This is a genomic window from Citrobacter sp. MGH103, from assembly GCF_001034475.2.
GTDB lineage: Bacteria > Pseudomonadota > Gammaproteobacteria > Enterobacterales > Enterobacteriaceae > Citrobacter > Citrobacter freundii.
Genome location: NZ_CP073043.1, coordinates 2,474,996 through 2,532,666, shown reverse-complemented (window position 1 = coordinate 2,532,666; position 57,671 = coordinate 2,474,996). Strand labels below are relative to the sequence as shown.

The following is a 57,671-nucleotide window of genomic DNA, read 5'->3' as shown; positions in this document are numbered from 1 at the left end:
CTGGTTGGGGTATTTAACCTGCTGTTTACCCGCTGGATCCCACAGTGGTACGGCGCCACGCATCAACTTGAACTTCCGGGGCTTGCCAAACCGATTACCACCGAAGTCGGTAAAATCACCGCTATCTGGGCAGTGGAAGCGGCGCTGATTTCTGGGATCCTGCTGGTGGTGCTCTTCGGCTACCGCAACATTAAAGGTCGCCTGGCGGAAGGCAGCAGAACGGCGGTAGGCGGCGCGATCCTTGCGGCGATGAACACCGCGTCAGAGTACGGTTTTGGCGCAGTGATCGCCGCCCTGCCGGGCTTCCTTGTGCTGTCAAAAGCGCTGGCGGCTATTCCTGACCCGCTGCTCAATGAGGCTATCAGCATTACCACGCTTGCCGGGATCACCGGTTCGGCGTCTGGCGGGATGAGTATTGCGCTTGCCGCCATGTCTGACACTTTCATCGCTGCCGCACATGCCGCCAATATCCCACTTGAAGTCTTCCACCGCGTGGCATCTATGGCCAGCGGCGGTATGGACACCCTACCGCATAACGGCGCGGTCATTACCTTATTGGCTATCACCGGCCTTAGCCATCGTCAGGCGTATGGCGGAATTTTCGCTATTACCATCATTAAAAGTCTGGCCGTACTGTTTGTCATCGGCGTCTTCTACACCACCGGAATTGTTTAAGGAGAATCATCATGAACTTAACGGGAAAAACCGCCCTGGTTACCGGCTCGACCAGCGGTATCGGATTAGGTATCGCACAGGTGCTGGCGCAAGCTGGCGCCACCCTGATCCTCAACGGGTTTGGTGATGTTGATGCCGCCAAAGACGCTGTTGCGCAGTATGGCAAAACGCCAGGCTATCATGGCGCGGATCTGAGCGATGAAGCGCAAATTGCCGACATGATGCGCTATGCAGAGAGCGAATTCGGCGGTGTGGATATTCTTATCAATAACGCTGGGATCCAGCATGTTTCACCGATAGAAACCTTCCCGGTTGATAAATGGAACGCGATTATCGCGATTAACCTCTCCTCCGTTTTTCACACCACGCGTCTGGCGCTTCCCGGTATGCGCGCGCGAAACTGGGGGCGCATCATTAATATCGCTTCTGTTCACGGCCTGGTGGCTTCAAAAGAGAAATCTGCGTACGTAGCAGCGAAGCACGGTGTGGTGGGATTAACCAAGACCATCGCGCTGGAAACCGCGCAGACAGAAATCACCTGCAATGCGCTGTGTCCCGGCTGGGTGCTAACGCCGCTGGTCCAGCAGCAGATCGATAAGCGTATTGCCGAAGGCGCAGATCCTGAGGCAGCCCGTGACGCCCTGCTGGCTGAAAAGCAGCCGTCGCGCGAATTCGTTACTCCAGAGCAGTTAGGGAATCTCGCGTTATTCTTATGTTCAGACGGTGCGGCGCAAGTGCGTGGCGTAGCGTGGAATATGGATGGCGGTTGGGTAGCGCAATAACATCATCAGGTGCCGGATAAGAACTGGTCACATCCGGCACGACTTTATTAAGACTTCAGTTTGTAATCCAGCGTTATTTCCGCTTTCAGAACCTGAGATACCGGGCATCCGGCTTTTGCTTTCTGGATGATGCCGTCAAACGTGGCGGCGTCTATCCCCGGCACGCTCACCTGGCTATGCAACGCGACTTTAGTGATCGCAAACCCGGCATCTACCTTATCCAGAGAAACATCGGCAGTGGTATCAATGGCATCTGGGGTAAACCCTGCTTCACCCAGCATCAGTGAAAGCGCCATCGAGAAGCAGGCTGCATGGGCCGCGCCAATCAACTCTTCAGGATTGGTACCTTTCTCACCTTCAAATCGTGTATTAAACCCATACGGTTGCTGATTCAACACGCCACTTTCGGTCGACACAGTGCCTTTGCCGCGCTTAATGTCGCCTTCCCAGTGTGCCTGACCTTTCTTATGGATAGTCATTACCGCTCTCCTGTGTTGTCGTCGGAGTTACTAGTATAGGACGCCCGGGAAAAAGCATGTTACATACGGGATAGTTCTCATTTGCCGCTTAAGCATTGACCTTTCAGATAAAATGACCGACCATCCAGAAAGCCGTTATGTTGAACATCGGCTTTATATCAGGTTGTATTTCGTCCGTTCTCATACGGGCTCGCCCTTGAAACCAGTAACAGGATTAAGGAGTTAGAATGAAATCGAACCGTCAGGCCCGTCATATTCTCGGACTGGACCACAAAATCTCAAATCAACGTAAAATCGTGACCGAAGGTGACAAAACCAACGTGGTCAACAATCCTACTGGAAGAAAGCGCCGCGCTGACGGCAAGTAGCCTTTCGCACGTCTGACTGAGTAACGAGATAAACACCATTGCAACCGCAGTGGTGTTTTTGCTTATAAAACCCCTTAACCCATTCACAATGCTTTATACTTCGCCCGTTTCCCTGGCGGACAGGCCACATACGATCATAAAGAGCGCCAGGGACGGTTATTCAAAAAAGAGTGAGTGACATGGAAAACGAAACTAAAAAACTGCGTTCCCTTTACATCCCTTACGCTGGCCCGGTACTGCTGGAATTCCCTTTACTGAATAAAGGGAGCGCCTTCAGTGTGGAAGAACGCCGTAACTTCAACCTGCTGGGGTTACTGCCAGAAGTCGTCGAAACGATTGAAGAACAGGCTGAACGCGCCTGGATCCAATATCAGGGCTTCAAAACCGAAATCGACAAGCATATTTACCTGCGCAACATCCAGGACACCAACGAAACCCTGTTTTACCGATTGGTGCATAATCACCTGGATGAGATGATGCCAGTTATCTATACCCCAACGGTCGGCGCAGCCTGTGAGCGTTTCTCTGAGATTTATCGTCGTGCGCGCGGCGTGTTTATCTCTTATCAGAACCGCTACAATATGGACGATATCCTGCAAAACGTCCCTAACCACAATATCAAGGTCATCGTTGTCACCGATGGCGAACGTATTTTAGGTCTTGGCGATCAGGGGATCGGCGGGATGGGCATTCCAATCGGTAAACTGTCGCTGTATACCGCATGTGGCGGAATTAGCCCGGCCTATACACTTCCGGTGGTACTGGACGTGGGGACCAACAACCAGCAATTGCTGAACGATCCGCTGTATATGGGCTGGCGCAATCCGCGTATCACTGATGATGAATACTACGAATTCGTTGATGAATTCATCCAGGCCGTGAAGCATCGCTGGCCGGACGTGCTGTTGCAGTTTGAAGATTTCGCCCAGAAAAACGCTATGCCACTGCTGACCCGTTATCGCGATGAAATTTGCTCATTTAACGACGATATTCAGGGCACCGCGGCGGTTACCGTCGGTACGCTGATTGCGGCTAGCCGCGCGGCCGGAAGCCAGCTGAGCGAACAAAACATCGTCTTCCTCGGCGCGGGTTCCGCAGGATGCGGGATCGCCGAGCAGATCATTGCGCAAATCCAGCGAGAAGGTTTAAGCGAAGAAGCGGCGCGTCAACGCGTATTCATGGTCGATCGCTTTGGCCTGTTAACCGACAAAATGCCGAACCTGCTCTCCTTCCAGACCAAACTGGTGCAAAAACGCGAAAATCTGCAGCACTGGGATACACAAGAAGATGTCCTGTCGTTGCTCGATGTGGTTCGCAACGTTAAACCTGACATCCTGATCGGGGTTTCCGGACAGGTTGGTCTGTTTACCGAAGAGATCATCCGCGAAATGCATAAGCATTGTCCGCGTCCGATTGTCATGCCGCTGTCTAACCCGACTTCTCGTGTAGAAGCCACGCCGCAGGATATCATCGCCTGGACCGAAGGTAACGCGCTGGTTGCGACCGGTAGCCCGTTTGCACCGGTACTGTGGAAAGAGAAAACTTACCCGATCGCGCAGTGTAATAATGCGTACATCTTCCCGGGTATTGGCCTTGGCGTGATTGCTTCTGGCGCGTCGCGCATCACTGATGAAATGCTGATGTCGGCTAGTGAAACGCTGGCACAGTATTCACCGCTGGTGCTCAACGGTGAAGGACTGGTGCTACCGGAACTGAAAGATATTCAGACGGTTTCTCGTGCCATTGCCTTTGCCGTCGGTAAAATGGCCCAGCAGCAAGGTGTGGCGGTGAAAACCTCCGCTGAAGCGCTGCAACAGGCTATTGACGATAATTTCTGGCAGGCGGAATATCGCGACTACCGTCGTACTTCTATCTGACGGTTTGCCCGGCGGCACATTGCTGCCGGGCGTGCAAAGTTTGCGCGAAAGTGTAATTTGCGATTACACTTTCGCTACCGATCAACACTCTGAAAAACAAAAGGAGGATACTTATGCTGTACTGTGAACGTTTTATCGTTTCACATGCTTTTGGCGATCGCCAGTGCTCAAGCGTTATCGGTATCGTGCTGCGATAACTTCTGCTTGAGCGAAGCTAACTTCTAAATCCCCTTCTCTCGGGCTTACCGGGTTATCGTCAGCGATGTTTGACGAGGCGTTTTCACGCCTGTAACTCTTGAGTAAGCAACAATGAGCACATTACTAACCGCACAATCCTTACACGTTGATACGGCATTCGGCACGCTATTCGACGATCTATCCTTTACCCTGAAAAAAGGCGACCGCATCGGGCTTATCGGTTACAACGGCTGCGGCAAAAGCACGCTGTTAAAACTGCTCGATGGCACGATTTCGCCCACCAGTGGAGCAATCGCGCAAGCGAATCACTGCCATCTCGCGCGTGTAGAACAACATCTACCTGACGATATATTGCCTCTTACACTGCAGGAAGCCGTTCTCGCTCAACTTCCTGAGCATGAGCGTGCGGCTCAACAATGGCGAGTTGAAGCGCTGCTTGCCGAAATGGGTTTCACACCAGAGAATTTATCTCTGACAGCGCAAACGTTGAGCGGTGGCCAGCACACACGCTTGCTATTAGCGCGGGCGTTGATGCGTAATCCTGACCTGCTGCTGCTGGATGAACCGGGTAACCATCTGGATTTGCCAACATTACTGTGGCTGGAGCAGTTCTTACAGAACTGGTCTGGCAGTTTTGTAGTGGTTTCCCACGACCCGCAGTTGCTGGACGCAGTCACTCACGGAACGTGGATCCTACGCGATCGCACTCTCCATGCCTTTGATCTGCCCTGTAGCGCCGCACGTCAGGCGCTGGTAGAAAGAGACGTCAGCGATGCTCTGCGCCACAAGGCTGAGCAAAAAGAGATAGACCGGGTTACCGCCAGCGGCAAACGGCTGGCAACCTGGGGGCGGGTCTACGACAACGAAGATCTCTCCCGCAAGGCCAAGCAGATGGAAAAACAGGTGCAGCGCCTGAAAGAGGTGCAGACAGAAGTGACGGCAGGAAGTCAGTGGACACTAACATTGCAGGGTGATTCCCTGCGTGCAGATCGTTTGCTGGAGATGACCAATCTGTCTGTAGCCCCTGCTCCCGACGCAGATACACTGTTTTCCATTGCCGGTATCCGGTTAAAAAGCGGCGATCGCGTGGCAATTGTCGGGCGTAATGGTTGCGGTAAATCATCGCTGTTAAGGCTTATCTGGCAACAGTTTCAATCACAGCTGGCATCGCCTTCACTGGTGTTGCACCCGCGCGTTACGCTGGGCTATTACGATCAGACGCTGCATCAGCTTGCCGATAACGATTCATTGTTTGACGCGCTGGAAGCGTTTGTCCCGCAGCCAGAGATTCGCAAGATGGCGCTGATTAGCGCGGGTTTTCCGTGGATTCGTCATACGCAGAGGGTCAGTACATTAAGCGGCGGTGAGCGCTCCCGGCTGCTGTTTGTGGGGCTGACGCTTGCGCGCTACAGTCTGCTGATGCTCGATGAACCGACCAACCATCTGGATATGGAAGGTAAAGAGGCGCTGGCAGAAACGCTACAAAGCTATAACGGCGGCGTGTTGCTGGTCAGTCACGACCGGCAGCTTATCAGCCAAAGCTGTAACCGGTTCTGGTTAATCGACAATGGCGAACTCAGTGAATGGCACGATCTGGAGGCGGTCAATGCGCGTATTAGGGAAACGTCCGCGGAGATAACCGTTCCCAAAACAGTGGTCGAAGCGAAAGTTGAAATAAGCTGTGACAGCGATGGATTGCTGGAACAACTCCTCGATCTGGAACAGCGTCTGGCCGACGATCTCGCCCGCAAGCCGAAACATCAAAAACCGCTGTTACAGGCGCAATGGCGTAAAGAGATTGAGCGTCTGAACTCACAACTGGAGTAATCTTTTTTGCCGGATGGCGCAAGCTTATCCGGCCTACACCAGCAAAATGCGCGTGTAGGCCTGCCATCCGGCATACCATTTATTGCTGCGGTTTTTTCTCTTTCCAGGCATCCCAGGCCTGTTTGATCTCTTGCTTTGCCGTGGCGGCGTCGTTGAAACCGTTTAATTCGACCTTCTTGCGCCCTTCCGGCAGATCTTTGTACACGCGGAAGAAAGATTCCAGACGTTGAACTTCAATCTTGGGCAGATCGCTCAATTCTTTGATGTTGTCATAAGTGGGGTCAATTTTACTGGCTGGCACGGCGACAATTTTGTCGTCCTTTTCACCGCCGTCGATCATCTTCAGGACGCCTATTGCGCGCAGCTTAATTAACGTCCCTGGAGCCAGCGGCGCACGAGTATAAAAGATAACATCCAGCGGGTCGCCGTCACCGGCTAAAGACTGGGTGAGTGAACCGTAGTTGGCGGGATAGGCAACCGGCATTGACTGGAAGCGATCGGCAACGATAAACCCGGTTTTGGCGTCGGTTTCATATTTAATCATTCCACCTGCCGGGATTTCGGTTACGGCATAAAACTCTTCCGGGTTGTTCTCCGGCTGAGGAAATTCGAGGATGTTCTGCGCCTGAACTGAAGCACAAAGAAATACGCTGACTGCGAGTAGTTTTTTCACCAGATGCATTGTCTTTTAACTCTTCTATTATTGGAAAGACAACACCTTACGTTCAGCAGATGACAGAAACATGACGTTTTTTTGGCAAAAAAATGGCGCTACCGATGTAGCGCCATTGCGTAGAGGGAACATCAGGGATTAGTTAACCCCTTCCTCGCTCTCTTTTTTCGCTTCTTGTCTTTCAACTTCGCGATACCAACGTGGGTGATGTTTCTTCGCCCAGCGACGGCTCACCTTCCCTTCAACCATGCCTTTAATCGAACCTTTCACCCAGAATGCCATATACATATGGATGAGGATGGCGTGCATCAGGATAATCCCCGCCGCCGCATGGATCAGCAGGCTATAGCGCACGACCTGCATCGGGAAGAACTGCGCAAAGTATGGACGCCAGATAATAATACCGGTAATCAGCAGCACGAAAATCATGCTCATGATCGACCAGAACATCATTTTCTGCCCGGCGTTGTACTTGCCCACATCCGCTACTTTGTGTTCATTGCCTTTCAGCACTTCCACAATGTTTTTCAGCCACGGAATATCTTTTTTATCCGGGATGTTGTGGTGCACAAAGCGCACAAACATGAACATTAGCGCGACGAAGATCAGTATGCCGAAGAACGGGTGCAAAATGCGTCCCATCTGCGGCGTACCGAAGGTTTGCGTCAGCCATTGCAGAGTCGGGAAGAAGAACGAAATCCCCGACAGCGCCACCAGGAAGAAGCAGATCACCACCGTCCAGTGACAGGCGCGGTCGATAAACTTCGTGCGCACAATCATTTTAGACTTACTCATGATGTTCCTCCTCGTCGTCGTCCACTTCCTTATTCGGACCGATACCAATGTAGTGGTAAATCAGCCCGGCGAAGGTGGCGATAAATCCGGCAGCGGCCAGCGGTTTCAGCGCCCCTTTCCACAGATTGATAGAGGTATCGATCTGCGGATCTTTCGGCAGGCCGTGATACAGCTCCGGCTGGTTGGCATGATGCAGAACGTACATAACGTGCGTACCACCCACACCTTCCGGGTTGTAGAGACCGGCGTGTTCGAAACCGCGTGCTTTCAGTTTTGCCACACGCTGTTCGCCCATTTCCAGCATTTCCTGCTTGGTGCCGAAATGTATTGCCCCGGTCGGACAGGTCTTCACGCAGGCAGGTTCCTGCCCGACGCTGACCCGGTCGACACACAGCGTACATTTATACACGCGGTTATCCTCTTTATTGAGGCGCGGAATATTAAATGGACACCCGGCAATACAGTAGCCGCAGCCAATACAGTGTTCTGACTGGAAATCGACAATCCCGTTGGCGTACTGGATGATTGCCCCGGCAGACGGGCATGCCTTCAGGCAGCCCGGATCTTCACAGTGCATACAGCCGTCTTTACGAATCAGCCATTCCAGCTTGCCGTTCTGTTCGGTTTCGGTAAACCGCATCACCGTCCAGGACTTGGCGCTGAGATCGGCGGGGTTGTCATACACCCCGACGCAGTGGCCAACTTCATCGCGGATATCGTTCCACTCTGAGCATGCCACCTGACAGGCCTTGCAGCCTATACAGGTGGAAACGTCGATCAGCTTCGCGACCTCGGCTTTGTAATCACGGGCCTGAGGTGGCGGCGTGATGGAGTTTGTTGCGGACCGTTTGATGATGTCCTGCGTTTCCATAGACATATGTTCGCCTCCCTTACGCCTTCTCGATGTTAACTAAAAACGCTTTGTATTCCGGCGTTTGCGAGTTTGCATCACCGACATTCGGCGTCAGGGTGTTGGCGATAAAGCCTTTACGCGCGACTCCTTCAAAGCCCCAGTGGATTGGGATCCCAACCGTTTCAACCTGTTGACCGTTGACGTTCAGGGTACGCAGACGACGGGTCACCACGGCAACTGCACGAATAAATCCACGTTTGCTGCTAACTTTCACGTGATCGCCGTTGTTGATCCCTTTCGCTGCCGCCAGCGTTTCGCTGATTTCCACAAACTGCTCTGGCTGGGCAATCGCATTCAGCAATGCGTGCTTGGTCCAGGTATGGAAATGTTCGGTCAGACGATAGGTCGTCCCGACGTACGGGAAGTCCTGTTTTGTACCCATACGGAGTTTATCCGCCTCGTACAGACGCGCTGCCGGGTTGGAGATCACATTCGGGTGCAGCGGGTTAGTACCCAGCGGCGTTTCCATCGGCTCGTAGTGTTCCGGGAACGGACCTTCCGCCATCTTATCGATAGCAAACAGACGCCCCAGCCCTTCCGGCTGCATGATAAATGGATTGGTGCCACTGCCCGGTGCCGCGGTATTGAAGTCCGGGATATCGTTACCCGTCCACTTCGTACCGTTCCACTGGATAAGCATGCGTTTTGGATCCCACGGTTTACCCTGTGGATCCGCCGAAGCGCGGTTATACAGCACGCGACGGTTCAGCGGCCATGCCCAGGCCCAGCCCAGCGTATTACCCAGACCTGACGGATCGGCGTTATCACGATTGGCCATCTGGTTGCCCTGCTCGGTCCAGCTACCGGTATAAATCCAGCAGGATGATGACGTAGAACCATCATCGCGCAGCAACGCAAAGCTGTTGAGCAACTGACCTTTCTTCGCAACCAGTACACCGTTGGCATCATAGAGATCTTCCAGCGCATAGCCGTTGTTCTCTTTCGCCACTTCCTCTGAGTGCGGTTCGTCCGGCTGCTTATAGTTCCAGCTCATTTTCAGAACGGGTTCTACAGCTTTACCGCCTTCAGTGCGATACATGTCTCGCAGACGGTGGTAAATACCGGCCAGTATTTCGCCGTCGTTGCGGGCTTCGCCCGGTGCGTCCTGACCTTTCCAGTGCCACTGCAGCCAACGGCCGGAGTTGGCGATGGAGCCGTCCTCTTCCGCAAAACAGGTAGAAGGCAAACGGAAGACTTCGGTCTGAATCGACGCAGGATCAACGTCGTTTGACTCGCCGTGGTTCTGCCAGAACGTTGAGGTTTCGGTCACCAGCGGATCGATAACCACCAGATACTTCAGTTTGCTGAGGCTCTGCACCACTTTGTTTTTGTCCGGGAAGGACGCAACAGGGTTAAAGCCCTGACAGATGTAGCCGGTGACTTTTCCGCTATCCATCATGTTGAAGTATTTGATGACGTCGTAGGACTGATCCCACTTCGGCAGCCACTCAAAGCCCCAGTCGTTTTCTTTCTGTGCAGCATTACCGTAGAAAGATTTCATCAAGCTGACGAAGAACTTCGGATAGTTGCCCCAGTAGTTAACCTGATCGGCCAATGTCGCTTTTGGCGTGTTCGCGGCCAGATAGGTTTGCAGGTCTGTCTGTTTCTCTGACGGCAGCATCAGGTAGCCCGGCAGGCTGGTAGAGAGCAGACCTAAGTCGGTTAACCCTTGAATGTTGGAGTGACCGCGCAAGGCGTTGACACCGCCACCTGCCATCCCCATGTTGCCGAGCAGCAACTGGATCATCGCCATGGTGCGGATGTTCTGCGCCCCGACGGTATGCTGAGTCCAACCCAGCGCGTACAGGAACGTGGTGGTGCGATCCGCTGCGCTGGTGGAAGCCAGCACTTCGCAGACTTTCAGGAAGTCTTCTTTCGGCGTACCACAAATGTTTTCCACCACATCCGGCGTGTAGCGGGAAACGTGCTGTTTTAGCAGGTTCCAGACACAGCGAGGATGGCTTAACGTTTCATCGCGTTTCGCGTAGCCGTTTTCATCGAACTGGTAGTTCCAGGACGATTTATCATATTGGCGTTTGTTTGCGTCATAACCGCTGAACAGACCGTCTTCGAAAGCAAAGTCATCCCGCACCAGCAGGCTGGCGTTGGTGTAATGCTTAACGTATTCAGCGTTGATTTTGTTGTTTTCAATCAGGTACAGCAAGACGCCGGACAGGAACGTAATGTCCGTGCCGGAACGAATTGGCGCATAGATATCCGCCACCGAAGCTGTACGTGTAAAACGAGGGTCAACAACAATCAGCGTGGCATCATTGTTGTTTTTTGCTTCCATCGCCCAGCGGAATCCCACCGGATGTGCTTCAGCGGCGTTACCGCCCATCACCATCACGACGTTAGCATTTTTAATATCAACCCAGTGGTTGGTCATCGCACCGCGACCAAATGTTGGAGCAAGACTTGCTACCGTTGGTCCGTGTCAGACGCGCGCCTGGTTGTCTACTGCCAGCATGCCGAGTGAGCGCACAAATTTTTGCGTCAGCATACCGGTTTCATTACTTGCCGCAGATGCACACAGCATCCCGGTTGAAAGCCAGCGGTTTACCGTTACGCCCTGCTCATTCTTCTCGATAAAGTTGGCGTCACGGTCAGTTTTCATCAGCTTCGCGATACGGGTGAATGCTTCATCCCAGCTGATACGCTGCCATTTGTCGGAACCAGGGGCGCGATATTCCGGGTAACGCAGACGGTTTTCACTGTGCACGTAATCCAGTAATCCTGCGCCCTTAGGACATAATGCCCCGCGGCTCACCGGATGATCCGGATCCCCTTCAATATGGTAAATCGACTCTTTGGCGTTTTTTGCTCCATCTCCCAGGCTATACATTAATAGCCCGCAACCTACGGAACAGTATGTGCAGGTGTTTCGGATCTCTTTGGCGCGTAACAGCTTATAGTTTCGCGCCTGAGCCAGTGCCATTTTGGGTGCAAAACCCAAAGCGGCCACTGTTGTTCCCGCCATACCGCCCGCGCAGATTTTAAAAAATTGTCTGCGGCTGACGTCCATTGCTTTCCTCTTTTTTGCAGGGGTTCGTACATGAAATCTCTCAAATTGCGCCAGCGCAGCAGTCTGAAAGATGCCATGTACAACTTCGCGACGAAACTATCAGCTATATCCATATTTTTTTTGCGTCAAATCAATAACGAAACGGTTCCGCTACTAAATAGTGCACTTTGTTTAACCCTTGTACCCATAAGGGAGTACGGGAAAGGCAATTAATTAGCGCGCTACGGTATAAAAGTGCTATAAATTTCAGCTTAAATTTTTGCCAGTACCATGGACAGACAATCAGAATGACAAAACAAAAGGCAACGTTAATTGGGCTCATTGCCATCGTGCTCTGGAGTACGATGGTCGGACTCATGCGTGGGGTAAGTGAAGGACTGGGTCCTGCGGGCGGCGCAGCAATGATTTTTTCGTTAAGTGGTCTGTTGCTGATTTTTACCGTCGGCTTTCCGAATATCAGAAAAATTCCTGTGCGCTATTTAATCGCTGGTAGCGTGCTTTTTGTTACTTATGAAATATGTTTAGCGCTGGCTCTCGGTTATGCGGCTACTCGTCACCAGGCTATTGAAGTCGGTATGGTCAATTATCTCTGGCCGAGTTTGACGATATTGTTTGCTATTTTATTTAATGGTCAAAAAACAACCTGGCTGGTAGTCCCTGGATTAATTATCGCATTGACCGGGGTTTGTTGGGTATTGGGTGGTGAAAACGGTCTTAACCTTGATGAAATTATCAGCAATGTTGCCAGCAGTCCGCTGAGCTATTTTCTCGCCTTTCTCGGCGCTTTTATCTGGGCAACGTATTGCACGGTGACCAATAAATATGCAAAAGGCTTTAACGGCATCACCGTGTTCGTTTTACTAACAGCCGCAAGTTTGTGGATTTACTATTTTATGACTCCGCAACCAGAAATGATTTTCAGCACTTCGGTGACTATTAAAATGTTCTCAGCGGCATTAACGTTAGGATTTGCCTATGCGGCGTGGAATATTGGCATTTTGCATGGCAACGTGACCATCATGGCCGTAGGATCCTATTTTACCCCTGTGCTCTCTTCTGCACTGGCTGCTGTGTTACTCAGTGCACCGCTTTCGCTATCTTTCTGGCAGGGCGCACTGATGGTTTGCGCGGGATCGCTACTTTGTTGGCTGGCAACGCGCCGCGCCTGAAAAAAAAGCCGGGTTTTATCACAAACAAATAAAACCCGGCTATACTTTAGACAAATTGATGAATAATAATTGTTCATTCCACTTGCGATTTATGTTTGCATTTGTTTGATTAAATGTTAAATATATGGTAATTAGTTAACGCACGAAAATATTATGCGGTTATCTATATCCCTTCATATGCATATATTACACATGCGAAACTAACGCCATTTAAATCATAGTCCTGACAATAGTCCCCTACGTAAATATACCCATTCATATTTGTCACATATAAAGATTAATACAATCAGTCATATTATGTAGATCTAGATCACACAACTTCAAATATTTTGCAATATTATGAAACTTATTATTGAACTTATACCACTGCGTCATTTAAAAATAGTTTGCCATTGACGAACCCCTTCGTTTAGCAATGGTTTAGGAAACACACCAAGAAAAAATTATAAGGATTATTTAGAATGAAACTTAAATTAGTTGCAGTGGCAGTGACTAGCCTGTTGGCGGCAGGTGCGGTAAACGCAGCTGAGGTATATAACAAAGACGCAAACAAACTGGATATCTACGGTAAAGTTCACGCTCAGCACTACTTCTCTGACGACACCAGCAGCGATGGCGACAAAACCTATGCGCGTCTGGGCTTCAAAGGCGAAACTCAGATCAATGACCAGTTGGTTGGTTTCGGTCAGTGGGAATATGAATTCAAAGGCAACCGTTCTGAATCCCAGGGCTCTGAAGCAGACAAAACTCGTCTGGCATTCGCTGGTCTGAAATTCGCTGAATACGGTTCTTTCGACTACGGTCGTAACTACGGCGTGGCCTACGACATCGGCGCATGGACCGACGTTCTGCCAGAGTTCGGTGGCGATACCTGGACCCAGACTGACGTATTCATGACTGGCCGTACTACCGGCGTTGCAACCTACCGTAACACCGATTTCTTCGGTCTGGTTGAAGGTCTGAACTTTGCTGCTCAGTACCAGGGCAAAAACGACCGTTCTGACGTCAAAGAAGCTAACGGCGACGGTTTTGGTTTGTCTTCTACTTACGAGTATGAAGGCTTCGGCATTGGTGCAACCTATGCGAAATCTGACCGTACTGATTCTCAGAACAACCACATCGGTCAGTTCAAAGCTGACGGTAAAAACGCTGAAGTTTGGGCTGCTGGCCTGAAATATGATGCGAACAACATCTACCTGGCAACCACCTACTCCGAAACCCGCAACATGACCACCTATGGTTCTAAAGTTAACGGTATCGCAGATAAAGCACAGAACTTTGAAGTTGTTGCTCAGTACCAGTTCGACTTCGGTCTGCGTCCGTCCGTTGCTTACCTGAAATCCAAAGGTAAAGACATCAACGGTTACGGCGACCAGGATCTGGTTGAATACGTAGACCTGGGTGCTACCTACTACTTCAACAAAAACATGTCCACCTTCGTTGATTACAAAATCAACCTGCTGGATGACAATGCCTTCACCAATGCTGCCGGTGTAAGCACTGACAACATCGTTGCTGTTGGTCTGAACTACCAGTTCTAATTTTGTTGTAGTCTGAATACAAAGCCAGTCCTTTAAGGGCTGGCTTTTTCTCTTGATGTAGACTCGGTCATAAGGAGTATCCCGTGCAGACATTCACTGGTCGTTGTCTTTGCGGACAGAGTCATTTTACCGTTGACGTTGAAATGCTGGATGTCTATGCCTGCCACTGTACGCTGTGTCAGAAATGGTCAGGCGGCATCGCCATGTATCTGGAAGCCAGCGCTCACCCGCTGATGTCACCAGAATCGGCAGAACCTTCGCACTTTCCTTCCTCAAATCGTGGTGAACGGTTCTTCTGTTCCGGCTGCGGATGCCCACTGTGGTTTACGTTGACGGACAGCGATCGCTACTTTATTCCGTGGACACTTCTGGAACTTAATGAGGTAGATCGCCGCCGCCTGATATTAGCGGCAGAAATCTATACGGAAACACAGCCTGCGTTCTGGAGATTGACGGGGCAATACGCTCGACTGAGTGGGAAAGAAGTCGAAGAGATGGATTACCCCTGTCATTTAGCTCACTAGTTATTAACGTTGTACCTTTGCCAGACTGAACCACATTCCTATCGCTAATACGATAAGCATGCTGCCGGCGCTGCTTAAGGCCACGCTATGTGACCAGGTGAACGCTTCTCTGGCAGCCGTCAGCAATGCCTCACTCAGTGACGACGGGAGCGAGTGTGCCAGTTGTACCGCCTCCCCCATTGACGATGAGGCACGTTCCATTTCCTGCGCATTAAGTCCGGCTGGCGGCAGAATCGATGCAGAAAAGCTACGGCTCAACAGCAAACCAAAGATAGCGATCCCAAGTCCGGCTCCCAGTTCATAAGCCATTGTCTCGATGGCACCCGCGGCCGCGGCTTTTTCCGCAGGTGCTGCTGCCATGATAGCCGCTGTTGAAGCCAGAAGCGCACTGGCGGCGCTGAAGCCGAGCAAAGCCATCAAAATCCAGGCTTGTACCTGTTGGCTACTGAAATCCGTCATCGCCAGGCCGTAAAAGCTAACAGCGCTCAGCGCCATACCCGCCGTCGCCACACAACGTAATCCCAGACGTGAAACCAACATACCGGCAATCGGTCCGCTGAAACCACTTGCCAGCATCACCGGCAGCATGAACAACCCTGCCTGATACGGTGTTAAGCCGTGGACAAACTGTAGCTCCTGAGCCATCAGTAACTCGAAACCCACCAGCGTTATCATCGCGGTCATCGCCATCACTACGCCACTTAAGATTATGCGATGTGTGAACAACCGCATATCAATCATCGGGCGGGCTGCCGCAAGCTGGATGCGGACAAACTGCCACAACAGCAAAGCGCCGGTTAACAGCGTCAGGGCGATGGCAACGGTCGCCGTATGCCCTTTCAGCGCGGTTTTGGCGCTGTAAACCAGCAGCAGAATGGCGACAATCAGCATTATCGCATGACCAAAATTTAACGATTGATCGCGACGTCCAGCCTGACGCGGCACTAAGCGTGCGGTTAAGGCCATTACCACCAGGACAATCGGTACATTAATTAAGAATACGGATCCCCAGTAGAAGTGCTCCAGTAGCATCCCGCCAACCAGTGGGCCAAACGCCGCACCGCCGGAACCAACCGCGGCCCAGACACCGAGCGCCATATTACGATGCCGTTGCTCAGCGAACGTGGCGCGAATCCCCGCAAGCGTTGCCGGCACAATCATCGCCGCGCCAATCGCCAACACGGCCCGGGTGACAATCAGCCAACTGGCGCTATGAGCAAAAGCGGCCGCCAGTGATGCCAGACCAAACAAGCCTCCACCTAACAGCAGCAGGCGTTTAAAGCCGATGCGATCGCCCAGCGCGCCCATTGGCAATACCATACCGGCCATTACCAGGGAATAAATATCAATGATCCACAGCAGCTCGTTGCCACTGGCGCCCAGCGTCATACTCAGCGTGGGCGCGGCAACGTGCAGCACCGTTGCATCAATCGCAACAGGGATGTAGACCAGCACAATAATCACTAACGTTAACCACTGACGAAACATAAAACTCCCTTCAAAACTGAAACTGGACACACGTCCAGGTTCGGCGATCCTACGGAAATTTGAACGTATGTCCAACTTTTTGTTAGACTGCGTGCTAAACGGATATGGGAGGAACGATGAGCTATCTAAATCGGGATGAACGTCGGGAAGTGATTCTGCAGGCGGCAATGCGCGTCGCGCTTGAGGAAGGATTTACCGCCATGACGGTGCGGCGTATTGCCACGGAAGCTCAGGTGTCAACCGGCCAGGTGCATCATCACTTTACGTCTGCCGGCGAGTTAAAATCCCTCGCTTTTGTGCAACTGATCCGTACTCTTCTGGATGCCGAACTGGTCAGCGCAAACGCCAGCTTCCGTGAACGGCTGCATGCCATGCTGGGCAGCGAAGATGGCGGGTTCGAACCCTATATAAAACTATGGCGTGAAGCGCAGGTTCTGGCGGATAAAGATCCGGAAATCAAAAGCGCTTACCTGCTGACCATGCGGATGTGGCACGAAGAAACCGCCGCTATCATCTCTCAGGGACAGAAAGCCGGTGAGTTTTCTTCACGCCCGGATGCTGCCGATGTGGCCTGGCGTTTAATTGCGTTGGTATGCGGTCTGGATGGCATCTATGTATTAGGCATTGAGGAAATGGCCGATCCTGCATTCGAACGCCACCTGGATCGTATGATTACGTTAGAGTTAGTTAATTGATGTTATAGATGAATTAATAATACATCTTTTATATTTACAATTGGTAACACTTAAGCAACGTGTAATTCCCTCATCACGCCGCGTTATTGCGCTTTTTTATCTATTCTTTCAGTCAATATTCCCAAAACTTTTCAATAGTTTCTAAAAGAACTCGCGCGGCGCTGTATGCGTTTATTTCTTTTTCATGAACGGCATGTGCATGGAGAATAATATGTCAGCATCAAATGAGAAAAATAATCGTTATCTTTTAACTGACTGGAAACCCGAAAATCCTGCCTTTTGGGAAAACAAAGGTAAGCACATTGCCCGAAGAAACCTCTGGATATCAGTGAGTTGCTTGCTGCTTGCGTTTTGCGTCTGGATGTTGTTCAGCGCTGTTGCTGTCAATCTGAATAAAATTGGTTTTAATTTTACCACCGATCAACTGTTTTTATTAACGGCATTACCTTCTCTTTCTGGTGCAATATTGCGCGTTCCCTACTCCTTTATGGTACCTATATTTGGGGGGCGCCGCTGGACCATTTTTAGCACCGTCATTCTGGTTATTCCCTGCGTCTGGCTCGGTTTTGCCGTGCAAAATACCGCTACTCCGTTTGGCGTATTTATTATCATTGCGCTGATGTGTGGGTTTGCTGGCGCTAACTTTGCCTCCAGCATGGGCAATATCAGTTTTTTCTTCCCCAAAGCGAAGCAAGGCAGCGCACTAGGCATTAACGGTGGCCTCGGCAACCTCGGTGTCAGCGTGATGCAGTTGATCGCGCCGCTGGTGATCTTTCTCCCCATTTTTACCTTCCTGGGCGTGCAGGGCGTACCACAAGCTGACGGATCGTTACTGTCACTGGCCAATGCCGCATGGATTTGGGTGCCGCTACTGCTGATAGCGACCGTGGCAGCGGGCATAGGAATGAACGACATTGCCAGTTCGAAGGCCTCAATTGCCTCCCAACTACCGGTCCTCAAACGTTTTCATTTGTGGTTATTAAGTCTGCTGTATCTCGCCACCTTCGGTTCGTTTATCGGTTTTTCAGCAGGCTTTGCCATGCTGGCGAAAACACAGTTCCCTGACGTGAATATTCTGCAACTGGCGTTCTTTGGGCCCTTCATCGGTGCGCTTGCGCGATCGGCGGGCGGCGTTATCTCTGACAAGTTTGGTGGTGTGCGTGTCACCTTAATTAACTTCATCTTTATGGCACTGTTCAGCGCCCTGCTGTTTCTCACTTTGCCCGGCTCGGGCGAAGGAAGCTTTATCGCGTTTTACCTGGTGTTTATGGGCTTGTTCCTGACCGCGGGTCTGGGAAGCGGTTCGACCTTCCAGATGATTGCGGTGATCTTTCGCAAAATCACCATTTACCGGGTGAAGCTGCACGGTGGTACTGAAGAACAGGCCCAGCGTGAGGCGGTAACCGATACCGCCGCCGCCCTGGGATTTATCTCCGCAATTGGCGCTGTCGGGGGCTTCTTCATCCCGAAAGCGTTTGGTTCATCGCTGGCGCTGACCGGATCTCCGGTAGGCGCCATGAAAATATTCCTTGTGTTCTACATCGTCTGCGTGCTGGTGACCTGGCTGGTTTACGGCCGTAAATCACAAAAAAAATAGTCATCTTTTGGCCTATGTAGGCAACGTTATTCGAAGCAGGAGTTATGTCATGAGTAAACTGTTAGACCGCTTTCGCTACTTTAAACAAAAGGGCGATACGTTTGCCGAGGGGCATGGGCAAGTAATGCACACCAACCGGGACTGGGAAGACAGCTATCGTCAGCGCTGGCAGTTCGATAAAATTGTGCGTTCTACCCACGGCGTTAACTGTACCGGCTCATGCAGCTGGAAAATCTACGTCAAAAACGGGCTGGTAACCTGGGAAACTCAGCAAACCGACTACCCGCGTACCCGCCCTGACCTGCCAAATCATGAGCCCCGTGGCTGCCCACGCGGCGCAAGTTACTCGTGGTATCTCTACAGCGCTAACCGCCTGAAATATCCACTGGTGCGTAAACGCTTAATCGAATTGTGGCGCGACGCCCTGTCCCGCCAGCCCGATCCGGTGCTGGCCTGGGAATCCATTATGAACGACCCGCAAAAATGCCAGAGCTACAAGCAGGTACGCGGGCGCGGTGGGTTTATCCGTTCCAACTGGAAAGAACTTAATCAACTGATTGCTGCTGCCAACGTCTGGACGGTGAAAACGTACGGCCCTGATCGTGTGGCCGGATTCTCTCCCATCCCCGCAATGTCGATGGTCTCCTATGCCGCAGGTACGCGCTATCTCTCGCTACTGGGCGGAACCTGTCTGAGCTTCTATGACTGGTACTGCGACTTACCGCCCGCGTCACCGATGACCTGGGGCGAGCAGACCGACGTTCCTGAATCCGCCGACTGGTATAACTCCAGCTATATCATCGCCTGGGGCTCTAACGTGCCGCAGACCCGTACCCCGGACGCGCACTTTTTTACTGAAGTTCGCTACAAAGGCACCAAGACGATTGCCATTACGCCAGACTACTCGGAGGTCGCCAAACTGTGCGACCAGTGGCTGGCACCGAAACAAGGGACAGACAGCGCGCTGGCAATGGCGATGGGCCACGTCATCCTGAAAGAGTTCCATCTCGACAATCCCAGCGATTATTTCCTCAATTACTGTCGTCGCTATACCGATATGCCGATGCTGGTGCTGCTGGATGCCCGCGAAGATGGCAGCTACGTGCCTGGGCGCATGATGCGCGCCTCAGACCTTGTCGATGGTCTGGGTGAAAGCAACAATCCAGAGTGGAAAACGGTGGCTTTCAACCGCGAGGGCGAACTGGTTGTCCCGAACGGATCTATCGGTTTTCGCTGGGGCGAGAAAGGCAAATGGAACCTGGAACCCCTGGCGGCTGGCGCTGAAACTGAACTTTCCCTCTCGCTGCTTGGTCAGCATGATGACGTGACCGGCGTGGCATTCCCCTATTTTGGCGGCAACGAAAACCCACATTTTCGCAGTGTAAAACAAGAACCGGTGCTGGTCCGTCAACTACCGGTAAAATATCTTACCCTCGCTGACGGTAGCCGTTGCCCGGTGGTGAGCGTCTATGATCTGGTGCTGGCGAATTACGGCCTCGACCGTGGTCTGGATGATGTTCATAGCGCACAAGATTACAGCGAAGTAAAAGCCTACACCCCGGCCTGGGGTGAGCAAATTACCGGCGTGCCACGCCGTCATATCGAACAAATCGCCCGTGAGTTTGCCGATACCGCGCACAAAACGCATGGCCGTTCGATGATCATCCTCGGGGCTGGCGTTAACCACTGGTATCACATGGACATGAACTACCGCGGGATGATTAACATCCTGGTGTTCTGTGGTTGCGTGGGACAAAGCGGCGGCGGCTGGGCGCACTATGTGGGTCAGGAGAAACTGCGTCCGCAAACCGGTTGGTTGCCGCTGGCCTTTGCCCTGGACTGGAACCGCCCACCGCGTCAGATGAACAGCACTTCGTTTTTCTACAATCACTCCAGTCAGTGGCGTTATGAAAAACTCACCGCTCAAGAACTCCTCTCTCCGCTGGCCGATGCGTCGAAGTTTAGCGGACATTTGATTGACTTTAACATACGTGCTGAACGAATGGGCTGGCTGCCCTCTGCGCCGCAGCTTAACCTTAACCCATTGACCGTCAAAGCGAAGGCAGAACAAGCTGGGTTATCTCCTGCGCAATACACTGCCCAAGCGCTGAAGTCGGGTGATATTCGTTTTGCCTGTGAGCAGCCGGATAGCGGCAAAAACCACCCACGCAACCTCTTCGTCTGGCGCTCTAACCTGCTCGGTTCCTCCGGTAAAGGGCATGAATACATGCTCAAGTATTTACTGGGTACCGAAAGCGGGATCCAGGGGGAAGCGCTCGGTTCAAGTGAGGGTATTAAACCTGAAGAGGTTGAATGGCAATCCGCGGCGATAGAGGGCAAGCTCGATCTGCTGGTCACGCTCGATTTCCGTATGTCCAGCACCTGTTTGTTCTCCGATATCGTTTTGCCAACCGCTACCTGGTATGAAAAAGACGATATGAACACTTCGGATATGCATCCGTTTATTCACCCGTTGTCCGCGGCGGTCGACCCGGCATGGGAATCGAAGAGTGACTGGGAAATATATAAAGGCATCGCCAAAGTGTTCTCCGAGGTATGTGTGGGACACCTTGGACAAGAAACGGATGTGGTGTTGCAACCACTGCAACACGACTCTCCGGCAGAGTTGGCGCAGCCGTTTGACATTCTGGACTGGCGCAAAGGCGAATGCGATCTCCTCCCGGGGAAAACGGCACCGAATATCGCCGTTGTGGAACGTGACTACCCCGCTACCTACGAACGCTTTACTTCACTCGGTCCGCTCATGGACAAGCTTGGTAACGGTGGGAAAGGCATTGCGTGGAATACCCAGGCGGAAGTCGATTTCCTCGGCAAGCTGAACTACACCAAACGTGAAGGCCCGGCAAAAGGCCGACCGCTGATTGACACCGCGCTGGATGCCTCTGAGGTGATCCTCGCCCTGGCGCCGGAAACCAACGGTCAGGTGGCGGTGAAAGCCTGGGAAGCGCTGGGGGCGATGACCGGACGCGACCATACGCATCTGGCGTTGAACAAAGAAGACGAAAAGATTCGTTTTCGCGATATCCAGGCGCAGCCGCGCAAAATCATCTCCAGTCCTACCTGGTCCGGCCTTGAAAGCGAACATGTCTCCTATAACGCAGGCTATACCAACGTTCATGAGTTGATCCCATGGCGTACCCTGTCCGGTCGCCAGCAGCTGTACCAGGATCACGCGTGGATGCGAGCGTTCGGTGAAAGTCTGGTGGCGTATCGTCCGCCTATCGATACCCGCAGCGTCAGTGAAATGCGCGAAGTTCCGCCTAACGGCTTCCCGGAAAAAGCCCTCAACTTCCTGACGCCGCACCAGAAATGGGGGATCCACTCTACCTACAGTGAAAACCTGCTGATGCTGACGCTTTCGCGCGGCGGCCCCATTGTCTGGATCAGCGAGACCGATGCCAAAGAGCTGGGCATTGAGGATAACGACTGGATTGAAGCCTTCAACGCCAACGGTGCGCTCACCGCGCGTGCAGTGGTGAGTCAACGCGTGCCGCCGGGAATGACCATGATGTATCACGCTCAGGAGCGAATCATGAATATCCCTGGCTCGGAAGTCACCGGGATGCGTGGCGGGATCCATAACTCAGTCACCCGCGTCTGCCCGAAACCCACGCACATGATCGGCGGCTATGCGCAACTGGCATACAGCTTCAACTATTACGGGACGGTCGGCTCTAACCGCGATGAGTTCATCATGATTAGAAAAATGAAAAACATTAACTGGCTGGATGATGAAGGTCGCGATCAGGTACAGGAGGCGAAAAAATGAAAATACGCTCACAGGTAGGCATGGTTCTTAATCTGGATAAGTGCATCGGCTGCCACACCTGCTCCGTCACCTGTAAAAACGTCTGGACCGGGCGTGAAGGGATGGAATATGCGTGGTTTAACAACGTCGAGACTAAACCGGGGATTGGTTATCCGAAAAACTGGGAAGATCAGGAAGAGTGGCAAGGCGGCTGGGTTCGCGATGTTAACGGCAAGATAAGACCGCGTCTGGGCGGTAAGATGGGCGTAATCACCAAAATTTTCGCCAACCCGGTGATCCCGCAAATCGATGATTACTATGAACCGTTTACCTACGATTATCAGCATCTGCATAGCGCGCCGGAGAGCAAGAATCAGCCCACCGCGCGTCCGCGTTCGCTGATAGATGGTAAACGGATGGACAAGATTATCTGGGGTCCAAACTGGGAAGAACTGCTTGGCGGCGAATTTTCAAAACGTGCCCGCGACCGTAACTTCGAGAAGATGCAAAAGGAGATGTACGGTCAGTTCGAAAACACCTTCATGATGTATTTACCGCGCCTGTGCGAGCACTGTCTGAACCCAAGCTGTGTCGCCACCTGCCCGAGCGGTGCTATCTATAAGCGTGAAGAAGACGGCATTGTGCTGATCGACCAGGACAAATGTCGCGGTTGGCGCTTGTGCATCAGCGGCTGTCCGTACAAAAAAATCTACTTTAACTGGAAGAGCGGTAAGTCAGAGAAGTGCATTTTCTGCTACCCGCGTATTGAGTCCGGCCAGCCGACGGTGTGTTCAGAAACCTGCGTTGGGCGTATCCGTTATCTCGGGGTATTGCTGTACGACGCCGACCGTATCGAGGAAGCAGCGAGCACCGAGCATGAAACCGATCTCTACGAGCGTCAGTGCGATGTGTTCCTCAACCCGAACGATCCAGCGGTGATTGAAGAGGCGCTAAAACAAGGTATTCCACATAACGTCATCGAAGCAGCCCAGCGCTCGCCGGTTTACAAAATGGCGATGGACTGGAAGCTGGCGCTACCGCTGCACCCGGAGTATCGCACCCTGCCGATGGTCTGGTATGTGCCGCCATTGTCACCGATACAGTCGGTCGCCGACGCGGGCGGACTGCCGCACAATGGCAACATTTTGCCTGCGGTTGAGTCGCTGCGAATTCCGGTTCAGTACCTCGCCAATATGCTCAGTGCGGGTGATACCGGTCCGGTGCTGAGGGCGCTCAAACGGATGATGGCCATGCGCCACTATATGCGTGCGCAAACCGTAGAAGGCGTCACGGACACCCGCGCGATTGAGGAAGTGGGTCTGAGCGTTGAGCAGGTCGAGGAGATGTATCGTTATCTGGCCATCGCCAACTATGAAGACCGCTTTGTGATCCCGACCAGTCACCGCGAAATGGCGCGTGATGCCTTCCCGGAGAAAAACGGCTGCGGCTTTACCTTCGGTGACGGCTGCCATGGCTCAGATACCAAATTCAACCTGTTTAACAGTAGCCGTATTGATGCCATCGACATCACCGAAGTGCGCGATAAAGCGGAGGGTGAATAATGCAAATCCTGAAGGTTATCGGCCTGCTGATGGAGTACCCCGACGAGCTGCTATGGGAGTGTAAAGACGACGCGCTGGCGCTTGTGGCCAGCGATGCCCCCATGCTGAGTGATTTTAGCCAGGAGCTGCTCAATGCGCCGTTACTGGATAAACAAGCCGAATGGTGCGAAATATTCGACCGGGGTCGGGCCACCTCTCTGCTGCTGTTTGAGCATGTGCACGCCGAGTCCCGTGACCGGGGCCAGGCGATGGTTGATTTGTTGGCGCAGTATGAAAAGGTCGGGCTGCAGCTAAACTGTCGCGAACTGCCGGATCACCTGCCTTTATATCTTGAGTACTTAAGCGTGTTACCGGAAGCGGAGGCCAAAGAAGGACTGCAGAACGTCGCACCGATTCTGGCGTTGCTTGGCGGGCGCTTAAAACAGCGCGATACGCCGTGGTATCAACTGTTTGATGCCCTGTTGCAGCTTGCCGGAAGTCCTCTTTCGAGTGACAGTGTCACTAAGCAAGTTGGCGCGGAAACGCGCGACGATACCCGACAGGCGCTGGATGCAGTCTGGGAAGAGGAACAGGTGAAGTTTATCGAAGATAATGCCACCGCCTGTGACAGTTCACCGTTACAAAACTATCAACGACGCTTTAGCCAGGACGTGGCACCTCAGTATGTCGACGTCAGCGCGGGAGGCCCGAAATGATACAGTTCCTGAACGTCTTTTTTTACGATATCTATCCGTACCTGTGCGGTACGGTGTTTATCCTCGGCAGTTGGCTACGCTACGACTACGGACAATACACCTGGCGTGCGTCTTCCAGCCAGATGCTGGACAAACGCGGCATGGTGTTGTGGTCAAACCTGTTCCACATCGGCATTCTGGGGATCTTTTTCGGGCACCTGTTTGGCATGTTAACGCCGCACTGGATGTATGCCTGGTTCCTGCCGATTGCGGTAAAACAGCAGATGGCGATGATTGCCGGCGGACTTTGTGGCGTGCTCACACTGGTGGGTGGCGCTGGCCTGCTGGTGCGCCGGTTGACTAACCCGCGCATTCGCGCAACCTCCTCGACCGCCGATATTCTGATCCTCTGCGTTCTGCTGATTCAATGTATTCTCGGTTTAACCACTATCCCGTTCTCTGCACAGCATCCTGACGGCAGTGAAATGCTAAAACTGGTCGGTTGGGCGCAGTCGGTGGTGACCTTCCAGGGCGGTGCGTCTGCGCATCTGGATGGCGTGGCGTGGATTTTCCGTGTGCATCTGGTTCTGGGGATGACCATTTTCCTGCTGTTCCCGTTCACCCGACTGGTCCACGTGTGGAGTGCGCCGTTTGAGTACTTTACCCGCCGTTATCAGATAGTGCGTTCGCGTCGCTAATTTCCTCTGCTGCCCGGTAGCGCTAGCGCTTACCGGGCCTGGATCGCTATCCCGCTTTTTGTACGTTATGATGCTTCTCCATCCCAGGGAGAACGCTAATGAAACCACAGGTTTATCACGTCGATGCCTTTACTTCAGTACCCTTTCGCGGCAATTCAGCGGGAGTGGTGTTGCATGCTGACGGATTGAGCGAAGCACAGATGCAACTTATTGCTCGCGAGCTGCGTCATTCGGAAACCGCATTCCTGCTGACCAGTGACGACAGCGATGTTCGCATTCGTTATTTCACGCCGACGGTCGAAGTTCCTATCTGTGGACACGCTACCGTCGCCGCACATTATGTGCGCGCCAAGGTGCTGGGTCTGGGCAACAGCACCGTCTGGCAAACCTCGCTCGCCGGTCGTCATCGGGTCGATATTGAAGCAAGTGACAATGACTATCGCATCAGCCTTGAACAAGGCGTACCTGGATTCGAAGCTCCGCTGGAAGGTGCTGTACGTGCCGCGATAATCGATGCACTGCACCTGAGCGAAGACGATATGCTGCCCGGATTACCCATTCAGGTAGCCACTACCGGACACTCTAAAGTAATGATTGCGCTGAAGCCTGAGGTGGACCTCGACGCCCTTTCCCCGGATTTGCCTGCCCTGACCGCTATCAGCAAGCAAATTGGCTGTAACGGTTTCTTCCCTTTTCAAATTCGCAAGGGCGAAAACGCCACCGATGGCCGCATGTTCTCGCCTGCTATTGGTATTGTGGAAGATCCGGTTACCGGCAATGCCAACGGTCCAATGGGCGCGTGGCTGGTTCAACATGGGTTGATGCCGCATGACGGGAAAACGCTACGTGTTCAGGGGCATCAGGGCCACGCGCTCGGGCGTGACGGTATTGTTGATGTGACGGTGGCTATCCGTGAAAACCTGCCGGAAAAAGTGACCATTACCGGTTCGGCAGTGATCCTATTTTACGCCGAATGGGCGATAGATTTTTAATTGTTCCCGTAGGCCGGATAAGGCGATAACGCCGCATCCGGCATGACTTCCGATGCCCCTATTTCCCCGCCTCCGGATGCGTATCAAACGCAGCCATGACCGTCGCCAGCTCATCTTCGGTAAACCCATGCTTCACGTCATCCACGCCCAGTCCAAACTGTTCCTGCAGCAAGGCATACAGGCTGGCGACATCGGGCAGATTAATCTGCTCTATCGCCCGACCATCCTGATAACGGGTGAAATGAAAATTGGTCAACGTCAGCTTACCGCCGTCCGGAAGATGACGACACATCAGCAAATGATGACGAAAATGCGATTGTGGCCAGTGCGCGGACCAGAAATTGCCCATCAGATAATCGCTCTGGTGCTGCACGACCAGGTCAAAACGGTACATTGATTGCCAGTGATCGTGATGGCGGAACTGCAGGATCCAATCGTCCCCCTCCTGAACCAGACGATATTCGCCGTGTGGCGTTTGCTGCTCAATGTCGGCCTGCAGACGAATCGGCGCCGTCAGCGTTTGCCCGCCGAAGCCAACGTCGGCGATCCACTGCTCTCCCTGTAATTCAACCAGCAACAGACGATGCGTGCGCGGCGGCAGACTTGACGGATTTGCCAGTACCACACGACCGAGAAGGCTGCGTACGTTAAAACCGATTTCGCGTAACGCGCGCTCAAACACTCCATTCTGTTCAAAGCAATAACCGCCTCGATGCGCCGTCACCAGCTTCTCTTCCAGCGACAAATCGTCAAGCTGCATCTCTCTTGGCAGTAATACATCCAGGTTTTCAAACGGAATCGCGCCGTTGTGCAGTAAATGCAGCGCTTTTAAAGTTTCAATGTCGACGCTGGCCGAATCTGACCAGCCAATACGGGCAAAATAAGCGGTTAAAAAAGGCGTCATAGGGAGTTCCTGTTCGATTAATGCAGTACTTATAACGCATTTTTAATTTTACGCCGTCGATTTTGTGCGTTGTTCCTCCAGACGAGGCGACAAAATCGCTAATACCGTTAATATCTATATCTATTGTGGTGTGTTATCTCTCAGCCCAGGAGCATCCATGAGCCATTTCCGTTCAATCGAATTAAAACATGCCAGTCGGCTGCTTAACCACGGCCCTACGATACTGATCACCAGCCGGGATGAGCATACCGAGCGGCGCAATGTGATGGCGGCGGCATGGTCAATGCCGGTAGAATTTGAACCGCCGCGGATTGCAATTGTTGTTGATAAGACCGCCTGGTCGCGTGAACTGATTGAGCGTAGCGGCAAGTTCGGTATTGTTATTCCGGGCGTGGCCGCTACCAACTGGACTTACGCGGTGGGCAGCGTTTCCGGTCGCGTGGAAGATAAATTTAACTGCTACGGTATTCCGGTGGTAAAAGGTCCGGTGCTGGGATTACCGTTAATAGAAGCGAAATGTCTGGCCTGGATGGAGTGTCGTCTGCTGCCTGCAACGGCAGCACAGGAAAAATATGACACCCTGTTTGGGGAAGTGGTCTCGGCTGCCGCTGATGAGCGAGCTTTCGTGGAAGGACGCTGGCAGTTTGATGATGATAAACTCAATACCCTGCATCATCTTGGCGCCGGAACGTTTGTCACCAGCGGGAAACGTATAACTGCTGGCAAATAGTAGATTCTGTCCGTATGACAGCCCCTCCTGTTTAGCCTTCCTTGCTGAATAATTCACCTGAATTATAGTTAAAAATGCTCTGACCCAAAGATTCACCTAACACGCTATCCGTAAACACTGTACTTCCTGAAGTCTCAGAGAGGTTTTACGATGCAACTTAATAGAATCGCACAAAGTTTTATACTGGCTGGGTTACTCACATCGTTTTCTGTTCCCGTTATGGCCGCTGAAGCTCCCAAAGACGCCACCGCCGCCACGCAACAAGCAAACAATGCGCTCTACAATCAACTACCATTCTCCGATAACACCGACTTTACCGACGCCCACAAAGGCTTTATCGCTCCACTCCCGCAGGAAGTGATCAAAGGCGAAGAGGGAAATGTTATCTGGAATCCGCAGCAATACGCGTTCATCAAAGAAGGCGATAAAGCGCCGGATACGGTAAACCCGAGCCTGTGGCGCCAGTCCCAGTTGATCAACATCAGCGGGCTATTTGAAGTAACGGATGGCGTTTACCAGATTCGTAACCTCGATCTGTCGAACATGACCATTATTGAAGGTAAAGAAGGCGTGACCGTCGTTGACCCGCTGGTCTCAGCAGAAACGGCCAGGGTCGGGATGGATCTTTACTTTAAAAACCGCGGTAAAAAACCAGTAGTTGCGGTGATTTACACCCACAGCCACGTTGACCATTACGGCGGCGTGCGCGGCGTTGTTGATGAAGCTGACGTGAAAGCGGGCAAAGTGAAGATTTATGCGCCTGCCGGATTTATGGAAGCTGCGGTCGCTGAGAATATCATGGCAGGTAACGTCATGAGCCGCCGCGCGAGCTACATGTACGGCAACCTGCTAAAACCTGATGCCAAAGGTCAGGTCGGCGCGGGACTGGGAACCACGACTTCTGCGGGAACCGTTACCCTGATTGCGCCAACGAATATCATTGAGAAAGATGGACAAAAAGAGGTCATTGACGGCCTGACCTATGATTTCATGCTGGCTCCGGGTTCTGAAGCGCCTTCGGAGATGCTGTGGTACATCGAAGAGAAGAAACTGATTGAATCTGCTGAAGATGTCACCCACACCCTGCACAATACCTACTCTCTGCGCGGAGCCAAAATCCGTGAACCGCTGCCGTGGTCCAAATACATCAACGAAGCGATTGTCCGCTGGGGTGATAAAGCCGAAGTGCTGATGGCGCAGCACCACTGGCCTACCTGGGGCAATGACAAAGTCGTGAGCCTGCTGAAAAGCCAGCGCGATTTGTACCGTTACATCAACGACCAGACGTTGCGCATGGCTAACGAAGGTCTGACCCGCGATGAGATCGCCGCAAACTTTAAGCTGCCGGACTCACTGGCCCACACCTGGGCTAACCGCGGTTACTATGGCTCCGTGAGCCATGATGTAAAAGCAACCTATGTGCTCTATCTCGGCTGGTTTGACGGCAACCCGGCAACGCTGGATGAACTGCCGCCAGAAGAATCTGCGAAGAAATTTGTCGACTATATGGGCGGCGCTGACGCTATTTTGCAGAAAGCAAAAACCGACTATGACCAGGGTAACTACCGTTGGGTAGCTCAGGTGGTGAGCAAAGTGGTGTTTGCCGATCCGAATAACCAGGCTGCACGTAATCTGGAAGCGGATGCGCTGGAGCAATTGGGATATCAGGCTGAATCCGGCCCGTGGCGTAACTTCTATCTGACCGGGGCGCAAGAGCTGCGTAACGGCGTAGTCAAAGGCCCAACCCCGAATACCGCCAGCCCGGATACCGTTCGGGCGATGACGCCGGAAATGTTCTTCGATTATCTGGCGGTGCATATCAATGGACAAAAAGCGGGCGATGCGAAGTCGGTGTTTAACATCGACCTTGGTAGCGACGGTGGTAAATACAAACTTGAGCTGGAGAATGGCGTACTGAACCATACCGCCAATGCCGAAGCAAAAGACGCCGACGCCACCGTCACGCTGAATCGCGACACGCTGAACAAAATCATCCTCAAGGAAGTGACGCTAAAACAGGCGCAAGACAGCGGTGACGTGAAGATAACCGGTGACGGCGCCAAGCTTGATGCCATGCTCGGCTATATGGATAAGTTCGAATTCTGGTTCAACATCGTTACGCCGTAAGCACAACGGAAAACGGGCGGGTTTTCCGCCCATTTTTTCTTACATGCTGTAGCCGGGTTTTTTAATCAGCCTCGTCATCTGTGGCGCAATTTCCACATCCCATACCGCCTGCCAGGCATCCGGCTCAACTTCATTGAGCGCGATGCTCACTGAACTCTCTTTGCTTTGTAAATGACGAATAATGACTTCGGTAATATCCGCCGCCAACGCGGCCTTCTCTTCTTCGTTCAAATCGCGAGGAAAACATTTGATATCAACGTGCGGCATGACAGGTTCCTTATTGTTTTGGGATGCAGGTAACTTATGCGGACTCTCGTTCAACCAGGTGAAATCCGACATCAATAATATCGTCTTCACGTGGAATTTGTTCGATACGATCGGCAAGCAGAGAGGCGGCGCGTTGTCCAATGGCCCGTCGGTCGACGCTAACTGTGGTGATGGCAGGCCGGTTACTGGCGGCAAAATCAAGATCGCCAAAACCGATTACAGCTAGCTCCTGCGGCACGCGTAAACCACGGCTTTCGGCTTCCATAATCGCCCCCTGGGCTAAGGTATCTGAGCTACAGACAATGACATCAAACTCGCGATCCGCCAATAGCTGCGTCAATCCAGTGCGTCCCAATGCCAGAGAGGCCGGAAGTGGGACGTCCACCTGTGCGTCAGCCGTAATACCATGACGACTCAGCGCATCGCACAGCCCTTGTTTACGCTGGCCTGCCCGGCGATCGGCGGTCCATAACAACCCCGGACGGCGATAACCTTTTTTCAGCAAATAGTCTGCCACCGCCTGACCAACTTTTTCATGCGAAAAACCGACCAGCATATCGATGGGCGTTGGGGTTAAATCCCAGATCTCTACAACCGGAATGGCCGCATTAAGAATCACCTTTTTCAGCTCGGCGGTATGATGGATACCGGTGAGCACGACGCCATCCGGGCGGCGAGAAAGCAGCGTCGCAACCAGCTCTGCCTCAGTTTGCGGCGTGTAACCTGATACGCAGAGCAAGATGTGGTATCCGCGTTCAGCCAGTTCATCGCTTAATGACTGAATGGTATCGACAAACATATTGTTGTTAATTTGCGGAACAACCACGGCGATAAGCTTACTGCGACGCGACGCCAGCCCCCCGGCCAGCGCGTTGGGGATATATCCCGTGGCACGTACCGCCTGCATCACTTTTTCCACGGTTTTCGGGCGCACCAACTGCGGGCTATTTAGCGCCCTGCTCACCGTCATGGGTGACAATCCAGCAGTACGGGCAACATCTTCCAGCGTGGGTGCACGCGGAGGTCTGGCGTTTTTCACTGTCGATGCCCTTGTCAAAAATCGCTGATTTATCCTGGCATTATTCATCATGATTTCGGCTATTGCCAGCGACTCTCGGCGATAACGCTGAGAAAACAGCAGCTTAGTTAATTATCGTCAATCAAAATGATAGCGCAATCACAATGATTTGTGCATTTCTCCATAAAATATTGGAATGTGACATCGTTTACAAGTTACTACCCTTTTATCTCAGTATTTGTGAGCAATTGTTCAAATCACAATCAACTCACTGGTGAAATGATTGCGCTAACACTAAAAATGATAGCGCAATCATTTATTACCACCAGGAGAGAATAATATGTCTTTAAGCGCTAATTCCGATGCCGTGACCTATGCCAAATCGGCTAACGCCAAAACCGCAGCAGAAACCGGTGACCGTATTGAATGGGTAAAACTGTCTCTGGCTTTCCTTCCGCTGGCAACACCAGTGAGCGATGCCAAAGTGCTGACTGGTCGCCAGAAACCACTAACCGAAGTCGCCATAATCATCGCCGAGATCCGCAGTCGCGACGGGTTTGAAGGCGTGGGATTTAGTTACTCCAAGCGTGCTGGCGGTCAGGGGATCTATGCGCATGCCAAAGAAATTGCCGATAACCTGTTAGGTGAAGATCCAAACGATATTGACAAGATCTATACCAAGCTGTTGTGGGCAGGGGCTTCCGTAGGACGCAGCGGCATGGCGGTTCAGGCCATCTCCCCTATCGATATCGCTTTATGGGATATGAAGGCCAAGCGTGCAGGATTGCCGCTGGCAAAACTGCTTGGCGCGCATCGTGACTCCGTACAGTGCTACAACACCTCCGGCGGATTCCTGCATACGCCGCTGGATCAGGTGCTTAAAAACGTGGTTATTTCCCGTGAAAACGGCATTGGCGGCATCAAACTCAAGGTCGGTCAGCCAAACTGTGCCGAGGATATTCGCCGCTTAACCGCGGTACGTGAAGCGTTGGGGGATGACTTCCCGCTAATGGTCGATGCCAATCAGCAGTGGGATCGGGAAACCGCCATCCGTATGGGACGTAAAATGGAGCAGTTCAATTTGATCTGGATTGAAGAGCCGCTCGACGCCTACGATGTAGAAGGCCATGCCCAACTGGCCGCCGCGCTGGATACCCCGATTGCCACCGGTGAAATGCTGACCAGCTTCCGCGAACATGAACAGCTGATCCTTGGCAACGCCAGCGATTTTGTACAGCCCGATGCACCGCGTGTGGGGGGGATTTCACCGTTCCTTAAAATTATGGACCTGGCAGCTAAACATGGTCGCAAACTGGCTCCGCACTTCGCTATGGAAGTTCACCTGCATCTGTCCGCCGCTTATCCACTTGAGCCATGGCTGGAGCATTTCGAATGGCTGAACCCGTTATTTAATGAACAACTTGAGTTGCGCGATGGCCGGATGTGGGTTTCCGAACGTCACGGTCTGGGCTTCAGCATCAGCGAGCAGGCGCGCCGCTGGACGCAATTGACCTGCGAGTTTGGTAAACGTCCTTAATTTATTTGGCGGGTAAGTAATACCCGCCCTCCTCCCCTACAAAAACGCTCTCAACCTTATGAAAGGAGTGGGTGATGAACACAATAATAAAGCGCACAAAAGTGCGTTACGGCATTCTGATATTTCTGTTTCTTGCCACCGTATTTAATTACGCCGATCGCGCGACGTTATCCGTGGTCGCGCCGATAATGAGCAAAGAATTAGGTTTTGATCCTGAAGCTATGGGACTGGCCTTTTCTGCCTTCGGTATTTCTTATGTCATTATGCAACTGCCCGGCGGCTGGTTGCTGGATCGGTACGGTTCCCGGTTGGTATACGGCTGTGCCCTGATTGGCTGGTCACTGGTAACCATGTTTCAGGGCACCATTTATCTGTACGCCAGCCCGCTTGTCGTATTGATTATCTTACGATTACTGATGGGTGCGATTGAAGCTCCTGCCTTTCCGGCCAATAGCCGATTAAGCGTGCAATGGTTTCCCAATAACGAACGGGGATTTGTTACCTCAGTCTATCAGGCCGCACAATATATCTCGTTAGGGATTATTACACCGCTCATGACGATTATTTTGCATAATCTGAGCTGGCACTTTGTGTTTTATTATATCGGGGCTATTGGCGTTATTCTTGGCATCTTCTGGCTGGTCAAAGTCAGGGATCCCATGCATCATCCGAAGGTAAACCAACAGGAAATTGACTATATCCGGGAAGGCGGTGGCGAACCGGCGCTGGGCAATAAAAAAGAGCCGCAGAAAATTACCTTTACGCAAATTAAGAGCGTCTGTGTCAATCGCATGATGATTGGCGTTTATATCGGGCAGTTCTGCGTGACATCCATTACCTGGTTCTTCCTGACCTGGTTCCCTACTTATCTGTATCAGGCGAAAGGCATGTCGATCCTCAAAGTGGGGTTTGTCGCCAGTATCCCTGCCATTGCCGGTTTTATCGGTGGATTATTAGGCGGCGTGTTCTCCGACTGGCTACTAAAACGCGGTTACAGCCTGACGATTGCTCGTAAGCTGCCGGTTATCTGCGGAATGTTGCTTTCTTGTGTCATCGTTATCGCCAACTACACCTCGTCAGAATTTGTGGTGATCGCCGCGATGAGTCTGGCATTTTTCGCCAAAGGGTTTGGCAATCTGGGATGGTGCGTTCTCAGCGATACCTCGCCAAAAGAAGTGCTCGGCATTGCAGGCGGCGTTTTCAATATGTGCGGCAATATGGCCAGTATCATCACGCCACTGGTGATCGGCGTCATTCTGGCGAATACCCAGTCTTTTGATTACGCCATTCTGTACGTCGGTTCGATGGGGTTGATTGGCCTGATTTCTTATCTGTTTATCGTGGGTCCATTGGATCGTATTACGCTGACCCCTTCTGTCGCGTAATTTAACCTTATGGCGATAGCTCGCCCGCTGTTCCGGGATTTGCACTCCTGCGGAACAGCGTTTTTTTATTCAAATAATCTTATTGTTTTTCAGTACAGTACGCAGCCTCGGATGCTGACAAACTGCATCAGCGATAGCGCTAATATTCGGCGTGTTGTCCTGAAACCAGTCATGCCCTGGCCCCCAGGTGCGCATAACGGCAATATATACGTCCAGTAGTGTTAGCTGATCCCCGAATGCGTACGGCTCGGCGTTTAGCTGATCGTTCAGCCACATATAGAGGGATTTACGGTACTCAATGCAGTTCTTTTTCAACTGCGCCGGGGCGTCCGGTACCCAGCGTTCTGGATAGTCGGCATAGGTAAACGTGGGATAGACATTTGCTACCAGCCATATCAACAGACGCTGAAACTGCTGGCGTTCGGCGTATCCAACGGGTGGTGAAAGTTCAGGGCGACGATCGAGGATCATCAGCGCGATCGCCGCCGTTTCCGTCATCACACTGCCATTTTCCAGTACCAGCGTGGGCACCTGGCATAGTGGATTCATCGTCTTAAGCAACTCCCGCTGAGGGCCGTCACTGTCAAAACCGTCGACATTAATAAAATGATAAGGGATCTCCGCCAGTGTGAGCATCACTTCACTGATGGCCGATCCCCAGCCCGGTACCCCATAGACCTTAATCATGCTGCAATCCCCAAAGTTAAAACCCTAAGTGTAGAGCAGCATTCGGCAACCTATGCAGACGTGATTATTACTTTCATAATAACAATGGTCGAATACCGGGGGAGAATAAGCAATGCGTTCCAGTATGTTTGAATATATGAACATTTTTGTACAGGTTGTTGAGCAAGGTGGATTTGCCAGAGCAGCAGACGTGTTACACCTGCACCGCCCTGCAGTGACCAAAGCTATCCAACATCTTGAAGACGATCTGGGAGTAAAGTTGCTTAACCGCACGACTCGTAAAGTGAGTCTGACAGAAGAAGGTGACGCTTTTTACCAACGCACAAAAATCCTGCTCAGTGACGTTGATGACATCATGGCTTCTTTCTCACCCACCCGCCCTCCGCGCGGAAAACTCAGGGTGAATGCCCCCCTGTCGCTGGCTCACTCGGTATTAGTCCCGGCCCTGAGCGATTTCCAGTCGCGCTACCCGGATATTGAGATTGTCCTCACCTCCACCGACCGAAGAATCGATCTGCTTGCCGAAGGTATCGACTGCATGATTCGCATTGGCGAGTTACAAGACTCTTCTCTGATTTCACGGCGGCTTGGTGAGGTAAAAATGGTGACATGCGCGTCCCCGGATTATTTGCAAAAACACGGCGTACCGCAGACGCCAGAGGATTTATCCCGACATCAGGCAATTAACTTTTTCAGTGAACGTCATCGTGAAGCACTGGAATGGTCCTTCGTCCGTGAGGGTGAAACCGTGTCGTTTATCCCTACAGGTCACATCAGCGTTGATAACTCCGACATTCTTTTGACAGGCTGTTTATCCGGACTCGGTATCATCCACGGTGTGCACGCGGTACTGGCCCCCTGGATCCAGTCGGGCCAGCTCGTTGAGGTGCTGGCTGATTATGCCGGGGAATCAAAACCGGTTTCTGTGCTTTACCCCGACAGACGTCATCTTGCCCCCCGTGTTCGGGTGTTTATTGACTGGCTGTGTGCGCTTTTTACCGAGCAAAAATCGCGCCTACAGGGATTATTATAATCTAAGTAATAGTGAAGTTCCGCAACGGCGGTTTTTCACACTCATCTGAGCCGTTAAATTGTGCAGACCCAATACAGAACAATTTACAGAGGTTTGCTATGTCTAAGGTCGTGGTTTTTAATCAACCAGGCGACGCTGACGTCCTGACAATCCAGGATATGCCAGTTTCGGCTCCGCGTGCGGATGAAGTTCAGATACACGTACGCGCAATCGGCATTAACCGTGCGGAAATTATGTATCGTACCGGCCAGTATATTTACCAACCCAAATTCCCGGCATGTCTGGGCTATGAGGCTTCCGGCGTTGTTGAATCCGTGGGAGACAACGTGCGTGAGTTTGCACCTGGCGATTACGTTAGCGTCATCCCGGCTTTCAGCTTCCATGAGTATGGTATGTACGGTGAAGTCGTCAATGCTCCAGCCCATGCTGTCGTCAAACATCCTGAGAATCTTAGCTTCGAGGAAGCCGCGGCGAGCTGGATGATGTATGTGACCGCTTTCGGTGCGCTGGTTGAATATGCGGATATTAAGCCTGGTGATAACGTGCTGATCAATGCTGCTTCCAGCAGCGTCGGACTGGCGGCAATTCAGATTGCTAACATGCGGGGAGCAAAACCGATTGCGATGACGCGCACCAGTGAGAAACGTGCCCAGCTTCTGCAACTTGGTGCGGCAGAGGTTATCGCCAGCCAGGAGCAGGATCTGGTGGCGGAGATTAACCGGATCACTGACGGCAAAGGCACCCGCGTGGTGTTCGATCCGGTCGGTGGCCCTGGCGTGGCAAAAATTGCCCAGGTGATGCCAGCCGGTGGACTCTTTTTCCAGTATGGCTCTCTTGATGCGCGTGATTTGTCGATTCCGGTAATTGAGATACTCGGTCGCCATCTGACCTTCCGCGGCTATGAGATTTTCGAAATCACCACGAACCCGGAAAAACTGTCACGTGCGAAACGGTTTATCTTTGAAGGATTACAGTCCGGCCAACTCAAGCCGCTGATTGATAAAACCTTTGCCTTTGATGATATCGTTGAAGCACATCAATACATGGAAGCCAACGGTCAGGTGGGCAAAATCGTCGTCACCCTGTAATCCTTGTGCGGCACAGTCTTGTGCCGCAAATTACCCTCAAAGCACTTTCGACAAAAACTGCTGGGTGCGCGTGTGGCGTGGATGATTCAGTACCTGCTCGCTGCTGCCCTGCTCGACGATTTTGCCATCGACCATAAACACCACCTGATCCGCCACCTCCCTAGCGAAGCCAATCTCGTGCGTCACCACCACCAGCGTGGTTCCCGACTTCGCCAGCGCTTTAATGACATCCAGGACTTCGCCCACCAGTTCAGGATCCAGTGCAGATGTAGGCTCATCAAACAGCATGACGCGCGGATTTAGCGCCAGTGCACGGGCAATAGCGATACGCTGCTGCTGACCGCCAGATAAGTGACGCGACCAGGCATCGGCTTTATTCCGCAACCCTACCGCATCAAGCAGCGTTAATGCCCGCTCGGTGGCGGCTTTACGCGATGCCAGTCCGTGCGCAATGGGCGCTTCAATCAGGTTCTCCAGCACCGTTAAGTGCGGGAACAGATTAAAGTTCTGGAACACATAGCCGACGTTAACCCGCTGGCGCAAAATTTCCGCCTCTTTCAGCTCATACAGCTTGTCTCCCTGCCGACGATAACCAATGTAATCGCCATCGATTTGAATAAAACCCTCATCGACGCGTTCCAGATGGTTGATGGTACGCAGGAGTGTGGATTTCCCTGAACCGGACGGCCCGAGAATGACCGTTACCGTTCCGGGAGGGATCTCCAGCGACACATTATCCAATGCTTTGTGGCGACCAAAGTATTTGCTGACGCCGGTAATAGAAATATGACCTTCAGGCGAGTGGGACATGGACGGCCTCCTGCTGTGGACGTTGACGACTGCGTTTTTCTGCACGGCTCACCCGGACGGTGTTGATCGCTGAACGTCGTTCGCTGCGTGCCAGCGCACGTTCGACCAGATGCTGAATAAGCGACAGGATGCTGGTGATCACCAGATACCACACCGCACCCACCATCAGCAGCGGGATCACTTCCTGCGTGCGGTTGTAGATCATCTGGATGGTGTAGAACAGCTCCGGCATTGCCAGCACGTATACCATCGCTGTCCCTTTCGCCAGACTGATAATTTCATTGAAGCCAGCAGGCAAAATGGTGCGCAGCGCCTGCGGCAGAATAATCCGCAGCGTACGTCGCCCTGCCGGTAAGCCCAGTGCTGCCGCTGCCTCGTACTGACCGTGATCGACCCCTAAAAATCCACCACGTATAATCTCAGCGGTATAGGCGCTTTGCACCAGCGTCAGGCCAACCACCGCAGTGGAAAACTGACCGAGTACATTGATGGTCTCAAAACTCCCCCACTGAATGGGAGTGAACGGAATACCAATCGTCAGCGTGTCGTACAGATAGGAGAAGTTGTACAGAACGATTAGCACCACAATCAGCGGTAACGAACGAAACAGCCAGATGTACCCCCATGCCAGACAGTTCAACAGCCAGGAAGATGAAAGCCGCGCCAGCGCCAGCAGACCGCCGATGAGAATACTCAACAGCGTCCCGATAAGTGTCAGTAACAGCGTTTGTCCAAGACCAGACAAAATCACCGGATCGAAGAACCAGCGGGCAAACACGCTCCATTCCCAGCGCGGATTAAACGCCACGGACTGGAGAATCACCGCCAGGGCAAACAAAGCAATGACCGCGCCAACGGTGCGCATGGGGTAACGCGCCGGTACGACTTTAATGCTATCTGTCGTTTTCATCTTCTCTCCTCAGGCGATTCTGGCCTGACCGGCAATAGTCAGCAGTTTGGTAAAGCGCAGCCGTCCATCAAACGGTGGCTGGCTGTACTCTTCGGGATTGCGCGTCGTATCAAATTGCGGATCGTAGCCCTGGCTTAAATAAAGTCTGACGGCCTCCGGCTGGCGAAATCCTGTGGTCAGATATATCCGGCTGTAGCCCGCGAGTAGCGCCCGACGTTCCAGTTCCTGCACTACACGCGCCGCAAGTCCCTGCTGACGCAGGCTGCTTTTTGTCCAGATACGCTTAATCTCGGCCGTGTCCTTGTCGTAAGGTTTGTAAGCCCCGGTGGCGATAATTTCGCCGTCACGCTCCAGGACCACAAAAAGTCCCTGCGGTGCCAGATACCATTCGGTCAGTTCCTCTTCAGCGTCACGAGAAAAATAATCGCCATAGCGGGCAGCATACTCACCGAACAGACCGTTCAAAATGGGCTGTAGCTCGCTGGCTTCAGGTGAGACCACGCGAAATTGATCGCTCACGATGACCTCCTTAGTCGCCTAAACCGGCCGGGTTGATTTCAGATTGCGGAATGCGTTCCACCCCTTCTCCCCAGCGATTCAGCACCTTGTCATAATCGCCGTTGCCAATCACGCCGTTGAGGGCGGTTTGTACCGGCAGAACCAGACCGCTGTCCTTTTTCAGCGTCACAGCAATGTGTGCCGCTTTTGGCCAACCGCCATCAACACTACCCACCAATTGCGTTTTACCGTTGAGTGCAGCTTTCCATGCGCCGATTACATTAGGACCGAAGTAGGCATCGGCGCGACCTGACTGTAGGGCCAGGGTTTGCGCGGCATCATCTTTGGTATACACCGGCGTAAACGGCTGTAACCCTTTCTTCACGTTCTCATCGTTCCAGGCCAGCAGGATGGCTTCCTGGTTCGTCCCTGAACCGACGATAATGCGCAGTCCAGCGATATCTTCCGCCTGCTCGATTTTCTTCAGCTTGCTACCGGTTTTGACATAAAAGCCAAGAGAGTCTTTCCGATACGTCGCGAAATCGAATTTTTCTTTGCGTGCTTTGGTGACGGTAATATTGCTGATCGCGGCATCGTATTTGCCGGAAGTGATGCCCAGCGGCCAGTCTTCCCATGACGTAGGTACGACGTTGAGTTCCAGCCCCAAACTGTCAGCCACCAGACGCGCGATGTCCGCCTCGCTGCCGATCAGCGTCTTATTGTCATCGGCAAAGACGGTCAGCGGCGGTTGACTGAGCCCGGCAATCGCCACGGTGAATTTGCCCGGTACGGCCAGGTGCAGGTTTGCAGGCAATTGCGCGATCGCCTGCGTATTCTTTGCCGTATTGATCGGCGTTTTATTGGCTTCCAGACTTACGCCCGTGCCGTTAATCGTCACATCATTTGCCCAGACAGTTGTGCTGAAAGCCAGCGACAGTACGAGGAATACTGATTTTTTCTGCATAGCGTTTTTCTCTTATTGTGTGAATTGATTTGCAGGTGTCGTTAATCCCAGGCTTGCGCGCAGGGTCGTACCGGGATATTCATGGCGGAACAGGCCCCGCGCCTGAAGCACAGGGACAACCTGTTCGACAAAACGCGGGAAGGTATCCGGCGTTCCGCCCTGGATAATAAAACCGTCTGCGGCTTTCTCGTCGAACCACTGCTGCAGGCCGTCGGCGACCTGTTCCGGCGTGCCGCTGAAACGCGGACGTGGGCTGGCCGCTTCCAGAGCAACCTGACGGAGTGTTAAGCCACGCTCGCGCGCGTTGTGTTTGATCTCATCAGTCGTACTGCGAAAGCTGTTTTGTCCGAGAGAGCCAAGATCCGGGAACGGTGCGTCCAGCGGATATTGGGCAAAATCATGATGTTCAAAGTAGCGGCCAAGATAGTTCAGCGCGTCGGTAACGGAGACCAGCGCAGCGGTAGTCTGATACTGCTGCTCAACATCCTCTGCGCTGTCGCCAACAATAACGCTGACGCCCTGGAATATATGCAGTTGATCGGGATGTCGTCCGGCGATTTCCAGCTGACTTTTTACATCCTGATAGAACGCCTTAGCCTCTGCCAGCGACTCCTGATGGGTAAAAATGGCATCAGCATGCTGCGCCGCTAATTTCTTGCCATCTGCTGAAGCTCCCGCCTGAAATATAATCGGACGACCTTGTGGCGTACGCCCAATATTTAACGGCCCGGCGACCTGAAAATAATCTCCATGATGGTTTAGCGTGTGCAGTTTATGCGGATTAAAAAATTCCCCGCTTGTTTTATTACGGGTAAAAGCATCGTCTTCCCAGGAATCCCACAGTCCTTTCACTACCTGTAAATATTCATCGGCAATACGATAACGCTGGGCATGCTCCGGATGCTGAGCGCGAGAATAGTTTTTTGCCGATCCTTCCAGAGGCGACGTAACCACGTTCCAGCCCGCACGCCCGTTGCTGAGATGGTCCAGGCTGGCGAACTGTCGTGCGGTCGTAAACGGCTCGCTGTATGATGTGGACACTGTGCCAACCAGTCCCAGATTCTGGGTGATGCTGGCCAAAGCGGATAATACTGTCAGCGGCTCAAAACGATTTAAAAAGTGCGGGATTGATTTTTCATTAATATACAGACCATCGGCGACAAAAATAAAATTCAGCTTCCCTTTTTCCGCAATAAGCGCCGTCTCTTTGACAAAATCAAAATTAATACTGGCATCGGCCTGAGCCGCCGGGTGGCGCCATGCGGACATATTTCCCGATGCGCCATGCAGAATAGTTCCGAGCCGTAGTTGCCGATTTTCAGCCATAATAACCCCTACCCAACAGGTAAACTTAAAGGTGTGCGAATGCCGTTTTTGCTAACTGCGCAAAGTAATGTGCGGCAGGTTCAATTAAACGTTCGTCTGGATTAAATCCCGGGTGATGTAATCCGTATTCACTGGCACTGCCAATACTGACAAATGCGCCTGGCGTATTTTGCAGGTAGACGGCAAAATCCTCCCCGCCCATATGCAGGTCAGCATGGTGAGTGGTGTAGCCTGACTGTTTCGCCACCGTGGTGGCGATATCGGCCCAACGCGCATCGTTCACCAACGCGGTCGGCCCCGCATGCCAGATAACGTCTATTTGTGCGCCAAAGGCATGGGCAAATCCGGCAGCGATGTCATTAACCCGTGCTTTAACCTGCTGCTGTACCTGAGTCCGGTGCGTTCTGAGCGTCCCTTCCAGCTCAACGGACTCTGGCAGTACGTTCCATGTATTTCCTCCCTGAATACGGGTCACGCTGAGTACCACCGAATCCAGCGTGTTAACGTCGCGACTGGCAACGCTTTGCAACACGGTTACCAACTGGCTGGCAAGCAGGATGGCATCTTTGCCTTCATGCGGACGCGCCGCATGTGCGCCCTTGCCATTTATGCGCAGCACGAAGCGATCGACATTGGCATAGAACGCACCGCCGCGTGTGGCAAATTCGCCCACCGGCAAACCGGGCTCATTGTGCATACCAAAAATAGCCGCTACGTTTTGCAGCGCACCGGCGCGGATCAACGTTTTTGCGCCGCCGAAACTCTCTTCAGCTGGTTGAAACAAAATACGTACTCGCCCCGGTAAGGTTGTTTCCTGTTGTTTAAGCAGCAGTGCTGCTCCAAGCATCACGCTGGTATGGACGTCATGCCCGCAGGCATGCATCACGCCCGGTGTGAGGGAGCGAAACGGAACATCGGCGCTTTCTTCTATCGGTAGCGCATCGATATCCGCTCGCAGCGCGATGACATCTTCTCCCTTGCCGATTTCCGCGACCAGACCGGTTTTCAGCTCGAACGGCAGAATGTCGACATCCGCAGCGTGCAACCAGGCCTGAATGCGCCTGGTGGTTGCTTCCTCCTGCAGGGAAAGCTCCGGGTGCTGATGTAATTCACGACGCCAGTTGATAAGCGTTGAGCTGAGGGTCATCAGAGCACCTCCACGGCATTATGGACTTGTGCCAACAAACGCAGCGATGTCAGACGCGCGTGGCCCTCCGCCACTGGCGTGTCGATAATGAACTCATCAATACCAAATTGCGTATGCAGAGCATTCAGCTTTACCATCACCTCTTGAGCGGTGCCGTGTAACAACGCCAGTTCACGACGCGCGATTTTGCGTGGCGAACTACCCGCCTGTACGGCGAATGCCAGGGCTTGCTCTTCGCTGGCGACTGTAACGCGTTGACCATTTTCCAGCTCAACGCCCCAGATTTGGACGTTTTCCGCCAGTTGCGCAGCTGTATCGTGACTGTCAGCCACAATCACCTGAACGGCGACTATCGTCGGGCGGTCGCTGTGGGTCTGCCAGAAGGACAAAACCTCACGTAATAACGCTTTGTCACCGTTGAGGTGCGCAGCGAAGATAAAATTCAAGTCGGATTGCGCTGCTAACTGTGCGCTTTGCACACTGGCTCCGAGTACAAATCCTTCTGGCGGTATTGGTGGGATTGGCGTCGGGAATACCGTTTCCCCGCTTTCCGTTCCGTTCAGCGCCAGCCAGCCGTTAAGCTGAGAAAGCTGATCGGCAAAACTGCCTTTTTCTTCCTGATGCAGTCCATGCTGTAACGCCTGAGTCGACAACGGTAACCCGCCAGGGGCCTTCCCTACGCCGAGATCGACACGTCCAGGAGCCAGTGATGCCAGCAGATTGAAGTTTTCCGCCACTTTGTACGGGCTGTAATGTTGCAGCATCACGCCGCCGGAACCAACGCGGATACGCTGGGTTTGCCCGAGGATCCAGGCGATCACCAGCTCCGGCGATGGACTGGCCAGCTGTGGCGTATTATGGTGTTCCGCGATCCAGAAACGATGGTACCCCCACTCTTCTGCCAGTTGCGCCAAACGCAACGTCCGGGAAAGCGCGGTCGCGGCAGTTTCACCTTCCCCGATGGGGCTTTTATCCAGAACACTCAGGCGATATGACATGTTACGAGCCTATGTTTGTTAACATGTCTTTATTATTAATTTATCAAATAGCCATACTGAAACATTTAATTCACATTTACTCAGCTAAAAAGTAGATAACAAACCCTACCGCAGCCAGGGTTAAAATTTGGATCGCCCAGTACCGCTAAACTGAAAAACACCCGCAATTAATAGCCTACAAAATATAATAGGGTCGTTGATATCACGGTAATAACATCAAAATCATTTCATGCCAGTTTTCTTTTTACGAAAAGGTTTTTTAACGCAATTTACGTTAAGTCAGTTTAAACGACTTGTAACGTTATGCGGTTGTATTAATTGTTTCACTTTTATGACGTGGGATGAATGATTTACATGGAAATTTTTATTTTAACTACTTCCACAGAAATGATGATTAGTAGAGAATGCAACGTTTCTTATTAAAACGGTTTAAAACAGATTTCTAATATCCCCCGATTTCATTGCGGGGATTTTTGTATGGATTATACATAGCATCATGGGACCTCTATGAAAAGTAACATGCCCGTTACACAAATTGAGCACGCACTTAACGATAAAACGACGCTGCTTTCTACGACGGATAAAGAAAGTCATATTACCTACGCCAACTCCGCATTTATTGATGCCAGCGGATTTAACGAACAGCAATTAATGGGCGAACCGCATAATATTATTCGCCATCCTGATATGCCTCCCGCGGCGTTCGCCGATATGTGGTACACGCTACAGCAGGGAGACAGCTGGACGGGAATGGTGAAAAACCGTCGGCAGAATGGCGACCATTACTGGGTTCGCGCCAACGTTACACCGGTCTGGCACAATGAAAAACTCACTGGCTACATTTCAGTGCGTACCGTTCCTTCGCGCGATGAAATAACTCAAAGCGAAAGTTTATATCAAAAAATTAATAGCCAGCAGTTTAAAGGGTTTCGACTTTTTAAAGGCATTATCATTCGCCGCGGCATATTGTCATGGGCATCAATGTTTAAATGGCTGAGCATTAGCCAGCGCGTCAATTATTCTTTAGGGGTAATCGCCCTGCTCGCTGTGCTATTTCTTTTTGCTCCTGTTAATCCATTTATTCAGGCGGGAGGGTTGCTGTTCTTATTTCTGATGCTTGCTATTTACCTTAAGTATCAAATCTGTCAGCCAGTTAATACGCTACTGACGCAAATGAAGAAAGTGGTATCCGGGAGAAAACCTGATAACTGTCATTTAAATCGGGTGGATGAGATCGGAATGTTGATGCGCCTGGTTAATCAGTCCGGGCTTAATCTGAATTCACTGGTCGATGATGTCAGTACGCAAATATCCGGTATTCGCGCTATCAGTCAGCGAGTATCAAAAGAAGGTACGGCGCTGCATAAGCGTTCCGAAGAAACCTCCGCCGACCTGCAACAAACCGCTGCCGCCATTGAAGAAATTGGTAGCGCGGTACAGCAAACTGCTGAGACTGCGGCACATACTATGACCATGGCCGATAAAACCAGCGCCAATGCGGCAGAAGGCGGCGATATCATGAAACAAACTATCGCCATGATGCAGGCGATATCGCGTGACAACGGGCAGATCGTCGACATCATCGGCGTCATTGATAGTATCGCCTTTCAGACCAATATTCTGGCGCTCAATGCCGCGGTCGAGGCCGCGCGAGCCGGAGAGTCAGGACGCGGTTTCGCCGTTGTGGCGGCAGAGGTCCGTAATCTGGCACAGCACTCAGCGTCTGCAGCAAAAGAGATCAAACAGTTGATTGAGAAGAACGTCGCCAACGTGAATAGCGGGGTCAAAATGGTAGAACAAACGGAGACGCATCTTACCGGGATGATTGGCGATGTCCTGCAGATGTCGATGATGATCAAAGATATTAGTCTGGCGACGCGTGAGCAAACCCTGGCGCTGGATCTGATTAACGATTCGATTTCACGCGTTGGCACCATGACACACAATAATGCCGAGATGGTGGAACGTGTCACCGATGCTACCGCCGATCTGACTCAACGTTCATCGCGCTTACAGCAGGCCGTTCAGGTCTTTGGCGTATCAGCATAACCTTACGGCGCTTATCGGGTGAATGTCTCGATAAGCGCACTCCTCTCCACGTATTTACGCCCTTCTCTTTTATTGGCTGAATCGAGGCCACACCGCGCCAGTGCACGCTGTACAAAAATGCTGAATTCTTGTTATCGGGGCTTTGCGGAACCGAACAATTGAATGTAGGATGCTCGGCCGGCAGTTTTCCCCGTAACACAATGAAGGGTAAGGCTGTTTTCGCCGCAGCAGGTGCGGCAAAAAGGATTTTGTATTTTTGTCAGGTCAACAGGAAAAGTAATGAACACAAACAACACGCAAGCCGCGGAACAACATGCGGCGAAACGACGCTGGTTGAATGCCCACGAAGAGGGGTATCACAAAGCGATGGGAAATCGACAGGTACAGATGATCGCCATTGGCGGCGCAATTGGTACCGGGTTGTTTTTAGGGGCTGGCGCGCGCTTGCAGATGGCTGGTCCTGCTTTGGCGCTGGTTTATTTGGTGTGCGGTATTTTTTCGTTCTTTATACTGCGCGCGCTTGGCGAACTGGTTTTACATCGCCCTTCCAGCGGCAGCTTTGTCTCCTATGCCCGTGAATTTTTAGGTGAGAAAGCCGCCTATGTGGCTGGCTGGATGTACTTTATCAACTGGGCGATGACCGGTATTGTCGATATCACCGCGGTGGCGTTGTATATGCATTACTGGGGCGCATTTGGTGATGTACCGCAGTGGGTATTCGCCCTCGGCGCGCTGGCCATTGTCGGCACCATGAACATGATCGGCGTGAAGTGGTTCGCGGAGATGGAGTTTTGGTTTGCACTGGTCAAAGTGTTGGCGATTGTGATTTTCCTGGTGGTGGGTACCGTCTTTTTAGGCACTGGAAAGCCATTGGATGGTAACGCCACGGGTTTTCACCTGATCACCGACAACGGTGGATTCTTCCCACATGGCTTGCTGCCGGCGCTGGTACTGGTTCAGGGGGTGGTTTTCGCGTTTGCCTCCATTGAACTGGTGGGCACCGCTGCTGGAGAATGCAAAGATCCACAAACCATGGTGCCGAAAGCGATCAATAGCGTTATCTGGCGTATTGGTCTGTTCTATGTGGGTTCTGTCGTGCTGCTGGTTCTGTTACTGCCGTGGAATGCCTATCAGGCAGGGCAAAGCCCGTTTGTTACCTTCTTCTCCAAACTGGGCGTGCCGTATATCGGCAGTATCATGAATATAGTGGTGCTCACCGCGGCGCTTTCCAGCCTTAACTCTGGGCTGTACTGCACCGGACGTATTTTACGTTCCATGTCGATGGGCGGATCGGCGCCGAAATTCATGGCTAAAATGAGCCGCCAACAGGTACCCTGGGCGGGGATCCTCGCCACGCTGGTCGTCTATGTCGTCGGGGTATTTCTTAACTATCTGGTGCCGTCGCAGGTGTTTGAGATCGTGTTGAACTTCGCGTCGTTGGGCATTATTGCGTCGTGGGGCTTTATCATGGTCTGTCAGATGCGTCTGCGCCGGGCCATAAAAGAAGGTAAAACGGCAGACGTTAGCTTTAAACTGCCGGGCGCTCCGTTTACCTCGTGGCTAACCCTGGTGTTCCTGCTGAGCGTGCTGGTGTTGATGGCGTTTGACTATCCAAACGGCACCTACACTATCGCGTCATTACCGTTGATTGCCATCCTGCTGGTTGCAGGCTGGTTCGGCGTGCGTAAACGCGTCGCGGAAATCCACCGCACCGCGCCGTAATGGCTGAAGGCCTGACAGGTTAACCCTTCAGGCCTTCTTTTTTAGTTCGCTTCAATCAACTGCGCTACATCGTTGCTGTTAATTTCCCGCGCGTTTCCATCCTGATCGGTATAGCTGGTCATTCCCGTATCTTTATCCAGTTTTGGCTTACCCTGGGTGGTAATGGTTTGTCCGCTTTTGGTCGTCATGACGTAATCAGTGGTGCATCCTGCCAGGGTAAACAGCATTACGCCTGCACAAAGACAGATAAATGGCTTTTTCATGGTATTCCCGTGTTATTCAGTTAGCCGTTGAGGGCGTAGTGTAAGTCCCTGAAGTGGGTCAGGCTACTGGCGGGGTGTAACGAGGCGTATCGTGGGGTTTAGAGAAATGACAGGAGGGGTTTCCCCCTCCGGATTTTTTACAGCGCAATACGAATAACATCGTCCGGCTGGGTAGCTTCCTGCTCGCGGGTAGATTTCTGTTTCACGCTGACGTACAGGGTTTTACCATCGGCAGAGAGCGCCAGGCTATTCGGGAATGTTGGGGTCTCGAATGTTTTGACGACTTTATAGCTTTTCGCGTCGATCACACTCACTTTACCGGCCTGGCGATGAGTCACGTAGGCTTCATTACGCGTCGGGTTGAACAGCACGGCAAGGGATTCCGGCGCGGCGACTTTTGCCAGTACGTTGCCGTTACGGGTGTCGATTACCAACACTTCCGCCGCTTTAGAGTCGGTGACAAATGCACGGTTGCCCGCTGTGTCCAGGCTCAGGTTGATAAAGAAATGCTCTTTCCCATCATCCAGCAGTTTTTTGCGGCTGATAATTTTGTTGGTGGTGGTATCGATGGTAATGAATTCACCGTCCGCATTGGCGGTGTACAGGCGCTTAGCCTTGCTGTCGACAGCCAGAGCGGTGCTCATTTTGCCGGTATTTTGGATGGTGTCCTTCAGTTTAATGGCGTCGCCGTCCACCACCCAAATCACGCTCTCTTTACCAATACCGCTAATGTATACCGTGTTAGTGGCGTCATCTGCGGCCAGCTCACGCGGCTGCAGCGGGCGAACATCTTCAGAACGCTTACGCGCATCCAGCACCAGACGTCCTTTCACCGCGCCCGTTTTAGCATCCATCGCCGTTACCGCGCTATTTACCGTGTTGCCGAACCACAGCGTTTGCGTGGCGTTATTGATGGTGACACCAAACGGTTTGAGATCGTTATGAATCACCTGAGTCACTTCGAGGGTGACCGGGTCAAGGCGGTAAACCACCCCGCCGGTATCCAGTTTGCGGCTCTGTGAGGTCGCCAGCCACAGCGCGTTCTCTTGTTGGCTGTACGCCATTTCATAAGCGCCTTTACCGACGGCTTTGCGCAGCAGTTCTTCTGCAGCCTGCGTAGTAAAAGATGATGCAACGAGCAGTGAACCTAACAGTAAAGAACCACGCAGACGCGGTGAAAACAGATGACGTAAAGACATGACGACTCCCTTTGATAAATTCGTTTGTTACTGCTTCACATAGCTTCAATGAGCAAAATCATGGTTTTGCCTTTTTAAGAATGAGAATAGTAATCATTATTTATCTCAATGTGGAGTATTTATTCGCTTTCGGGTTGTAACCTTCTCATTTTCTCCATGAATAATCGCTTTTCATCCGGATAACGTCATTGGCATTTTACCAGGCCTACATTTCGTACGAAGCAGGCCTGGTTACAGACATTCACCGTCTTCCACCCTTACGCATCAATCCTCAGCAAGACGAATAACTACCTTGCCGAAGTTTTTGCCGGTCAGCAGACCGATAAAGGTTTGTGGCGCATTTTCCAGACCGTCGGTCACCTGCTCGCGGTAGTGGATTTTGTCCTCATTAAGCCAGCGCCCCATCTCCCGCTGAAACTCCTGAATGCGGTGACCATAATCCTGACCAATGATAAAACCCTGCATCCGGATACGCTTTTTCAGCAGCGTTGCCATTAACAGCGGTAATCTGTCAGGTCCGGCCGGAAGAGACGTTGCGTTATAACCACTGACCAGGCCACAAAGCGGAATCCGCGCTGAAGTATTGAGCAATGGCAGAACGGCATCAAATACTTTTCCGCCGACGTTTTCATAATAAATATCAATTCCTTGCGGGCAAGCTTTTGCCAGTTGTTGCGCAAAATCTTGTGCGTGGTGATCGAGGCAAACATCAAAGCCCAGCACCTCTGTGGCATGTCGGCATTTCTCTGCCCCACCTGCCACACCGATTACCCGGCAGCCTTTAAGCTTACCGATCTGCCCAACCGTTGCGCCAACCGGCCCGGTTGCGGCGGCTACCACCAGCGTTTCTCCCGCTTTCGGCTGACCGATATCCAGCAGACCCATATAAGCGGTAAACCCCGGCATACCCATAACACCCAGCGCCCAGGAGGGATGTTCGGGATGAGCGCCAAGCTTCACCAGTCCGTTACCGTCGGAGATGTCATAGTCCTGCCAACCGCTGTAGCTCAATACCCATTCGCCTGGCTGGTAGTCCGGATGGCGGGATGACACCACGCGACTTACGGTACCACCCACCATAACACCACCAATCTCTACTGGTGGTGAGTAAGATGGCTCATCGCTCATGCGGCCACGCATGTAGGGATCGAGGGAAAGATAAACAGTGCGCAGCAAAACCTGGCCTTCGCCCGGGGATGCCACCTCATCTTCTTCAAGACGGAAGTTCTCTGGGACTGGCGCGCCATGTGGACGGGAAGCCAGTACCCAGCGACGGTTACGATTAGTCTGTTGACCCATGATGTGCTCCTCTGCTTTTGGCATGAATCCATCAATAGTAGCAGTCTGTGCCTGCTATTTAGCTGACGACGTGGTTTAACCGCACAACCAGGTAAACGCAGGGTTTCGCGGTTTCATTGATAAACCGACAGTCATTCGGCGGGCCAAGTTCCAGGCAATCACCTGCCTGCATTTCATGGCGTATGTCCCCTTCCACAAAGACTAATTCCCCCTGCTGTAACCAGATAAGTTGTCTGGCCTGCACATAGGAAGAAGCTGGCATCGGGATATCACTTCCGGCGGGTAATTCAATCTGCACCAGATCGATAGGTAGATCGCTGCGCGGTGAAACATGGCGGCGCAGATAGTGGCTTTGCGGATCGTGCCAGACGGGCTGGTCAGCGAAGCGTAGCAGCTTGCCCTCCTGCATTTCAGCGCGCGCAATCAGGGTAGACATGCTGATGCCAAACGCACCGGAAAGTCTACCCAGCAGCGTAGCCGTTGGACTACTCTCGCCGCGTTCTATTTTATGGATCATGGCCCGCGACACGCCCGCGCGCTCGGCAAGTTCCGTGAGTGACCAACCGCGAGATTCCCGCTCAATGCGAATTCTTGCACTGATCCGTTGATTTATACTGTCTTCAATAGTATTCATATTGTAATACTATAGTGAACAAGCCCTGAGGTTCAACATGTCAATTCGATTTGCCAGCAAAGAAGACTGCGCCGCCATTGCAGAAATCTACAACCATGCGGTACTGCATACGGCGGCTATCTGGAATGATCAAACGGTCGATGCCGAAAACCGTATTTCCTGGTATGAATCCCGACAATTGATGGGGTTTCCGGTACTGGTGAGTGAAGAGAATGGCGTGGTTACGGGATACGCCTCCTTTGGCGACTGGCGTAACTTTGATGGCTTCCGTCATACCGTTGAACATTCGGTGTATGTCCATCCAGAACATCAGGGAAAAGGACTCGGACGAGCACTACTCAGCAGACTGATAGACGAAGCCCGCGCATGCGGCAAGCATGTAATGGTGGCAGGTATTGAGTCTCAGAATCAGGCATCACTGCATCTGCACAGCTTGCTGGGCTTTAAAACCACCGCGCAAATGCCACAGGTTGGAACCAAATTTGGGCGGTGGCTGGATCTGACCTTCATGCAGTTGCAGTTAGACGATCGTCGTGAACCGGATACCCTTAGATGAACCAGACGCTGACCCTCTCCTTTCTGATTGCGGCGGGTATTGGTCTGGTGGTGCAAAATACCTTGATGGTGCGCATTACGCAGACGTCCTCGACGATCCTTATCGCCATGTTACTTAACTCGCTGGTCGGGATCGTGCTGTTTGTCAGCATATTGTGGTTTAAGCAAGGTTTAGCAGGGTTTGGTGAATTGGTTTCCAGCATACGCTGGTGGACACTCATCCCCGGCTTGTTGGGATCGTTCTTTGTTTTCGCCAGCATTAGTGGATATCAAAATGTAGGCGCTGCCACGACGATTGCGGTACTGGTTGCCAGCCAGCTTATCGGGGGACTGATACTGGATATTCTGCGCAGTCACGGCGTGCCGCTACGGGCGCTAGTGGGCCCAATTTGTGGCGCGGTAATGTTGGTGATCGGGGCATGGCTGGTGGCGAGACGTTCGTTTTAATTGCGCTTATCCGACCTACAGAACGCGCCTGTAGGCCGGATAAGATCCGGCGAGGAAATATCAAAGAATAGTGCCGCCTTTGGTCAACTGTTCGCGACGGGCTTCCATATCTTCTTTATGCTGACGGCCATGATGGGCGATAGCCGTACGCAAACGCTGTTGCTGGGTATAGCGGTCTTCCCGGCTCAACGCGACATCATCGCTGAGCTCAATCAGCAATTCATTCATATGCGTAATGACGCTCTCCTCAATGGCGGCATCAACACGTGCGCTGACCTCATCCAGATGCGACATAACCTCTCCTTAACTCATTAATTTAATTTTGCTTTTGAAAAATCACTGCCCATCAGGCTAACGCTGTATCCGCTGACGTTGCTACGCGTAGCGTAGAACGTTTTACCGTTTGCCAGGGCTATCCAAGGAGCCTGCTGGTAGAAAATCTCTTGTGACTGCTGGTAAAGCGCGGCGCGCTCTTCCGGTTTGCTCACCAGTTTCGCCTTTTCAACCAGCGAATTATACTCTTTATCGCACCAGCGCGCGGCGTTAGATCCGGTTTTTATGCTGTCGCAGCCCAGCAGCACATCGGCGAAGTTATCCGGATCGCCGTTGTCTGACATCCAACCAAACAACGCGGTGTCGTGCTCACCTTTACGCATTCCGGAGAGATATTCACCCCACTCGTACGATACAATTTTCGCCTTCACGCCCACCTTTGCCCAGTCGCTCTGGATCATCTCGGCAATCCGTCGGGAGTTCGGGTTGTATGGGCGCTGGACCGGCATTGACCACAGCGTCGCTTCAAAGCCATTTTCCAGCCCAGCCTGCTTCAGCAGGTCTTTCGCTTTTTGCGGGTCGTAAGCGTAATCCTGCAGATCTTTATTGAACCCCATCATATTCGGTGGAATCGGCGATTTTGCCACCGTACCGGAACCTAAGAAGACGGCGTTAATAATGGCCTTTTTATCGGTCGCGTAGTTTAGCGCCTGACGCACCAGTACGTTATCAAACGGTTTTTTCTCGGTATTAAATGCCAGATACCCGACGTTCAGCGCGTCAACCGAATGCAGCGTCAAATCCTTATTCTTTTTAATCTCGTCAAACTGTACGGGCGCAGGTGCTGGGATTATTTGGCATTCATTGGTTTGCAGTTTTGCCAGCCGCGTCTGGACGTTTGGCGTGATTGAGAAGATCAGGTGTTTCGTTGGAACGGCGCCATCCCAGTAGTTAGGGTTGGCAAGATAGCGGATTTGCGAGTCCTGCTTGTACTGCTGCAGCACGTAAGGCCCGGTGCCAATCGGCCAGTTGTCGACATTTTCCGGCGTACCTTTTTTCAGCATCGCGTCGGCATATTCCGCAGAGAGAATCGAGGCAAAATCCATTCCCCAGTCGGCAAGAAACGCAGCGTTAGGTTCATTCAGGACAAACTGAACGTGATAATCATCGAGCTTCTTCACTTCTTTAATCAGTTTATCCAGACCGACATCGTTAAAGTATTCATAGCTTCCCTGAGAAACCTTGTGATACGGATGATCGGCATCCTTCTGCCGTAATACCGAGAAAATCACGTCGTCAGCGTTGAAGTCGCGGGTCGGTTTAAAGAATTTATTACTGTTGAATTTCACGCCTTGACGCAGGGTAAAGGTGTAAGTCTTTCCGTCCGGAGAAATCGTCCAGTCCGTTGCCAGAGATGGTACCGGGGTATTCTTTACCGGATCAAAGTTGATGAGTCGGTTGTAGAGCACTTGTGAACTGGCCACAAATGAGGGACCGGAACTGGCAATTTGCGGGTTAAATGACTCCGGCGATGCTTCCGAGCAATAGATGATGGTGTCAGTATTGGCCGCGAACGCAACGCCTGACGGTATGACGGTGCTGAGAGCCAGCGCGAGTAACGTTTTCCTTGCAATCATGGTTATAAGCCTTCTTATTTTATTATTAACCGAGATATCAGAGCATAGCTGACAAAAACTGACCAATAACAAATCACTATCAGGTTATTCTAATCAGGTGTATTTCGCTGAATAATTCATCACCCTAAGCGAATTAATTTCCCTTAAGTCTTTTTCAAAACGTCAAGATTTTTCCCGGCACTCTATGCCATGAAAATTAGCCCCTTTTTGCCTCTCTTTCTCCGTTTGCTCGTTTTTATAAAACGTAAAGTAGATACGTGAAGAAGTCTAAGGGGTAACAACGTGGCAAAAACTCTCTTGCGCAGCGGCAATTTGGATGACTATCAGGCCGTGGGCGGCGGTGGTCAGGCCGTGTTTGATTCAGCATTGCAAATTCGTGAAACGCTTCGTCTGCGTAAACAGCAGGCGATGGTGGATTGTTTGGCGATCCCACAAATTAACGACAACGGCGATCGGGTTGACTGGTATTCCCCGATAGAAGGGAAAGCCGTGGCGTGGAAAGCCGCTGATGAAGAAGCACGTTTTCGTGCGCTGCGCTATCTGGGAAGCACGCTGGAAAATGCGGCGGCTCTGAGCCGTAAAAGCCTGCAGTCGGGAAAAACCTCCCTACAGCTGTTTGGCTCTCTGCTCGAAAAAGCCATCCAGTTTCCCGGTGAAAACCACGTGTTTCTGGTTGATGGCAAACCCGTTATTACGTTCTGGGGCTTCGTCAATCTGAATGAAAATCCCCGCGACGATATGCTCGATTGCCTGCGACTTGCCGATATTCCTCCTGTCGTTACCGTAGCAGAGCCGGAACAGGAAGAAGAAATCCCCCCGGAAATCACCTTCGCCGAGGCTGATGCGCCTTTATTGACGCCAGTCGTCGAGCTGGCTAAACCGGCTGAACCCGAACCACAGCCACCGGTTATAGTTAACGAACCGGAGGTTACACCGCCGCTGGCACAAGAGAAACCTGCGCGCCGCCTGCCTCTGTGGAGCCTGCCCGTTGCCGCAGTCATCATTGCCGCCATCGTTGGGCCGCTGCTGTGGAAGCAACAGACCACCCAGCCCGTACCCGCAGCCGCCGCTGTTGAAGTCGCTAAGATTGATATGGCACCGCTGCCAGCACTGGCATCTGCTCTGCCTTTGCATCGTGCTGAAGTGACTCCAGCTGCGAAGAAAGAGAAACCTGTAGAAGGACCGGTGGTGATCGCCGCGATTCCAAAAGATGCGCTGGTGATGGATGCCAATCAGATGAAGGCAGGAACGACGCGTTTCCTCAATGGTAACTGGCGCGTCCTGGTCGATGTTAAAGATCCGGTGAGCGGCAAAGCGCCGTCGCTGCGCTATCAGATCCAGGCTAATAAAGGCACTGCTCGCGTGGTTCATGGTGACAATATTGTTTGTCGTGCCGAGATTTTCTCCGGTTTGCACCAGTCGGGTGAATTAATGATTAAGAGTCGCGGCAATGCCCGTTGTACAGACGGGTCACGTTATCCGATGCCTGAAATTACCTGCAAAGCAGGAACCAACGACGTCGCCGCCTGTACCGCGCGTTATGACGATCACGCGGAAATCCCTCTGACAATCAAAAAGATAGGTGCCTGATTCTATGTTGGTGAATCTGTGTGATTACAAGCAGAGCGTGACGCTCATCGCCAATAGCGGTGTTCAATTCCTGGATTTTGGCCTGACGCCGCAGGAATCTGCGCACCATGGCCGCTTTGTGCGCAAAACGGCAAACGGTCCCCTGCTACGGCTGGATTTCGATCTGGCAACGGGTCGCTATACCTTGCCTGGCAGCACTGGCGGTCAGCCCGAAGTGGTGAAGCCGGAAAGTACCCAGACGCTGCATTATTCGCTGGATGTCCTCGACGGTGTCTGGCTGCCGCTGCCGTTTCTGCGCTTTAACCCACCGCGCACGTTTGTTGAAGGCCCGGATAACTGGGCGCGCGTGCAGGTACGAAAACTGGCGCAACCCGACAGCACGGGCAACACCCACCGCGTTACCGTGGCGCTGGATAGCCAGCTCACTGAAAATGCCCCTGCAGCGTTAACGCCTAATGAAAACGACCTGCTCAACGGGACACGATTCGCTCTGGCCTGGCATGACAGTGAAATTGCTGATTTCCTTGACCAGACCTGGATTGACGGCTGGTTGCGCGAATCTTTTATGCACCATGTCACCCAACATGAGAATCGCTCAGAACAAGAGATCCAGCTGGCGCTGCGTAACTTTGAATACCAGGCGCACTGGCTGAATGTGCTGACTCTGTTAGGCGAGCAGCTTTCTGTCCCGGAAGTGAAACTGGTTACGCATACCCTTAGCACACCCGCTATTCCCGTCGATCTTATTTTAGATATCGGTAATACCCATACCTGTGGCGTCCTGATTGAAGATCACGGGGATGCCAATGACGGGCTGCGTCAGACCGCTGAATTGCAGGTCCGTTCGTTAAGCGAGCCGCAGTTCCTCAACGATCCGCTGTTCACCAGTCGGCTGGAGTTTTCCGAAGCGCGCTTTGGTAAGCAGCATTTTTCCGTTGAGAGCGGACGTGATGACGCCTTTATCTGGCCGTCGATTGTGCGTGTGGGTGATGAAGCCCGTAAGCTGGCAATGCAGCGTATGGGCACCGAGGGCAATAGTGGGATCTCCAGCCCGCGCCGTTATCTGTGGGATGAAACGCCGGTGTTACATGACTGGCGCTTTAGCCAGATGAATGGAAAAACCCAGCGCGAACCGCTGGCTACCGCCTTCCCACTGATGAACCTGATGAACGATGACGGGCAACCGCTGTTCAGCCTGCCGCAGGACGATCGTCTGCCGGTATTCTCACCGCAATACAGCCGCAGTACGCTGATGACGCATATGTTATGCGAAATACTGGCCCAGGCGCTGGGGCAAATTAACAGCGTAGCGACGCGTTTGCGCCTCGGATTCCCGGCATCTCCTCGTCAGTTACGGACGCTGATCCTGACCCTACCGTCGGCGATGCCCAAACAGGAACGCGAGATTTTCCGCCTGCGCATGTTTGAAGCTATTGCCCTGGTCTGGAAAGCAATGGGCTGGCACCCGCAGGATGAAGACTTCACTACCCGTAAACAGCAGGAAAAGAGTGTGGTTCCCGTACCTGAAATTCAGATGGAATGGGATGAAGCCAGCTGCGGGCAACTGGTGTGGCTGTATAACGAGGCTATCTCTCACTACGATGGCCACACCGAATCATTCTTTAACGCCCTTGCCCGCCCGGACCGTTTGCCGGAACCCGGTGAGACTAAAGGCCGTGCGCTGCGCGTGGCATCGATCGACATTGGCGGCGGGACAACGGATATGGCCGTCGTCCATTATCAGCTTGATGACGGCGTTGGCGCGAACGTTAAAATTACCCCGCATTTGCTGTTCCGTGAGGGTTTTAAGGTGGCAGGCGATGACATGCTTCTGGACGTGATTCAGCGTTGCGTGTTGCCTGCGCTGCAAACCCGCTTACAACAAGCTGGCGTGACCGATGCCGCTGCATTGCTGGCCACGCTGTTTGGCGATTCCGGTCGTATCGATACCCAGGCGATTTTGCGTCAACAAACGGCATTGCAGCTCTTTATGCCACTCGGTCATGCGGTACTCAGTGCCTGGGAACAAAGCGATATTAACGATCCGGTCGCTGGTCTGCATGCCACATTCGGAGAACTCCTGAGCCAACGACCAACGCGCAACGTGATGAACTACATCCAGCAGGCTATCGACCATGCGTTGCCAGCAGGTTCACCAGCGTTTGATGTTCTGAGCGTGCCGTTGCAGGTACAGTTCAGGCAGTTACAAGAAGCTCTGTTAGCGGGGCAATTTACCCTGACTTCCCCGCTGCA

47 protein-coding genes and 2 pseudogenes (2 of these 49 running past the window's edge) are annotated in these 57,671 nt (G+C 52.4%); 27 read left to right on the top strand and 22 right to left on the bottom strand.

Translation table 11 applies throughout. The features are described 5' to 3' along the window. A protein-coding gene (locus tag SK33_RS12220; protein ID WP_196491835.1) for a GntP family permease crosses the window boundary here: on the top strand, positions 1–675 show its end. Its footprint begins 720 nt before the window's first position; only the last 675 of its 1,395 coding nucleotides appear in the window; its start codon lies off the left edge, out of view; it ends in the stop codon at positions 673–675. Between the two features lie 11 nt (positions 676–686). Continuing rightward, positions 687–1,457 (top strand): 3-hydroxybutyrate dehydrogenase, encoded by a 771-nt coding sequence (locus tag SK33_RS12215; protein WP_003020034.1) that lies wholly within the window; start codon positions 687–689, stop codon positions 1,455–1,457. Between the two features lie 47 nt (positions 1,458–1,504). Here the strand turns inward: SK33_RS12215 and osmC are convergent, their stop codons facing one another. After that, the gene (osmC, locus tag SK33_RS12210; RefSeq protein WP_003020036.1) at positions 1,505–1,936 is read right to left on the bottom strand and encodes a peroxiredoxin OsmC; all 432 of its coding nucleotides are present in this window, start codon (positions 1,934–1,936) and stop codon (positions 1,505–1,507) included. 227 nt (positions 1,937–2,163) lie between these two features. On the opposite strand from osmC, the gene sra reads away from it, so the two are divergent. From sra to SK33_RS12195, 3 genes are all read left to right on the top strand, one after another. Further along, positions 2,164–2,304, top strand: coding sequence for a stationary-phase-induced ribosome-associated protein (sra, locus tag SK33_RS12205; protein WP_003020039.1), 141 nt, complete (start codon positions 2,164–2,166; stop codon positions 2,302–2,304). A 179-nt stretch (positions 2,305–2,483) separates the two neighbouring features. Next, positions 2,484–4,181, top strand: a complete 1,698-nt coding sequence (maeA, locus tag SK33_RS12200; protein ID WP_048217725.1) for a malate dehydrogenase — start codon at positions 2,484–2,486, stop codon at positions 4,179–4,181. A gap of 309 nt (positions 4,182–4,490) precedes the next feature. After that, entirely contained in the window at positions 4,491–6,206 is a 1,716-nt protein-coding gene (locus tag SK33_RS12195; RefSeq protein WP_048217727.1) for an ABC-F family ATP-binding cassette domain-containing protein, read from the top strand. Positions 6,207–6,287: 81 nt separating this feature from the next. Here the strand turns inward: SK33_RS12195 and SK33_RS12190 are convergent. The 4 genes and pseudogenes from SK33_RS12190 to fdnG form a co-directional block, all read right to left on the bottom strand. Beyond that, positions 6,288–6,888 (bottom strand): annotated as a pseudogene (locus SK33_RS12190) (inorganic diphosphatase); the annotation flags it as partial. A 129-nt stretch (positions 6,889–7,017) separates the two neighbouring features. Then, positions 7,018–7,674 carry a formate dehydrogenase-N subunit gamma gene (gene fdnI, locus SK33_RS12185; protein WP_003020054.1) on the bottom strand — a complete coding sequence of 219 codons (657 nt, stop codon included), beginning with the start codon at positions 7,672–7,674 and terminating at the stop codon, positions 7,018–7,020. Continuing rightward, positions 7,667–8,551, bottom strand: coding sequence for a formate dehydrogenase N subunit beta (gene fdnH, locus SK33_RS12180; RefSeq protein WP_003836226.1), 885 nt, complete (start codon positions 8,549–8,551; stop codon positions 7,667–7,669). Before fdnH ends, fdnI begins: the two co-directional genes overlap by 8 nt. 13 nt (positions 8,552–8,564) lie before the next feature. Further along, on the bottom strand, positions 8,565–11,612 hold the full coding sequence (gene fdnG / locus SK33_RS12175) for a formate dehydrogenase-N subunit alpha (RefSeq protein WP_085952501.1): 3,048 nt from the start codon (positions 11,610–11,612) through the stop codon (positions 8,565–8,567). A 287-nt stretch (positions 11,613–11,899) separates the two neighbouring features. Between fdnG and yddG the strand changes: the two genes are divergently transcribed. The 3 genes from yddG to SK33_RS12160 all read left to right on the top strand — a co-directional run bounded on the left by yddG (position 11,900) and on the right by SK33_RS12160 (position 14,846). Next, positions 11,900–12,781, top strand: a complete 882-nt coding sequence (yddG, locus tag SK33_RS12170) for an aromatic amino acid efflux DMT transporter YddG (protein ID WP_048217729.1) — start codon at positions 11,900–11,902, stop codon at positions 12,779–12,781. Between the two features lie 461 nt (positions 12,782–13,242). Further along, a complete protein-coding gene (ompD, locus tag SK33_RS12165; RefSeq protein ID WP_048217731.1) occupies positions 13,243–14,322 on the top strand; it encodes a porin OmpD in 1,080 nt (359 codons plus the stop codon). 143 nt (positions 14,323–14,465) lie between these two features. After that, complete coding sequence (locus SK33_RS12160; protein ID WP_088732456.1) at positions 14,466–14,846, top strand: GFA family protein; 381 nt, start codon at positions 14,466–14,468, stop codon at positions 14,844–14,846. 3 nt (positions 14,847–14,849) lie between these two features. Here the strand turns inward: SK33_RS12160 and SK33_RS12155 are convergent, their stop codons facing one another. After that, entirely contained in the window at positions 14,850–16,334 is a 1,485-nt protein-coding gene (locus tag SK33_RS12155; protein ID WP_003020091.1) for an MFS transporter, read from the bottom strand. 116 nt (positions 16,335–16,450) lie between these two features. Between SK33_RS12155 and SK33_RS12150 the strand changes: the two genes are divergently transcribed. The 7 genes from SK33_RS12150 to SK33_RS12120 all read left to right on the top strand — a co-directional run bounded on the left by SK33_RS12150 (position 16,451) and on the right by SK33_RS12120 (position 26,321). Beyond that, entirely contained in the window at positions 16,451–17,029 is a 579-nt protein-coding gene (locus SK33_RS12150) for a TetR family transcriptional regulator (RefSeq protein WP_003020094.1), read from the top strand. A gap of 211 nt (positions 17,030–17,240) precedes the next feature. Further along, a complete protein-coding gene (locus SK33_RS12145) occupies positions 17,241–18,626 on the top strand; it encodes a NarK family nitrate/nitrite MFS transporter (RefSeq protein WP_003020098.1) in 1,386 nt (461 codons plus the stop codon). A gap of 49 nt (positions 18,627–18,675) precedes the next feature. Further along, positions 18,676–22,416, top strand: a complete 3,741-nt coding sequence (locus tag SK33_RS12140) for a nitrate reductase subunit alpha (RefSeq protein WP_048217734.1) — start codon at positions 18,676–18,678, stop codon at positions 22,414–22,416. Further along, positions 22,413–23,957, top strand: a complete 1,545-nt coding sequence (gene narH / locus SK33_RS12135; protein ID WP_003020103.1) for a nitrate reductase subunit beta — start codon at positions 22,413–22,415, stop codon at positions 23,955–23,957. Before SK33_RS12140 ends, narH begins: the two co-directional genes overlap by 4 nt. Next, positions 23,957–24,652: a nitrate reductase molybdenum cofactor assembly chaperone gene (narW, locus tag SK33_RS12130; protein WP_003836210.1), complete on the top strand. Its 696-nt coding sequence runs from the start codon at positions 23,957–23,959 to the stop codon at positions 24,650–24,652. Before narH ends, narW begins: the two co-directional genes overlap by 1 nt. After that, positions 24,649–25,329, top strand: a complete 681-nt coding sequence (gene narI, locus SK33_RS12125) for a respiratory nitrate reductase subunit gamma (RefSeq protein ID WP_032949315.1) — start codon at positions 24,649–24,651, stop codon at positions 25,327–25,329. The genes narW and narI overlap by 4 nt, the downstream gene beginning before the upstream one ends. A 98-nt stretch (positions 25,330–25,427) precedes the next feature. Beyond that, the gene (locus tag SK33_RS12120) at positions 25,428–26,321 is read left to right on the top strand and encodes a PhzF family isomerase (protein ID WP_048217736.1); all 894 of its coding nucleotides are present in this window, start codon (positions 25,428–25,430) and stop codon (positions 26,319–26,321) included. A gap of 58 nt (positions 26,322–26,379) precedes the next feature. Here the strand turns inward: SK33_RS12120 and nhoA are convergent, their stop codons facing one another. Then, positions 26,380–27,225, bottom strand: a complete 846-nt coding sequence (gene nhoA, locus SK33_RS12115; RefSeq protein ID WP_048217737.1) for an N-hydroxyarylamine O-acetyltransferase — start codon at positions 27,223–27,225, stop codon at positions 26,380–26,382. Between the two features lie 157 nt (positions 27,226–27,382). Between nhoA and SK33_RS12110 the strand changes: the two genes are divergently transcribed. Both SK33_RS12110 and SK33_RS12105 read left to right on the top strand, forming a co-directional pair. After that, complete coding sequence (locus SK33_RS12110) at positions 27,383–27,955, top strand: flavin reductase family protein (protein WP_032949318.1); 573 nt, start codon at positions 27,383–27,385, stop codon at positions 27,953–27,955. Positions 27,956–28,105: 150 nt separating this feature from the next. Next, positions 28,106–30,082, top strand: coding sequence for an alkyl/aryl-sulfatase (locus SK33_RS12105; RefSeq protein ID WP_048217738.1), 1,977 nt, complete (start codon positions 28,106–28,108; stop codon positions 30,080–30,082). A 39-nt stretch (positions 30,083–30,121) separates the two neighbouring features. Here the strand turns inward: SK33_RS12105 and pptA are convergent, their stop codons facing one another. Next, entirely contained in the window at positions 30,122–30,349 is a 228-nt protein-coding gene (pptA, locus tag SK33_RS12100) for a tautomerase PptA (RefSeq protein ID WP_032949321.1), read from the bottom strand. A 34-nt stretch (positions 30,350–30,383) separates the two neighbouring features. Then, positions 30,384–31,436: a LacI family DNA-binding transcriptional regulator gene (locus tag SK33_RS12095; RefSeq protein WP_369707176.1), complete on the bottom strand. Its 1,053-nt coding sequence runs from the start codon at positions 31,434–31,436 to the stop codon at positions 30,384–30,386. 271 nt (positions 31,437–31,707) lie between these two features. Between SK33_RS12095 and SK33_RS12090 the strand changes: the two genes are divergently transcribed. Together SK33_RS12090 and SK33_RS12085 are read left to right on the top strand one after the other, a co-directional pair. After that, positions 31,708–32,904, top strand: coding sequence for an L-talarate/galactarate dehydratase (locus tag SK33_RS12090; protein ID WP_003020125.1), 1,197 nt, complete (start codon positions 31,708–31,710; stop codon positions 32,902–32,904). Between the two features lie 74 nt (positions 32,905–32,978). Then, positions 32,979–34,289: an MFS transporter gene (locus SK33_RS12085; protein ID WP_032949323.1), complete on the top strand. Its 1,311-nt coding sequence runs from the start codon at positions 32,979–32,981 to the stop codon at positions 34,287–34,289. Between the two features lie 69 nt (positions 34,290–34,358). On the opposite strand, the gene SK33_RS12080 is transcribed toward SK33_RS12085, so the two are convergent. Further along, entirely contained in the window at positions 34,359–34,976 is a 618-nt protein-coding gene (locus SK33_RS12080) for a glutathione S-transferase family protein (RefSeq protein ID WP_048217741.1), read from the bottom strand. 112 nt (positions 34,977–35,088) lie between these two features. Here SK33_RS12080 and SK33_RS12075 point away from each other — a divergent pair, with 112 nt between their 5' ends. Then, the gene (locus SK33_RS12075) at positions 35,089–36,009 is read left to right on the top strand and encodes a LysR family transcriptional regulator (RefSeq protein ID WP_048217744.1); all 921 of its coding nucleotides are present in this window, start codon (positions 35,089–35,091) and stop codon (positions 36,007–36,009) included. Between the two features lie 98 nt (positions 36,010–36,107). Beyond that, the gene (locus SK33_RS12070) at positions 36,108–37,097 is read left to right on the top strand and encodes a zinc-dependent alcohol dehydrogenase family protein (RefSeq protein WP_048217747.1); all 990 of its coding nucleotides are present in this window, start codon (positions 36,108–36,110) and stop codon (positions 37,095–37,097) included. A 36-nt stretch (positions 37,098–37,133) separates the two neighbouring features. On the opposite strand, the gene SK33_RS12065 is transcribed toward SK33_RS12070, so the two are convergent. From SK33_RS12065 to SK33_RS12035, 6 genes and pseudogenes are all read right to left on the bottom strand, one after another. After that, positions 37,134–37,907: an amino acid ABC transporter ATP-binding protein gene (locus tag SK33_RS12065; RefSeq protein WP_003836184.1), complete on the bottom strand. Its 774-nt coding sequence runs from the start codon at positions 37,905–37,907 to the stop codon at positions 37,134–37,136. Continuing rightward, positions 37,891–38,817 carry an amino acid ABC transporter permease gene (locus tag SK33_RS12060; protein WP_003843709.1) on the bottom strand — a complete coding sequence of 309 codons (927 nt, stop codon included), beginning with the start codon at positions 38,815–38,817 and terminating at the stop codon, positions 37,891–37,893. The genes SK33_RS12065 and SK33_RS12060 overlap by 17 nt, the downstream gene beginning before the upstream one ends. Positions 38,818–38,826: 9 nt before the next feature. Continuing rightward, entirely contained in the window at positions 38,827–39,336 is a 510-nt protein-coding gene (locus SK33_RS12055) for a GNAT family N-acetyltransferase (RefSeq protein WP_048217749.1), read from the bottom strand. A gap of 10 nt (positions 39,337–39,346) precedes the next feature. Then, a pseudogene (locus tag SK33_RS26435) lies at positions 39,347–41,605 on the bottom strand (NtaA/DmoA family FMN-dependent monooxygenase). 25 nt (positions 41,606–41,630) lie between these two features. Beyond that, positions 41,631–42,752 (bottom strand): amidohydrolase, encoded by a 1,122-nt coding sequence (locus tag SK33_RS12040; RefSeq protein WP_003020146.1) that lies wholly within the window; start codon positions 42,750–42,752, stop codon positions 41,631–41,633. Continuing rightward, positions 42,752–43,750 carry an MsnO8 family LLM class oxidoreductase gene (locus SK33_RS12035; RefSeq protein ID WP_003020149.1) on the bottom strand — a complete coding sequence of 333 codons (999 nt, stop codon included), beginning with the start codon at positions 43,748–43,750 and terminating at the stop codon, positions 42,752–42,754. The genes SK33_RS12040 and SK33_RS12035 overlap by 1 nt, the downstream gene beginning before the upstream one ends. A gap of 507 nt (positions 43,751–44,257) precedes the next feature. On the opposite strand from SK33_RS12035, the gene SK33_RS12030 reads away from it, so the two are divergent. Together SK33_RS12030 and ansP are read left to right on the top strand one after the other, a co-directional pair. Next, positions 44,258–45,799 carry a methyl-accepting chemotaxis protein gene (locus SK33_RS12030; RefSeq protein ID WP_032949338.1) on the top strand — a complete coding sequence of 514 codons (1,542 nt, stop codon included), beginning with the start codon at positions 44,258–44,260 and terminating at the stop codon, positions 45,797–45,799. A 279-nt stretch (positions 45,800–46,078) separates the two neighbouring features. Continuing rightward, on the top strand, positions 46,079–47,521 hold the full coding sequence (gene ansP / locus SK33_RS12025; protein ID WP_003843715.1) for an L-asparagine permease: 1,443 nt from the start codon (positions 46,079–46,081) through the stop codon (positions 47,519–47,521). 41 nt (positions 47,522–47,562) lie between these two features. On the opposite strand, the gene SK33_RS12020 is transcribed toward ansP, so the two are convergent. The 4 genes from SK33_RS12020 to SK33_RS12005 form a co-directional block, all read right to left on the bottom strand. Further along, positions 47,563–47,784 (bottom strand): YgdI/YgdR family lipoprotein, encoded by a 222-nt coding sequence (locus SK33_RS12020; RefSeq protein ID WP_003020157.1) that lies wholly within the window; start codon positions 47,782–47,784, stop codon positions 47,563–47,565. Positions 47,785–47,921: 137 nt separating this feature from the next. Further along, entirely contained in the window at positions 47,922–48,983 is a 1,062-nt protein-coding gene (gene yncE, locus SK33_RS12015; protein WP_048217757.1) for a 7-bladed beta-propeller protein YncE, read from the bottom strand. A 264-nt stretch (positions 48,984–49,247) separates the two neighbouring features. Then, positions 49,248–50,282 (bottom strand): NADP-dependent oxidoreductase, encoded by a 1,035-nt coding sequence (locus tag SK33_RS12010; protein WP_003020165.1) that lies wholly within the window; start codon positions 50,280–50,282, stop codon positions 49,248–49,250. Positions 50,283–50,340: 58 nt separating this feature from the next. After that, positions 50,341–50,916: a helix-turn-helix domain-containing protein gene (locus SK33_RS12005; protein WP_003020168.1), complete on the bottom strand. Its 576-nt coding sequence runs from the start codon at positions 50,914–50,916 to the stop codon at positions 50,341–50,343. Positions 50,917–50,953: 37 nt separating this feature from the next. Between SK33_RS12005 and SK33_RS12000 the strand changes: the two genes are divergently transcribed. Together SK33_RS12000 and SK33_RS11995 are read left to right on the top strand one after the other, a co-directional pair. After that, positions 50,954–51,472: a GNAT family N-acetyltransferase gene (locus SK33_RS12000; protein ID WP_048217760.1), complete on the top strand. Its 519-nt coding sequence runs from the start codon at positions 50,954–50,956 to the stop codon at positions 51,470–51,472. Next, positions 51,469–51,918: a DMT family transporter gene (locus tag SK33_RS11995; protein ID WP_003836163.1), complete on the top strand. Its 450-nt coding sequence runs from the start codon at positions 51,469–51,471 to the stop codon at positions 51,916–51,918. The genes SK33_RS12000 and SK33_RS11995 overlap by 4 nt, the downstream gene beginning before the upstream one ends. A 60-nt stretch (positions 51,919–51,978) precedes the next feature. Here the strand turns inward: SK33_RS11995 and SK33_RS11990 are convergent, their stop codons facing one another. Together SK33_RS11990 and SK33_RS11985 are read right to left on the bottom strand one after the other, a co-directional pair. Continuing rightward, positions 51,979–52,212, bottom strand: a complete 234-nt coding sequence (locus SK33_RS11990) for a YdcY family protein (protein WP_003020183.1) — start codon at positions 52,210–52,212, stop codon at positions 51,979–51,981. Positions 52,213–52,229: 17 nt separating this feature from the next. Then, positions 52,230–53,828, bottom strand: a complete 1,599-nt coding sequence (locus tag SK33_RS11985; RefSeq protein ID WP_048217763.1) for an ABC transporter substrate-binding protein — start codon at positions 53,826–53,828, stop codon at positions 52,230–52,232. 282 nt (positions 53,829–54,110) lie between these two features. On the opposite strand from SK33_RS11985, the gene SK33_RS11980 reads away from it, so the two are divergent. Further along, positions 54,111–55,418: an SrfA family protein gene (locus tag SK33_RS11980; protein ID WP_048217765.1), complete on the top strand. Its 1,308-nt coding sequence runs from the start codon at positions 54,111–54,113 to the stop codon at positions 55,416–55,418. A 4-nt stretch (positions 55,419–55,422) separates the two neighbouring features. Next, a protein-coding gene (locus SK33_RS11975) for a virulence factor SrfB (RefSeq protein WP_016150275.1) crosses the window boundary here: on the top strand, positions 55,423–57,671 show its 5' portion. 733 nt of this gene lie beyond the right edge of the window; 2,249 of the gene's 2,982 nt are visible here — the first part of the coding sequence; the start codon lies at positions 55,423–55,425; its stop codon lies off the right edge, out of view.

Coding starts and splice junctions, on each gene's coding strand:
- SK33_RS12005 (WP_003020168.1), bottom strand. CDS start 50,916: ATGAATACTATTGAAGACAGTATAAATCAACGGATCAGTGCAAGAATT.
- fdnH (WP_003836226.1), bottom strand. CDS start 8,551: ATGTCTATGGAAACGCAGGACATCATCAAACGGTCCGCAACAAACTCC.
- SK33_RS12080 (WP_048217741.1), bottom strand. CDS start 34,976: ATGATTAAGGTCTATGGGGTACCGGGCTGGGGATCGGCCATCAGTGAA.
- SK33_RS12085 (WP_032949323.1), top strand. CDS start 32,979: ATGAACACAATAATAAAGCGCACAAAAGTGCGTTACGGCATTCTGATA.
- SK33_RS12060 (WP_003843709.1), bottom strand. CDS start 38,817: ATGAAAACGACAGATAGCATTAAAGTCGTACCGGCGCGTTACCCCATG.
- SK33_RS12095 (WP_369707176.1), bottom strand. CDS start 31,436: ATGAATAATGCCAGGATAAATCAGCGATTTTTGACAAGGGCATCGACA.
- SK33_RS12105 (WP_048217738.1), top strand. CDS start 28,106: ATGCAACTTAATAGAATCGCACAAAGTTTTATACTGGCTGGGTTACTC.
- SK33_RS11985 (WP_048217763.1), bottom strand. CDS start 53,828: ATGATTGCAAGGAAAACGTTACTCGCGCTGGCTCTCAGCACCGTCATA.
- SK33_RS12215 (WP_003020034.1), top strand. CDS start 687: ATGAACTTAACGGGAAAAACCGCCCTGGTTACCGGCTCGACCAGCGGT.
- sra (WP_003020039.1), top strand. CDS start 2,164: ATGAAATCGAACCGTCAGGCCCGTCATATTCTCGGACTGGACCACAAA.
- narW (WP_003836210.1), top strand. CDS start 23,957: ATGCAAATCCTGAAGGTTATCGGCCTGCTGATGGAGTACCCCGACGAG.
- SK33_RS12145 (WP_003020098.1), top strand. CDS start 17,241: ATGTCAGCATCAAATGAGAAAAATAATCGTTATCTTTTAACTGACTGG.
- maeA (WP_048217725.1), top strand. CDS start 2,484: ATGGAAAACGAAACTAAAAAACTGCGTTCCCTTTACATCCCTTACGCT.
- SK33_RS12065 (WP_003836184.1), bottom strand. CDS start 37,907: ATGTCCCACTCGCCTGAAGGTCATATTTCTATTACCGGCGTCAGCAAA.
- ansP (WP_003843715.1), top strand. CDS start 46,079: ATGAACACAAACAACACGCAAGCCGCGGAACAACATGCGGCGAAACGA.
- SK33_RS12160 (WP_088732456.1), top strand. CDS start 14,466: ATGCTGGATGTCTATGCCTGCCACTGTACGCTGTGTCAGAAATGGTCA.
- SK33_RS11990 (WP_003020183.1), bottom strand. CDS start 52,212: ATGTCGCATCTGGATGAGGTCAGCGCACGTGTTGATGCCGCCATTGAG.
- narH (WP_003020103.1), top strand. CDS start 22,413: ATGAAAATACGCTCACAGGTAGGCATGGTTCTTAATCTGGATAAGTGC.
- SK33_RS12020 (WP_003020157.1), bottom strand. CDS start 47,784: ATGAAAAAGCCATTTATCTGTCTTTGTGCAGGCGTAATGCTGTTTACC.
- nhoA (WP_048217737.1), bottom strand. CDS start 27,225: ATGACGCCTTTTTTAACCGCTTATTTTGCCCGTATTGGCTGGTCAGAT.
- osmC (WP_003020036.1), bottom strand. CDS start 1,936: ATGACTATCCATAAGAAAGGTCAGGCACACTGGGAAGGCGACATTAAG.
- SK33_RS12150 (WP_003020094.1), top strand. CDS start 16,451: ATGAGCTATCTAAATCGGGATGAACGTCGGGAAGTGATTCTGCAGGCG.
- SK33_RS12035 (WP_003020149.1), bottom strand. CDS start 43,750: ATGTCATATCGCCTGAGTGTTCTGGATAAAAGCCCCATCGGGGAAGGT.
- yddG (WP_048217729.1), top strand. CDS start 11,900: ATGACAAAACAAAAGGCAACGTTAATTGGGCTCATTGCCATCGTGCTC.
- SK33_RS12155 (WP_003020091.1), bottom strand. CDS start 16,334: ATGTTTCGTCAGTGGTTAACGTTAGTGATTATTGTGCTGGTCTACATC.
- SK33_RS12090 (WP_003020125.1), top strand. CDS start 31,708: ATGTCTTTAAGCGCTAATTCCGATGCCGTGACCTATGCCAAATCGGCT.
- narI (WP_032949315.1), top strand. CDS start 24,649: ATGATACAGTTCCTGAACGTCTTTTTTTACGATATCTATCCGTACCTG.
- fdnI (WP_003020054.1), bottom strand. CDS start 7,674: ATGAGTAAGTCTAAAATGATTGTGCGCACGAAGTTTATCGACCGCGCC.
- SK33_RS12075 (WP_048217744.1), top strand. CDS start 35,089: ATGCGTTCCAGTATGTTTGAATATATGAACATTTTTGTACAGGTTGTT.
- SK33_RS12195 (WP_048217727.1), top strand. CDS start 4,491: ATGAGCACATTACTAACCGCACAATCCTTACACGTTGATACGGCATTC.
- SK33_RS12010 (WP_003020165.1), bottom strand. CDS start 50,282: ATGGGTCAACAGACTAATCGTAACCGTCGCTGGGTACTGGCTTCCCGT.
- SK33_RS12070 (WP_048217747.1), top strand. CDS start 36,108: ATGTCTAAGGTCGTGGTTTTTAATCAACCAGGCGACGCTGACGTCCTG.
- SK33_RS12030 (WP_032949338.1), top strand. CDS start 44,258: ATGAAAAGTAACATGCCCGTTACACAAATTGAGCACGCACTTAACGAT.
- ompD (WP_048217731.1), top strand. CDS start 13,243: ATGAAACTTAAATTAGTTGCAGTGGCAGTGACTAGCCTGTTGGCGGCA.
- SK33_RS12120 (WP_048217736.1), top strand. CDS start 25,428: ATGAAACCACAGGTTTATCACGTCGATGCCTTTACTTCAGTACCCTTT.
- pptA (WP_032949321.1), bottom strand. CDS start 30,349: ATGCCGCACGTTGATATCAAATGTTTTCCTCGCGATTTGAACGAAGAA.
- SK33_RS12140 (WP_048217734.1), top strand. CDS start 18,676: ATGAGTAAACTGTTAGACCGCTTTCGCTACTTTAAACAAAAGGGCGAT.
- SK33_RS11995 (WP_003836163.1), top strand. CDS start 51,469: ATGAACCAGACGCTGACCCTCTCCTTTCTGATTGCGGCGGGTATTGGT.
- SK33_RS12110 (WP_032949318.1), top strand. CDS start 27,383: ATGAGCCATTTCCGTTCAATCGAATTAAAACATGCCAGTCGGCTGCTT.
- SK33_RS12040 (WP_003020146.1), bottom strand. CDS start 42,752: ATGACCCTCAGCTCAACGCTTATCAACTGGCGTCGTGAATTACATCAG.
- yncE (WP_048217757.1), bottom strand. CDS start 48,983: ATGTCTTTACGTCATCTGTTTTCACCGCGTCTGCGTGGTTCTTTACTG.
- SK33_RS12000 (WP_048217760.1), top strand. CDS start 50,954: ATGTCAATTCGATTTGCCAGCAAAGAAGACTGCGCCGCCATTGCAGAA.